The sequence below is a fragment of the Streptomyces sp. NPDC098781 genome (assembly GCF_044759995.1).
Classification (GTDB): Bacteria; Actinomycetota; Actinomycetes; order Streptomycetales; family Streptomycetaceae; genus Streptomyces.
The window spans coordinates 54,634-110,818 of the sequence record NZ_JBIWAK010000002.1 but is presented as its reverse complement, the minus strand read 5'-3'; the positions used below and the strand labels follow the sequence as shown (position 1 = coordinate 110,818).

Below are 56,185 nucleotides of genomic sequence, written 5' to 3'. Positions count from 1 at the left end.
GTTCACGTACTCGATAACGAACGGCATCGGGGCGGGCTTCGTGGCCTACGTCGTGATCAAGACCGTGCTGGGCAGGGCGAAGGACGTCCACTGGCTGATGTGGGGAACCTCGGCGCTGTTCCTGGTGTACTTCGCCATCAACCCGATCGAGCAGCTCCTCGGCGTCAAGTGACCGGCTAGTTCTTGAGCGCCGCCTCCATGATCTCCTTGGCCACGGGGGCGGCCAGGCCGTTGCCGCTGACCTCGGACCGGGCGGCGTTCGACTGCTCGATGATCACCGCCACGGCGACCTCCTTGCCGTCGGCCTTCCCGTAGGACGTGAACCAGGCGTACGGCGTCTTGCTGTTCTTCTCGCCGTGCTGGGCCGTGCCCGTCTTGCCGCCCACCGTCGCGCCCGGGATCTGCGCGTTCGTGCCCGTGCCCTCCTCGACCACGGTCTGCATCGCCGACTGGAGCTGCTCGGCCGTGTCGGAACTGACGATCTCCTCGGTGTCGGCCTGGTCGTCGTAGTTCTCCAACACATCCCCGCCACCGTCGGTGATCTGGGACACCATGTGCGGCGAGACCAGCTTGCCGCCGTTGGCTATGGCGGCGGACACCATGGCGATCTGCAACGGGGTCGCGGTGACGTCGAACTGGCCGATGCCGGACAGCGCGGTCTGCGGCCGGTCCATGTCGGAGGGGTACACACTCGGGTACGCCCGCACCGGCACGTCCTGCTCCTCGTCGTTGAAGCCGAACTTCTCGGCCATCGCCCTGACCTTGTCCTGGCCCAGGTCGACGGCCATCTTCCCGAAGACGTTGTTGCAGGAGTACTGGAGCGCGACCCTGATCGAGGCGTCCTCACAGGGAGCGTTCGGGTTCTCGTTGCCCAGGTCGTCGCTGGAGTCCGGCAGGTCGTAGGGGTCCGGGCTGTCCGTCTTGTCGTCCACCGACGAGTACAGCCCGTCCTCCAGCGCGGCCGCCGCGACGACCAGCTTGAACGTCGAACCCGGCGGCAGCGGCTGGCGCAGCGCCCGGTTCGTCATCGGCTTCTCGGCATCCTTGGTCAGCTGCTGCCAGGCGTCCGAGTCGCCCGTGGCGATCCGCGACGGGTCGTACGACGGCGTCGAGACCGTCGCCAGGATCTTCCCCGTCGCGGGGTCGATCGCGACGGCGGCGCCCTTGTTGTCGCCGAGCGCCTCGTACGCCGCCTTCTGCACGTCCGGATCGATCGTCGTGATCACGTTGCCCGGATCCGACCGCTTGTTGGTGACCGTGTCCAGCACGCTCTTCAGACGGTTGTCGGTGCCGTCCATCAGGTCCCGGTAGACACCCTCCAGCTGGGTGGCTCCGAACGCCTGTGAGCTGTAGCCGGTCACGGCCGCGTACAGCGCGCCGTCCTTGTACGTCCGCTTGTACGCGAGGTCACCGCTCTTCGTCGGCGCCGACCCGGTGACCGCGTCGCCGCCCACGACGATGTTGCCGAGCGGCTCGCTGTACAGCGCGATCGTGTTCCGCCGGTTGTCCTTGTCGTCCGCGAGGGCCTGGCCTTCGTAGAACTGCACCCAGGTCGCCCTGACCAGCAGAGCGAACACCAGGAGCAGCGTGAAGACGGACGCCCGCCTGATCGTCTTGTTCATCCCACTCAAGAGGACGATCGCGATCGGGGCAATCGTTCCCTTGCGCCCCGATTTCTCATCGGGCGTTCATGAAGCCCGCCTCGTAGGCGGCGATGACCGCCTGGGTGCGGTCCCGGGTGGCGGTCTTCGCCAGGACCGCCGCCACGTGCGACTTCACGGTCGCCGGACCGACCTCCATCAGCCGCGCGATCTCCGCGTTGGTCAGACCCCGCGCCATCAGCCGCAGCACCTCGCTCTCCCGGCCCGTGAGCCGCGCCACCCAGGGCGGCGGTGGGGCGTACGCGCGCGCGTGCTCGGCCGCCAGGGCGCGTACGGCCGACGGGAACAGCAGCGTGTCGGTGTGCGAGACCAGCCGCACGGCCTGGACGAGCGCGTCGGCCTCCGCCCGCTTCAGCAGGAACCCCGCGGCCCCGGCACGCAGGGCGTCGTACACGTAGGAGTCGTTCTCGAAGGTCGTGACGACGACGACACGGGGCGGTGCGTCCAGCGTGGCCAGGATCTGCTCGGTGGCCCGGATGCCGTCGATCTCCGGCATCCGTACGTCCATCAGGACCACGTCGGGCCGCAGCTCGCGCACGACGGCCACCGCCTCGGCCCCGGTCGCCGCCTCACCGACCACCTCCAGGTCCGCCTCGGCGGAGAGGATGGCGCGCAGCGCGCTACGCACCATGCGCTCGTCGTCGGCGAGCACGATCCGGATGGGCGGGGTCGTCATGCGGGGCCTTTCGCGGGCAGTCGTACGTGCAGGTGCCAGGTCCGGTGCGCGGGGCCGGCCTGTGCCGTGCCGCCGAGCAGACGTGCGCGGTCGGCGATGCCGCGCAGGCCGTGACCGCCGCCGGGGCGGTGGGTGGGGGTGTCGGGGAGGGGGTTCTCGACGGTGATCTCCAGGTGGCCGTCGTCGAGCACGATCCGCAGGGTGACGTCCGTGCGGTCACCGGCGTGCTTGAGCGCGTTGCTCAGTCCCTCCTGCACGATGCGGTAGGCCTCCCGGGACAGGACCGGCGGCAGGGCGTCGGGGTCGACGCCGACCGTGGCCGTCACCCGCAGCCCGCCCGCCCGGGTGCGGCGCAGCAGGCCGGGCAGGTCCGTGCCGAGGGTGGGCGCCGGGGCCGTACCGGGAGCGTCGCCCTCCCTCAGCACGCCGAGCACGGCGTCGAGTTCGCCCACCGTGCGCCGGGTGGTGTCCTCGATCGCGGCGAGCGCCTCGCGGACGAACTCCGGGTCGCTGTCGAGGACCCGGCGGGCCGCGCTCGCCTGGAGGGTGACGGCGCTCAGCGCGTGGCCCACGGAGTCGTGCAGCTCACGCGCGAGCCGGTTGCGCACGGCCAGGTCGGCGGCCCGCGCCTCGGCCGCCGCCAGCCGGTCCTCCGGCGTCGGGCCGAGCAACGCCGGTGCCCAGCGGGCGAGGAGCACACCGGAGACGGCCGCGCACACCGCCAGCGCGAGCAGCGTCGCCACCCCCGCGACCGGCGCGAGCGCCAACACCCACGGGCGGTCGAGCGGGCCGGGCAGCCCGACGAACTCGTTGCCGCCCGCCCACACCAGCAGGGGCAGCGCGGTGAGGAACCCGGCGAACGGCGGCACCGCCAGCGACATCCCGGAGATGACCCCGCCGAACCCGAGATGCAGCGTGAACCAGGCCGCCGCCCGCCCCTTCGCCGCCCGCGACCGGGCCGGCCCCCGGGCGAGCAGCGCCGGATCCACCCCGCACAGCGACCGCACGGCACCCGCCTCCAGGGGCCGGGTCAGCGGGAACAGCGCGGCGGTGAGGGTGGCCAGGGGCAACCCGACGGCGAAGGAGAGGAGTTGGAGGGGCAGTTCGTTGAAGACGTACCGCGAGCCGGTGGCCGGACCGACCACCAGCTGGCCGACGAACACGTACGGCATGGCGAGCGCGCCGCCGAGGATCAGATGGATCCAGCGCCGGCGCGCCCGCCGTCCGAACAGCGGGCGGAGCAACTCGCTCACGCCGTACGGGACTTCCGGCACGCCGAGCGCTCCGCGAGGAAGTGGACGCCGAGGCAGGCGACCAGGATGCCGACGATCATCTGACCAGCGTAGGTGAGGTTCAGCAGCGGTGTCGGGCCGTCGGCCACGTCGGTGAGCGGGGCCAGCGACAGCCAGCCGGCCCAGCAGACCGTGGCGGCGGAGCCGACCCAGGCGAGGGCCAGCGGCAGCCTGACGGGCAGCGCCCGGCCGAGCCGGAACGCCAGGAGGACACCGCCGGTCACGGCCATCGCGAGGAACACGGCGGACAGGGCCTCCATGACGTGGAAAGCGCCGGCGCGGTCGGTGACGTGCTTCTCGTCGAGACCGGCCGTGCCGCCGCAGGCCCACAGGACATGGGCCGTCAGCGGCGGCAGCGCGCACCCGGCCGCCGCGGCGGCGACGGCACGCTGGGCCGCCCCGATGAGGCCGACCGGCAGCTCCCAGACCCGCCCTTCCCACAACCGGCCCCAGCGGTCACGGGCGTACAGCGCGAACAGGGCGCCCAGAGTGAGTCCCTGCACGATGAACCCGGTGTAGACGACCCCGAAGACCCAGGCGTCGAGGAACGGTTCGGCGTCGCCGGCGGCAGGGGTCGCGGGGGAGCCGCCGAGCGCGTCGACGAGGAGCTGGAGCGGGAACCCGGCCATGATCGGCGCGAGCAGCCCGGTGGCCACCCACGCGGGGAGGCCCAGCAGCCACGCGGGCGCCCGCAGCCCCCACGGCCGGGTCAGCACCAGGGCGAGCACGATCACCGCGCCGTCCATGAGGACGGTGACGCCGTTGGCGACGGCCATGCTCGCCCGGTGCTCCAGCAGCCGGCTGCCCTGCGGTATCCCCAGCCGACTCCCCGCGATCCAGGCGACCTTGAGCGCGAGATACGGCACACAGGAGGCGATCGCGACGGCCCGCAGCAGCCGACGGGGCCGGGCGGCGCCGACCGCGGGGGTCACCTTCCGGGGAGCGAGTGTCCGCGTCATGCGTCCACGCTCCCGCGCGGCGACGGCGGCGCACCTCCTGCGCGACGGCGATCCCTCTCCGCCGTACGGGGGAGAGGCGCTCAGTCCTGGGGAGAGGTGCTCCGTCCCGGGGGCGAGGTGCTCAGCCCTCCAACGCCAGGACCAGTTCGTCGATCTCGGCACCCCGCGCGTTCGCGAAGCCCCTCGCCCGCGCGGTCACCCGGAACCCGCACTTGCCCAACACCCGCAGCGAGCCCTCGTTGTCCGCCGCCGCCCGTGCGTACAGCGGGCGTTCGGGCACCTCGGCGAGCAGCGCCCGCAGGGCCGCCGTGGCCACACCACGGCCCCAGTAGGCGCGGTCCACCCAGTACGTGACCTCCCGCTCGCCCGGCTCCCCGTACACCGCCGCGCTGCCCACCACGTCACCGTCGGCGAGGACCGTGCGCTGGACGGCCGACGAGGACCTCACCCGCCGCCATTGCTCGTCGAAGGCGTCCCGGTCGGCCGGGTCCTTGGGGGTGAAGGCCGCCATGTGCAGGGCCTCCGGGTCGTTCAGCTGCCGGTAGAACACCGGCAGATCGCTGTCGTGCACCTCGCGCAGTTCCACATCCATGGGGTCAGAGCCTACGAGTGGCCAGTGTCAGCCGGTCCCGGGCGTCGAACAGCGCGTCCTTCACCATCTGTTCGTGCGCGGGGGTCAGCCGGGCCACCGGCACCGAGCAGCTGATCGCGTCGCGGGCGGGCGTGCGGTAGGGGATCGCGACGCCGAAGCAGCGCAGGCCGAGGGTGTTCTCCTCGCGGTCCACGGCGAAGCCCTGTTCGCGGACCTGATGGAGCTCCTCGATGAGCTTCTCGCGGTCGGTGATGGTGTTCTCGGTCAGCGCCGGGAGCGTCTCCGGGAGCATCTTGCGGACCTGTTCGTCCGTGTACGTGCTCAGCAGCGCCTTGCCGAGGGACGTCGAGTGCGCGGGCAGCCGGCGGCCGACCCGGGTGAAGGGGCGCAGGTAGTGCTGGGACTGGCGGGTGGCCAGGTAGACGACGTTCGTGCCGTCCAGGCGTGCCAGGTGGATGGTCTCCGTCGTGTCGTCCGAGAGCCGGTCCAGCGTCGGACGGGCCGCCGCGACCACCTCGTCGCCGTCGATGTACGAGGTGCCCACCAGCAGCGCCCGTACGCCGATCCCGTACCGCGTGCCCGTCGCGTCCGTCTCCACCCAGCCCAGTTCGACGAGCGTGCGCAGCAACATGTAGAGGCTGGACTTCGGGTAGCCGACGGCCTCCTGGACCGCCGCGAGGGAGTGCATGCCGGGGCGTCCGGCGAAGTATTCGAGCAGCTCAACCGTCCGTACCGCGGACTTGACCTGCGCTCCGCCGCCCGTCTCGCCTGCCGACATCGCCCTTGACCCCTTCGTTCGACGGGAAATAGTCTCCGACAGCGTATTCATCATCAGAGACAGTGTTCAGTATATCGAACACCCCTGGTGGATGACCCCTGGATGACCCAGTACTGCGGCATTACATGTGTGGAGGGACCCGCGGTGGCAGCAGCACCAGTCTGGAGTGTCGACCCCCGTACCGGGAAGCAGCGTGAACAGGTTGCGGTGGAGGCCACAGCCCAGGAGGTGGACACCGCCGTCCGCGCCGCGTACGAGGCGCGCGCGTCGCTCGCCGACCGCACGGTCCGCGCGGCCTTCCTGCGTAGCGCCGCCGCCAGGCTGGAGGCCGCCAAGGACCAGCTCGTCGAGGCCGCCGACGCCGAGACGGCGCTCGGCCCGGTCCGCCTCACCGGCGAACTCGCCCGCACCTGCTATCAGCTGAGGGCGTTCGCGGACATCGTCGACGAGGGCGCCTTCCTGGACGTCGTCATCAACCACCCCGACGCCACCGCCACCCCGCCGATCCCGGACCTGCGGCGCTACAAGGTGCCGCTCGGCGTCGTCGCCGTCTACTCGGCCTCCAACTTCCCCTTCGCCTTCTCCGTCGCCGGCGGCGACACCGCGAGCGCGCTGGCCGCGGGCTGCCCCGTCGTGGTCAAGGCCCACCCCGACCACCCGGCGCTGTCTGAGCTGGTCGCGGCCGTAGTGCGCGCCGCCGCCGCGGCACACGGCATCCCGGCGGGCGTCGTCGGTCTGGTGCACGGCTTCGAGGCCGGCATCGAACTGATCAAGCACCCGCAGGTCGCCGCGGCCGGCTTCACCGGTTCGGTACGAGGCGGGCGCGCCCTGTTCGACGCGGCCGCCGCCCGGCCGGTCCCGATCCCGTTCCACGGCGAGTTGGGCTCCCTGAACCCCGTCGTCGTCACCGAGGCCGCCGCGTCCGAGCGTGGCGAGGCGATCGGCACCGGGCTCGCCGGGTCCATGACGCTGGGCGTCGGGCAGTTCTGTGTGAAGCCGGGCCTGGTCCTGGTGCCGTCCGGCGCGGCGGGCGACGGACTGGTCAAGTCCCTGACGGACGCGGTCAGCGACACCGAGTCGGGCGTCCTGCTGGACCACCGCATGCGCGACAACTTCATCGCCGGGGTCGCCGAGCGGTCCGGCCTCGACGGAGTGGAGTCGCCGGTGACGCCTGGCGCGGGCGGTGAGCACACCGTCAGCGCCGGGTTCCTGTCGGTCGCGGCCGAGAAGCTGACCGGCGAAGGGGCCCACGACCTGCTCCTGGAGGAGTGCTTCGGCCCGGTGACGGTCGTGGTCCGCTACGACGACGACGCCCAGGCACGGGCCGTGCTGTCCCGGCTGCCCGGCAACCTCACCGCGACGGTCCACCTGTCGGCCGCGGAGGCGGCCGGTGAGGGACGCGGCGCGGAGATCCTCGCCGAACTGACGCCGCTGGCCGGTCGGGTACTGGTCGACGGATGGCCGACGGGCGTCGCGGTCGCGCCGGCCCAGCACCACGGCGGTCCGTACCCGGCGACCACCTCGACCTCCACGTCGGTGGGCGGGACGGCCATCGAACGGTGGATGCGGCCGGTGGCGTACCAGGGCGCGCCCGAGGCGCTGTTGCCGGCGGAGCTGCGGGACGACAACCCGCTGGGGCTGCCGCGGCGGTTCAACGGGCGGCTGGAGCGTTAGCGCTGCGCCGTGGCCGGCGCGTCTCGGGACGTCAGCCCGTGTTCGACTCCAGGCCCGCGTCGCGGGCCAGGAGTGCCGCCTGGACGCGGTTGTCGCAGTCGAGCTTGGTCAGGATGCGGCTGACGTACGTCTTCACCGTTGCCTCGCTCATGTGCAGTCGGGCGCCCGCGTCCGCGTTGGACAGGCCCTCGCCCAGCAGGGCCAGCACCTCGCGTTCGCGGGCGGTCAGGCCGGCCAGCCGGCGGCGGGCCTCCTCGCCGCGCAGGGTGGCGGCGGGGGAGGCGAGGGTGTCCACGACGTGCCGGGTGGCGGCCGGGGAGAGATAGGCGTTGCCGGCCGCCGCCGCGCGGACCGCGTGGATCAGCTCCTGCGGCGCGGAGTCCTTCAGCAGGAAGCCCGCGCCGCCGTGGCCGAGTGCCCGCAGGACGTTGTCGCGTTCGCCGAACGTGGTCAGGATCAGCACGCGTACGTCCGGAGCGGCCCGGCCCAGCTCGGCCAGCGCCGTCAGCCCGTCCATCACCGGCATCTGGATGTCCAGCAGGGCCACGTCGACCGCGGTGCTCCGGGCGGTCTCCACCGCTTCCCGCCCGTCCGCGGCCTCGGCGACGACGTCGATGTCGTCGGCCGAGGTGAGGATCATCCTGATGCCGGCCCTGATGAGCGGTTCGTCGTCGGCGACGAGGACCCGGATCACACGGCCTCCTGCGCGGTGTGGGAGTGATGAACGGATGGCAAAGCCCCGCCATCATGCCCGATCCGGTCACGCGTGCGACCTGGCGGCCGCGTTCACAGCTCGTCCTTGTAGGACTCCTTCGCCACCAGCTTCCCGTCGCGGAAGCAGAACCGGTAGACGATGTCGTCGTCGATGTCCAGGTAGTGCCGGCACGTCGCGCCCTCGGGCAGCGGCGGGCCCTTCTTCTCCTGGCCGTCGGTGAGCAGGGCACTGCCCTCCGGCAGCTCGGCCTTCACGTCCTTCTCGGCGTCGCCCACCTTCGCGGACTTGTACACCTTCGCCGATATGGTGCCGCTCTCCACCTCGTCGAACAGTGCCGTCAGCCCCCAGGCCCCGAGGCCGAGAACGCCCACGACGAGGACGACGGAGGTGATCAGACAGCCGAGGGCGACCTTCTTCTTGCTGCTCATGATGGCGGCGAACTCCCCTTGCGGATCGGAACGGTCGATGACCGCTCCACCGTCGCCCGCCGCAGCCCCGCCGATCTGCCCCCGAAAGTCGTCGTCGGCGACGACGGAGGTCGCGCCGTCCGGACCGGGCCGGGGCTCACCACCGCCGTACGGCAGCACACCGGCGAGACGGAAACCACCCTCGGGAGTGGCGCCGGTGTGCACCATGCCGCCGACCAGCCGGGCCCGCTCCCGCAGACCGGCCAGCCCCTGGCCGCCGCTCACCGCGGGCGGCGACTGCGGTGCGCTCGCCGGCACCGGCCCGTTGGCCACCTCCACCACCAGGCTGTCCGGTTCGTAGCGCAGCGCCACGGTGATCGGGGCGCCCGGCGCGTGCTTGTGCGCGTTGGTCAGGCCCTCCTGGGCGATGCGGTACGCGGCGTGGTCGGCGGCGGGCGCGAGCGGCCGTACGGTGCCGGAGCGGAGCAGGTCGACGGCCGCGCCGGCCGCCCGTGACGACTCGACGAGGCCGTCGACGGCGGCCGCCACACGGGCCGTCGGCGGCTCGGCCTCCGTCGGGTCCGGCCCCTGTCCGGCGGGCGCCGCGACACCGTCCCGCAGGATGCCCACCGCCTCGCGCAGCTCCCGCATGGCCGCCCGCGAGGCCTCCCGGAGGATGCCCACCCCTTCGCGCTGGCGGTCACCCAGCTCGGGGTCCACCTCCAGCGCCCCCGCGTGCACGGAGATCAGGGCGAGCTGGTGGCCGAGGCTGTCGTGCATGTCCTGGGCGATGCGCTGCCGTTCGAGAAGGCGGGCCTGGTGCGCCACCATCGCCTGTTCGCGCACCAGTTGGGTGTTGTGCCGGCGCAGCGCGTCGAGCAGGGCGTGCCGCTGGGCGCGGTAGCGGGAGGCCAGCCCCGGAACGATCACCAGCGCCAGGAACGAGCCCGCCGCCAGCCCGGCCGTCACCAGCATCGACATCGCTACGTCGTCGTCGGCCGCCCCTTGGACGCCGACCACGAGGTAGGCGAGGAACGCGGCGGCGTACGCGGCCAGCGCGCGCCCGGGGCGCATGATGCGGCTGCCCGCCGACCAGCTGGCGTAGATCAGCAGCGGCGTGGCGCCGGCCAGCGTCCCGGCCAGGGCCGACGACACGATCAGCACCGTCGCCGGCAGTGACCGGCGGGCCGCGGACAGCACGGCGACGCCCAGGGCCACGGCGCCGGCTCGCGCCGCCGATTCGTTCTGTGCGCCGTCGAGGAGCCCCGCCAGTCCGGCGAGCACGACGGCGAGCACGGCCTCGCCGACGATCCGCCTGCGGGGCCAGGGAGAGGCGGCGGCCAGCCGGGACCGGAGCGGCCGGTCGGACCGGGGTGTGTTGGCTGCGTCCACGCGCAGACTTTTGGCGGTGTCCACGCGGAGACGATAGACAGCCGCCCCCGTGCCCGCGCATCCGCCCTTCGGTGCGGCGGCCGACGACGAAAGTCGCCACCCGGTCACCAACGGAACCGTCATCTTTGGTCGCTGCGGACGTCGACTTACGGAGACTGATCCGGACCGCGGCGGGAAGTGAGGATGGACGGATCCGCCGGAGACAGGCGGCGGCAGAGATCACCGGCCAGGGGAGCGGAACAGTGGACAGCGCGGCACCGGGGACGAGCGAGCGATTCACCATCCGGCAGAAGACCACCTTCATGATCAACCGGTACGTGGTGTCCGAGGCACTGCCGGACGGCTCCGAGGGCAAAGTGGTCGCCTTCGCCGAGCAGAAGCGGATGACGCTCAAGGAGCAGATGACCTTCTACACCGACGAGTCCAAGGACCGGGTCCTGTTCACCGCAAAGGCCCGCCAGGTCCTCGACGTCGGCGCCCTGTACGACGTGAAGGACGCCTCGGGCAACCCTGTCGGCACGTTCCGCAAGAAGTTCGCCGCCTCCCTGCTGCGTTCGACGTGGGAGCTGGAGCAGCCGGGCTCGGTCGCGGCCGTCGGACAGGAGCGCAACCGGTTCGTGGCCGTGCTGCGCCGGGTCTGGGAGATCCTGCCGCTCGACTTCATACCGTTCGTGTGGCCGTACCACTTCGACTTCTCCTCGGGCGGGCGGCCCGTGATGAAGGTCGACAAGAAGCTGGGCCTGCGCGACCGCTATCTGCTCGACGTGGCCTCGCCCGATCTGGACCTGCGCCTCGCCATCGCCCAGGCCGTCGCCCTGGACGCGCTCCAGTCACGCTGACCGGGACCACCCTGGGGCCCCCGCCCGGACCGGCGGCCTGGAAGAATCCCGCCATGGACCTGGAACTCCCAGAACTGCCCTTCCCGCTGCGCACCTACGGCCCCGACGGACACTGGGCCTACGAGGACGGCTTCCTCTCCGGCTGGGCCGGTCCCCGGCAGGACCGTTTCGTGCCGCCCACCGGCGAGGCGCTCGACCCCGCCTCCGACGCACCGCGTCTGCTGGGCGCGCCCGAGGGCGACTTCCAGCTGATCGCCCGGGTCACCGTCGGATTCTCCGGTGCCTTCGACGCCGGGGTCCTCTACGTCCATGTGGGCGAGCGGGCCTGGGCCAAGCTGTGCCTGGAGTACTCCCCGGACGTGCCCACCGTCTGCACGGTCGTCACCCGGGGCCACTCCGACGACGCCAACTCCTTCACCGTGGAGGGGAGTTCGGTGTGGCTGAGGGTGAGCCGCACCGGCCGTGCCTTCGCCTTCCACGCCTCCCGCGACGGCGACCGCTGGACCTTCGTGCGGCTGTTCACCCTCGGCGACGAGAAGGAGACCGGTGCTGCCCTGGTCGGCTTCATGACCCAGTCACCCCTGGGGGAGGGCTGCGTGGTGACGTACGACCACCTGGAGTTCAGGCCGAACTGGCCGAAGGACCTGCGAGACGGAAGCTGAGCAGGCCGGTCACCGCGAGCAGCGCCGCGCTGATCAGCAGGCTCAGCCGCATCCCCGCCACGAAGCCGCCGGAGACCAGCGTCCCGAACACGGCGATGCCCAGCGCCCCGGCCATCTGCCGCGCCGCGTTGAGCACACCGGCCGCCAGACCCGCCCGTTCGGCGGGTACGGCGTCCATCATCGCCGCCGTCAGCGGCGGCACGGTCAGCGCGCAGCCCAGGGCCATGGGGACGAGGAGCAGGGCCACCACCGGCGCGGGGGTGCCGGCGTCGACGTACAGCATCGCGAGCAGTCCCGCCACGGCGAGACCCTGACCCACCACCATGGGCAGCCGGGCGCCGTGGCGGCCGGCGAGCTTGCCCGCGACCACGTTCGTCACCGCGATCAGCCCGGTCATCGGCAGGAACATCAGCCCGGCCTGGAGCGCCGAACGGCCCTGTACCTGCTGGAAGAAGAGCGAGAAGACGAACACCATGCTGTAGAAGGCCACGCTGACCGCCGCCCCTGCGGCCACCGTCACCGCGACGGTCCGGTTGCGGAAGAGACCGAGCGGGACGACCGGGTGGGGCCGGCGTGCCTCGACCCGGAGGAAGGCGGCTCCGGCGGCCACGGCCACCGCCAGTGCCACCCGGCCCGCCGTCCCGCCCTCGATCACCGCGAACGTCAGCGCCGTGAGCGCCACCACCGCCGTCACCTGACCGGGCAGATCCAGCGGTGCCGGCCGGCGCGGTGAGCGCGGGGCCCGGACCAGCAGCACCAGGATCAGCGCACCGATCGGCAGGTTGACGAAGAAGATCCCGCGCCAGTCCCAGGCCGAGGTCAGCACGCCGCCCACCACCGGGCCCAGCGCGACCGCCGCCGAACCGCCCGCCGCCCAGGCGGCCACCGCACGGGCCCGCCGCGCCGGATCGGCGTACGCCTGCCGCACCAGCGCGAGCGACGCCGGCAGCACCACGGCCGCCGCCACGCCCTGCACCACCCGCGCGCCGATCAGGGCCGGCAGGTTCGGAGCGAGACCGCAGGCCGCCGAGGCGAGCGTGAAGACGGCGGCACCGAGCGCGTACGCCCGGCTCGCCCCGGCCCGGTCCGAGAAGGCGCCGGTCGACAGCATCAACGCGGCGAAGGCGAGGGTGTAGGCGTCCACCACCCACTGGAGGCCGGACATACCGCCCCCGAGGGAGGAACCGATCGCGGGCAGCGCCACGTTCACGATGGACGCGTCGAGGCAGACCAGCGCGAAGCCGAGCAGTCCGGCGGTGAGGGTGAGGGCGGCAGAGGGCCCCTTGGGGCTCGACTTGCCCTGGCCGGTGGCGAGTTCGTCGCCCTTGCGGGTCCGGGTCGTTGACATGCCCTCCATGCTGCGGAACTCCGCCGTCGTACAGTAGTGGCCAAAATGCCATGCGTCCGGAGGTTCTGGCCATGCCCCAGCCGTTCACACCGCACCGCATCGCCGTCGTGGCGCCCTCGCCGGTGTCGATGTTCAACCTCGCCATCCCGGAGATGCTGTTCGGCAAGGTCGAGGTCGACGGGCGGCCCGGCTACGAGGTCGTCATCTGCGCGGCCGAGCCGGGCCCGGTGCCCACCAGCGGAGGGCTCGAACTGCACGTCCGGCACGGACTCGACGCCGTGCGGGACGCGGACACCGTGCTCGTCGCCGGCACCGGGGAGCCCTTCGAGCCGGAGTCGCGGATCGTGACCGCCGTGCGCGCGGCGGCGGCCGACGGCAAGCGGATCGCCTCCCTGTGCACCGGCGCCTTCCAACTCGCCGAGGCGGGCCTGCTGCACGGCCGCCGGGCCACCACGTACTGGGCGCACGCCGAGGAGTTGCGCCGCCGCTACCCGCTCGTCGACCTGCGCGGCGACGTGCTGTACGTCCAGGACGGTCCGTACGTCACCTCCTCCGGCTACGCCGCCGGCATCGACCTGTGCCTGCACGTCATCCGCACCGACTACGGCGCCGCCGTCGCCAACGAGGTCGCCCGGCGCGCGCTCGTGGCACCGGTACGGCCCGGCGGCCAGACCCAGTTCACCCAGACCCCGCTGCCGCCCGAGCGCGGCACCGCCTGCTCCGACACCCGCGGCTGGGCCATGCGCAACCTCGACAAGCCGCTCACCCTCACCGACCTGGCCCGCCACGCCGGGGTCAGCGTCCGCACCCTCACCCGCCGCTTCCACGCCGAGAGCGGGGTGAGCCCGTTGCAGTGGTTGCTCCACCAGCGCATCGAGCGGGCCAAGGAACTGCTGGAGACCACCTCCCTGCCCATGGACCAGGTGGCCCGCGCCTGCGGCCTGGGCACCGCCGACTCGCTGCGCGGGCACCTGGTCCGCCGTACGGGTCTGGCACCGAGCACCTACCGGGTGCAGTTCAGCCGGCTCGGAACCGGGGCGGCCGAGGCCACGTCCTCCGTTGCATGATCAGCGACCGAACGACCGGAGCCCGGGTCATCCGTACCGTCCTGCCCGCCGAAGCGGAGGCGGTGGCGGCCCTGCACGCACGTGCCCGGGCGACCTACTACCCCGACGGGCCGCCGCAGGACGGCACCGACTGGCTCGCCGCCTGGCGGAGCGCCATCGCCCGACCGGACGGACATGTGCTGTGCCTCGTGGAGGAGGGCCGCATCATCGCGCTCGCCTCCTTCCGCACACCGCAGGGCGCCGGCGCCGACACCGTCAAGCTGTTCCAGTTCCATGTCGACCCCGGGCACTGGGGCCGCGGCGTCGGTACGGCCCTGCACACGGCCTGTGCGGAGGAGTGGCGGGCCGACGGCAGGCGCACGGCCGTGCTGGACGTCCACGTGGACAACCGGCGGGCCCAGGTCTTCTACGCCCGTCAGGGCTGGGTCCCGGACCCGGAGAACCCGCCCGCCGAGGGCGACCATCACCTGAATCTGCGGTTCACCGTCGGCGGGGAATGATTGGCGCTGTTTGAACGTTCACGCACCAGGCGGAGGGAGTCTCCGTATCCCGTACGACCTGGAGAGCCGAAGACATGCGCGTCGAGATCTGGAGCGACATCGCCTGCCCCTGGTGCTATGTGGGCAAGGCCCGCTTCGAGAAGGCGCTGGCGGCCTTCCCGCACCGTGAGCAGGTCGAGGTGGTGCACCGCTCCTTCGAGCTGGACCCGGGGCGCGCCAAGGGCGACATCCAGCCCGTGATCACGATGCTCACGAAGAAGTACGGCATGAGCGCGGCGCAGGCGCGGGCCGGTGAGGAGAACCTCGGCGCGCAGGCCGCCGGGGAGGGCCTTGAGTACCGCACCGAGGGCCGCGACCACGGCAACACCTTCGACATGCACCGGCTGCTGCACCTGGCCAAGGAGCGGGGCCGGCAGGACGAGCTGATCCAGATCCTGTACCGGGCCAACTTCGCCGAGGAGCGGTCCCTGTTCTCCGAGGGCGACGAACGCCTCGTGGAACTGGCCGTCGCCGCCGGCCTCGACGCCGACGAGGCCCGCGAGGTCCTCGCCGACCCGGACACCTACGCCGACGCCGTCCGCGCCGACGAACGCGAGGCCGCCGAGCTCGGCGCCACCGGCGTGCCCTTCTTCGTCCTCGACCGCAAGTACGGCGTCTCCGGTGCCCAGCCCGCCGAGGTCTTCGAGCAGGCGCTGACCCAGGCGTGGGGCGAGCGGTCGCCGCTGCGGCTCGTCGACCAGGGCGACGCCGAGGCGTGCGGTCCCGACGGGTGCGCGGTGCCGCAGCACTGAACCGCCGGGCGAAGGCGCAGGTCGGGGGCCATCCATAAGCGTTCCTTGGCGAAACCACGTAGAGAATCGCAATGGACCGACAGGTGGCCAGGGCCCAGAGTGGAGCCATGGAGACCTTCGAGAGCCTCGTCCGTGCCGAGTTCGCCCCGAAGAACGTCTATCTGAACACCGCGAGCAACGGTCTGCTGCCGGCCCGCACCGTCGACGCCCTCCAGCGGGCCGTGCGGATGCGGGCCGAAGGCGTCCCGCTCGGGCCGCTCTACGAGGACGTCGAGGCCGTCCGCGCCTCCTTCGCCCGGCTGGCCGGCGTGCCCGTCGAGCGGGTCGCGACCGGGGCCTCGGTCGCCGAGTACGGCGGACTGATCGCCGCCTCGCTGCCCGCCGGCGCCGAAGTCCTCACCGCCGAGGCCGACTTCTCGTCCCTGGTGAACCCCTTCCACATGCGCGCCGACCTCAAGGTGCGCGCGGTCCCGCTGGAGCGCCTGGCCGAGTCCGTCCGCCCGGACACCGCCCTCGTCGCGGTCAGCGCCGCGCAGTCCGCCGACGGCCGGGTCGCCGACCTGCCCGCGGTGCGGGCCGCCGCCCGCAAGCACGGCGCGCGCACCTACGTCGACGCCTCCCAGTCGGCCGGATGGCTGCCGCTGGAGGCCGACGCCCACGACTTCGTCGCCGCGGTCGGCTTCAAGTGGCTCCTGGGCCCGCACGGCACCGCATTCTGCGTCGTCCCGGCGGACTTCGGCGGACTGACCCCGCTGCTGGCCGGCTGGGTCGCGGGGGAGATCCCCTGGGAAAGCTGCTACGGCCCCGTCCAGGACCTCGCCCACTCCGCCCGCCGCTTCGACATCAGCCCCAGCCTGTTCAGCCACGCCGGGCTGCGCGCCTCCCTGGAACTGATCGAGGAACTCGGCGTCGACGCCGTCCGGGCCCACGACCTGGCCCTCGCCGACCGCTTCCGCGAGGGGCTCGCCGGCCTCGGCCACGAACCGCTGCCCGCACCCGGCTCGGCCATCGTCTCCGTGCCCGGCCTCGGCCACCGTCAGCCCGACCTGGGCGCCGCCGGAATCCAGGTCTCCGACCGCGCGGGCAACCTGCGTGCCGCCTTCCACCTCTACAACACCCCGGACGACGTCGACCGGCTGCTGAACGCCCTGTCCGCCTGAACCACTGGCGCGCGCCCGCCCGGGACGCTAGGAAGGGCACCAGGGGTGGTGGTGCCGGTGGAGTCCACGGGCGATACAGGCGCACAGCCGACCGCCGACGCGGAGATGCACCGGCGGCTGGTGTACGGCGACGGGTCCGCGCTTGCCGAGGTGTACGCGGCGTACGGCGGGCTGGTGCGGGGCGTGGCGGTGCGGGTGACGCGTTCCCCGGCCGCCGCCGACGACGTGGCGCAGGAGGTCTTCGCCCACCTGTGGAGCCGGCCGTACACCTACGACGCGCGCCGTGGCTCGCTGCGCACCTGGCTGTCCTTGCTCGCCCACCGGCGGGCCGTGGACTGGGTGCGCAGCGAGGCCCGGCACCGCAAGGCCGCCGCGGCCGACGACTCCGCGCTCCAGGCCATCCCGGACGCCGGGCCCGGCCCCGACGAGACGGTCGTCGACCGGGAACGCTCCCTGCTGCTGCACACCGCCCTCGCCGAACTCCCCCGGCCGCAACGGGAGGTCGTACACCTCGCCTACTTCGCCGGCCGCACCTACCGGCAGGCCGCCGTGGAACTGGGGATACCCGAGGGCACGGCCAAGACCCGGCTGCGCACCGCGCTGCGCACCTTGGCCGAGACTTTGGCCGACCCACCGGATCCGGCGCTCGAAAGGGGCGCATGATGGCGAGACGGGGTACTCGCACGGCAGCGGCATCGGGAGGAGGCGCGCGATGACCGACGATCACGCGGCGGTACGTGACCTGCTGGCAGCCTGGGCCTTCGGCGCCCTCGACCCGGCCGAGGAGGAGACGGTCCGGCCGCACCTCGCCGAGTGCGAGAGCTGCGCGGCACGGGCGGCACGGCTGCGGGAGACGGTACGGCTGCTGGACGGGCCACCGCAGGAGGCTCCCGCCCCGCCGGCCGACGGCGCGCTGTCCCTCGCCCTGCGCACCCGGCCGGCCACCCCTGACGTCGCCGGGCACGCCGAGCCCTACGCCGCCGCGGTCGCCGGGCTCAGGGCACTGCTGCCCGAGCTGGCCGGCCGCTGGGCCACCCCGGTCGTGCACGACTGGGACGCGCACGCCACCGTCGCCCACCTGCTCGCCGCCGACGAGCACCTGGCCGCCCGGCTCGGCATCGACGCCCGCGTGCCGCCCTCGCGGATCGCCCGGGACACGCCCTGGGAGGACGCCTGGAACCGCCGTACCGCCGATGTCATCGCCCATGAGCACGGCCGTACGCCCGAGCAGACCGTGGCCGACTGGGCCGCGCAGGCGGACCAGCTGCTGGCCGCGCCCGAGGCGCGCGACGTGGAACTGGCCGCGCGGGCCGTGACGTTGATGGGGATGCGGCTGCCGGTCGCCGACCACTTCCTGGTGCGCGCCTTCGAGACATGGATCCACACCGACGACATCGGCCGCGCCCTGAACCTCGCCGTCCCCCCACCGCCCCGGCGACACCTCGGGCAACTGGTCCGCCTGGCCGTCCGGGTCCTGGGCCTGGCCCTGGGCCCCGACGCGCCCCCGGTGCTCTTCTCGGTCACGGGGGGCGAGGAATGGATCCTGGGCTCCGAGGACGAGCCCGTCCAGGCCGAACTCGCCCTGGACCCGATCGACTTCTGCCTCCTGGCCGGCGGCCGCCACACCCCGGAAACCGTCCCCAGAGGCCAAACCGGCGACGCGGCCGCCGTACGAAACGTACTGGAGCGGGCCGCGTCGCTGGCGTGGCTGTGAGGGCTACTTCACCTGGGTGAGGCAAGGCCCCCTCATGGAGTTGTGGGTGTGAAGTTGTGGGTCACTTCACCGGAGTGAAGTCGCGTGCGCCGATGAAGTCCGGTCGGCGTACCGGTGCCGCGAAGGGGTCCACGGCCGTGTTCTCCACGCTGTTGAACACGATGAACACGTTGCTGCGCGGGAACGGCGTGATGTTGTCGCCGGAGCCGTGCATGCAGTTGCAGTCGAACCAGGTCGCCGAACCGGCCTTGCCCGTGAAGAGCTTGATGCCGTACTCGGAGGCCATCTTGGTCAGCGCCTCGTCGGACGGCGTGCCCGCGTCCTGCATCTGGAGGGACTTCTTGTAGTTGTCCTTCGGCGTGGCCCCCGCGCACCCGAGGAAGGTCCGGTGGGAGCCGGGCATGATCATCAGCCCGCCGTTGGTGTCGTGGTTCTCGGTCAGCGCGATCGACACGGACACCGTCCGCATGTTCGGCAGACCGTCCTCGGCGTGCCAGGTCTCGAAGTCGGAGTGCCAGTAGAAGCCACTGGCGCCGAAGCCCGGCTTGACGTTGATCCGCGACTGGTGGACGTACACGTCCGAGCCGAGGATCTGCCGCGCCCGGCCGACGACCCGCTCGTCACGCACCAGACGCGCGAACACCTCGCTGATCTTGTGCACTTCGAAGACGGACCGGATCTCCTTGGACTGCGGCTCGACGATCGAGCGCTCGTCCGCCCGGATCGCCGGGTCGGTGACCAGTCGCTCCAGCTCCTGCGCGTAGACCGCGACCTCGTCCTCGGTGATCAGCTGGTCGATGGCCAGGAAGCCGTCACGCTCGAACGACTGGAGGTCGCCGGCCGCGATCGGTCCCGGCGTGTCGGGGGAGCCCCACACGACGGGGTCCTGGCGCGGCGTCGCCACTTCGGTGGCGCCGCGGCTGGGGTAGAGGTCGGTGACGTTACCGGTCATTGCGGTGGTCATGGTGTCTCACACCTCCTCGGGCTCGGTGAGCAGCGGGTACACCCCGTTCTCGTCGTGGTCCTCCCGGCCGGTCACGGGCGGGTTGAAGACACAGATGCAGCGGAAGTCCTGCTTGACCCGCAGCGTGTGCCGCTCGTGCCCGTCCAGGAGGTACATGGTCCCGGGCGTGATCGCGTACGTCCGCCCGGTCTCTTGGTCGGTCAGCTCGGCCTCGCCCTCGACGCAGACGACGGCCTCGACGTGGTTCGCGTACCACATCGACGTCTCCGTACCCGCGTACAGGATCGTCTCGTGCAGCGAGAAGCCGACCTTCTCCTTGGCGAGGACGATGCGCTTGCTCTCCCAGGTGCCGGACGCCGATTTCACGTGGCGCTCGGTGCCTTCGATCTCCTTGAACGAACGGACGATCACGGTGCTGCCCTACCTCCTAGGTGATGGTGTTCTCGGTGTCCCGGGGTGTATCCCGGTGGATGAGGGGGTGCTCAGGCGGTCTCGCGGACGGCGCGGGCGAGGACGCGCAGGCCCTCGTCGAGTTCGTCGGGCGTGATGGTCAGGGCCGGGAGCAGCTTGATGACCTCGCTCTCCGGACCGGACGTCTCCACCAGCAGCCCGAGATCGAACGCGCGGCGCGCGATCCGGCCGGCCCGCTCCTTGTCGTGGAACTCCATGCCCCACACCAGGCCGCGGCCCCGGTACTCCTTGACGTCGGCGGGGTTCTCCTCGCAGATGGCGATCAGCCCCTGCTCGACCTGCTCGCCGCGCGCCCGGGTCTGCTTCTCCATCGCGCTGCCGTCGGCCCAGTACGACTCCAGGGCGGCGGTGGCGGTGACGAAGGCGGGGTTGTTGCCGCGGAAGGTGCCGTTGTGCTCGCCCGGCTCCCAGATGTCCAGCTCGGGCTTGAACAGGCACAGCGACATGGGCAGTCCGTAGCCGCTGATGGACTTGGACACGGTGACGATGTCGGGCGTGATGCCGGCCTCCTCGAACGAGAAGAAGGCACCCGTACGCCCGCAGCCCATCTGGATGTCGTCGACGATGAGCAGCATGTCCTGGCGCTCGCACAGCTCGGACAGCGCGCGCAGCCACTCCGGGCGCGCCACGTTGATGCCGCCCTCGCCCTGCACGGTCTCGACGATCACGGCGGCCGGCTTGTTCAGACCGGAGCCCTGGTCCTCCAGCAGCCGCTCGAACCACAGGAAGTCCTCGACGGCGCCGTCGAAGTAGTTGTCGAACGGCATCGGCGTGCCGTGCACCAGCGGGACACCGGCGCCGGCCCGCTTGAACGCGTTGCCGGTGACGGCCAGCGAGCCCAGGGACATCCCGTGGAAGGCGTTGGTGAAGGACACGATGGCCTCGCGCCCCTTGACCTTCCGGGCCAGCTTCAGCGCCGACTCCACGGCGTTGGTGCCGGTCGGGCCCGGGAACATGACCTTGTACGGCAGGTCACGGGGCCGCAGCACCAGGTCCTGGAAGGTCTGGAGGAAGGCCCGCTTGGCGCCGGTGGACATGTCGAGCCCGTGCGTGACGCCGTCCCGCTCCAGGTAGTCGATCAACGCCCGTTTCAGGACCGGGTTGTTGTGGCCGTAGTTCAGCGAGCCGGCACCGGCGAAGAAGTCCAGGTACTCGTGGCCGTCCTCGTCGTACATACGGCTGCCGCGCGCGCGGTCGAAGACGGTGGGCCAGCCGCGGCAGTAGCTGCGCACCTCGGACTCCAGGGTCTCGAAGACGCTGAGGTCGGGCTGGGTGATGGTCACGACGAATCGCTCCTCGTTGTGTGGGGGAGTTCAGACGGAGAGGGGACCGATGCGGTACAGGACTTCGGGGTCGTGCGGCCCGTCGGGGAACAGGCTGGTGGGGAACAGCACCTCGCGCTCCAGGGCGGCGCCGTGCCGCTCCGCGAAGGAGCCGAACAGCCGCTCGGAGGCGGTGTTGCCGGGCGTGATGGTGGTCTCGACGCCGGTGACGCCGTAGTCGGCGCCGACCCGCGCGACGAGGCCGTCGAGCAGTGAGGCGGCGATCCCGCGTCCGCGGTAGGTGTCGTCCACGGCCACCTGCCAGACGAGCAGGGTGTGCGGACGGTCCGGCCGGATGTACCCGGTGATGAAGCCGACCGGCTCTCCGTGCTCGTCGCGTGCGACGGCCGATGTGCCGGCGAAGTCACGGCACCACAGCAGATAGCTGTACGACGAGTTGAGGTCGAGGGCTTCGGAGTCTTTGGCAATACGCCACAGCGCGGCCCCGTCGGCCACCGCCGGACGGTCGATTCGCAGGTCTGCTTGTGCGGCAGTCATGCAAATTGAATTTACCCAGCCAAATTCGAAATTGCACGGCCCTGCGGGGTTACGTACGAGGGCGGGATGTGTTATCACGCGGGCGTGAGGGAAGCCCCTCGGGACCCCGGAAACGCACCTTTTGCCCCCTTAATACCGGACAAACGGGGCGGAGTGTGGAACGCGTCACAGCCATGTAACTCGCACGAGACCTGCCCGAATTAGTCTGGTTGGTGTTCGCGAAATCTTTGCGTTTAGGTTCGGAGATAGCGGGCAGAAGAAGATGGGAAGCTACCCGTCGGGGAATTCAAGAATTAGCCTGAATTTAGGCTCCGGTAACACCGTCGATGTGTTCTCGCAGAATATCGGCATGACCGTTGTGCCGGGCGTACTCCTCGATCATGTGAAGGAGCACCCACCTAAGGCTCACCTCGACCCCGGCCATCGGCCCGTCCGTGATCAGCCCCACACTCTCCAGCGACCGCCCGGCACGGACCTCCCGCCCCCGGGCGATCTCCCGCCGCCACACGCCGAGCGCCTGGTCGCCCCCACGTCCCGGGGCGAGCGTGTACCCGCTCACGTTCCCCGCCCCGTACACCGGCGGCACATCGAGCCCGCCCACGACCCGCTGGAACCAGTTCCGCTCGCACTCGGCGAGATGCTGCACCAGCCCGAGCAGCGTCAGCTCCGACGGCTCGGCGGGGGCGCGCCGCAGCTGCGCCTCGTCCAGTCCCGCGCACTTGAGCTCCAGGGTGGCGCGATGGAAGTCGAGCCAGCTTTCGAGCATGGGGCGCTCGGGGCCGGTCAGTAGGGGGACGGGGCGACCGTCCGGGAGGGTTCGCGATGTGTGGGCGCTCATGCGGGGAGCGTGACACCCGGGGCCGGCGCCGGCTCGGGTTTCAGCGGCGGGCGAATCTCCCCGGAGCCGATCTCGTAGTCGTGGGTGTCATGCCCGCGCGGCGTACCGGGTACCGCGTCCGGCTTGTTGACGCGGTGTCTATCCAGTGGTTCAGTGGCTCAGTCACTGATCCACTGGCTGGCTGGGGGCCGGGATGGGCGCACTGCCGCGCGAGACCACCGTCGACGTTCTGGAGAAGCGGCTGCGCGAGGACATCCTCGCCGGGCGTCATCCGGCCGGGAGCTATCTGCCTCCCGAACGTGAACTCGCCGACGAGTTCGGAGTCAACCGCACCACACTGAAGCACGCCTTCGGCCGGCTGGTGCACGCCGGGCTGCTGGAGACGCGGCACGGCGTGGGAACGCGGGTCCGGGACTTCCTGCGGCTCGGCGGGGCGGACCTCCTGCCGATGCTCGTGCGGCACAGCCCCGACTGGATCGGGGAGATCTTCGAAGTGCGCCGCAGCGTCGGAGCGTTGATCGCCGAGCGCGCCGCGGCCCGGGCCACCACGGCCCAGATCGCCGAACTGCGCTCGCTGACGGCCGCTGTCGGGGACGCGGAGGACGGCGAGGAAGCCCAGCTCGCGGACGCCGAGGTGCACCGGGCGCTCGCCCGCGCCACCGGCAACCGGGTGTACGTCCTGCTGACCAACACCCTGTTCAACGCCTACCTGCCGGTCCGCGCGGCACTGGTCGCCCCGTTCCTCGACGCCCGGGCGGCCCACGACCGGCTGGCCCCCGTCGTCGACGCCGTGGCCGCCGGCGACCAGGAAGCGGCGCGCACGGCCGCCGGTGCCTACCTGGCGGCGACCGAACGCATCATGCTGGAGGGCCTGGCACGGGCCGCCGAACGCCGGGACGGTGTCCGGTGACCGCGCGCGGGACCGCGTTCCGGGAGACCATGCTGGGCCGGGCACGGTTGGACGACGAGGACCGCGACCGCCCGGTGCGCCTGGATCTCGCCGTCCGCGCCGACGCCGTACTGCTGCCCCACCGCACGACACCGGCACGTGTGACCGGACGGGTGCGGATAGCGGGACGGGCGGACGACGCCGACGCCGAGGGCGAGTTGGAGATCTCGCCCCTGGCGCGCCGCCGGATCCGTTACCGGATCACCTTCACCATGGAGGGCCGGCGTCTGGTGCTCGACGGCTGGAAGTCCATCTCGCCCGCGCGTCCGGTGCGGTCGATGACCGTGCTGCCGTACACCCTGTACGAGGACGGCGAACGCGTCGGCGAGGGCACACTGCGCTTCCCCCTCACCACCGGCCTGCTGCCCTTCCTCACGAGCTTCCGCTTCCCCCGCGCGGCGGCCGAGTCCACCGCCGCGGAACACCTGGCGTCGCGCTGGGACGGAAAGCCGGGACGCACGGAGGTCTGGTACACGACCCTGACCGACCCGGCGACCGGCACCGGAGTCTGGCTGCACCACGAAGTCGTGGCGCCCACAGACGGCTCCGGCGCCCACGCCCACGGCTGGGTCGCCGTGTTCCCCAAGGACGGCCCCGTCGAGCACGCCCGCTTCGGCCCCGTGCCGTGGACGGACCGGCAACAGGGCTACGAGGCCGAGGGCATCCGCGCCCAGGCAGGTCAACTCGCCGGTTCCGCCGGGCCGTTCACCTGGTCGCTCACCGAGACACCCCAGGGCGGCCCGCTGCACACCTTCCCCCGCTGGTCCTGGCGCCACCCCCTGCTGCCGGCCAGCCACATGCTGCCCGCGGCCCGCTGCCTCTACAGCGGCACCGTCCGGTACGGCGACAACGAACTACGGCTGGACGGGGCCACCGGCGCCGGCGCCCGGATCTACGGCCACGGCAACGCGCGGCGCTGGGCCTGGCTGCACGCGGACCTCGGCGGCGGAGACGTCCTGGAGATCGTCGCCGCGGTGTCCATGCGCCCCGGACTCGACCGCCTGCCGCCGCTGGTGTTCCTACGACTGCTGCGCGACGGACGCCCCTGGCCCGGGCGCGCGGAGCGCACCGCCGTCGGCTGGGCGGGCCTCGGCCGGTTCCGGGCGGACATCGGCCTGCCCGAGTGGCGCGTGTCCGGCCGGGTGGGCCGGCGCCGGATACGGGTGAAGGTGACCCAGCCGCCGCAGCGCACCCTGGCGCTCGACTACACCGACCCCGACGGCTCTCCCGCGGTCTGCCGCAACAGCGAGACCGCGGACGCCGAGGTCAGTCTGGAGCGCTGGTGGGGCGGTTGGCGACCGGAGGCCACCTGGCGGCTCTCCGGCACCGCCCACGCGGAGGTCGGTGACCGATGACCCCCTCGACCGCTCCCGGCCTCACCGCACTCACCGCGGCCCTGCTCGCCGACGACGGCACCGCCGCGTGGACCCGGGCCGTGCCCCGGCGCGTCGAGACGCTGCTGGACGCCATGCCCGCCACCGCACGCACGGCGGTACGCGGTGCGACCGCGGCGATCAACCTCTACGCCCTGGCCCGCACGGGCCGCCGGCTGCCCGCCCTCGGCCCGGCGGAACGCGAGCACGTCATGGCGTCGCTCGCCTCCCACCCGGCCCTGCTGCCCCTCCTGGACGCGGTGAAGGTGCCGGTGCTGCTGGCGGCCGGCACCGAGCGGACCCTCCGCCACGGCCCCGCGCCCACGGCGCCCGCACCCGTCGACCCGCCGCTCGACTGCACCCCCGCCCGCGACTGGCCGACCCGCTCCACCGCGGACGCCGTCGTCGTCGGATCGGGCGCGGGCGGCGCGATGGCCGCGCGGACGCTGGCCCGGGCGGGGATGCGTGTCGTCATCGTCGAGGAGGGCGACCACCACACCACCGCGGCCTTCGCGCGCAGGACCCCGCTCGACCGCTTCACCGACCTCTACCGGGACGGCGGCGCCACCATCGCGCTCGGCAACCCTCCGCTGGTCCTGCCCGTCGGCCGCGCGGTCGGCGGCACCACCGTCGTCAACTCCGGCACCTGCTACCGCACTCCGGACGACGTCCTCACCCGCTGGCGGGCCCGCCACGGATTCGCCGTCGCCGAAGGCTTCGACGCCCACCTCGACGAGGTGGAACGCACCCTGCGGGTCGCCCGTCAGCCCATGGACGTCCTCGGCAACAACGGGCTGCTCGCCCTCGCCGGCGCCAAGGAACTCGGCTGGACCGCGGCCCCGCTGCGCCGCAACGCCCCTGGCTGCAAGGGCTCCTGCCAGTGCGTCGTCGGCTGCCCCACCGGCGCCAAACAGAGCGTCCAACTGTCCGTGCTCCCCGAAGCCTGCGCCGCCGGCGCCGCGATCGTGACGGGCGCCCGCGTCCTGCGCGTCCTCACCGACCGCGACCGGCCGGGCGGTCCGCGCGCCGCCGGCGTGGTGGTGAGCCGCCCCGACGGCACCGAACTGGAGATCCTCAGCCCCCTGGTCGTGATCGCCGCCGGCGCCCTTCAGACACCGCAACTGCTGCGCCGCTCCGGCCTCGGCGGACACCCCGGGACCGGCCGGAACCTCAGCGTGCACCCGGCGATCAGCGTCGCGGGCCGCTTCGGCACGCCGGTGACCGGCTGGCAGGGCGTCCTCCAGAGCGTCGGCGTGGAGGAACTGCACTCCGACGGCATCCTGATCGAAGCCACCTCGGCGCCCCCGGGCATGAGTTCGTTCGTGCTGCCGGGCGTCGGCCGCGAACTGCGCCGCGAAGTCGAGGGGACGGAGCAACTGGCCACCCTGGGCGCCATGATCGCCGACCGGCCCTCCGGCCGCGTCCTCGGCCGCGACCGCACCCTGCTCCGCTACGACCTCGCCTCCCGCGACGCCCGCCGCCTGCTGCGCGCCCAACGGGCCATGGGCCGCCTGCTGTTCGCCGCCGGAGCCGACGAGGTCCTGACCGGCGTACCGAGGCACCCGCGGGCCCGCAGCCAGGCCCAACTGGACGCGCTGCTCGATGAGGTGACGATACGTCAGCTGCACGTCTCCGCGTTCCACCCCACGGGCACGGCCGCGGCCGGGAAGGACACCCAGCGCTCACCGGCGGACCCGGAGGGGCGCCTACGTGGAGTGCACGGCGTGCTGATCGCCGACGGGTCGGTACTGCCGAGCTGCCCGGAGGTGAATCCCCAGCTGAGCATCATGGCGGCGGCACTGGGCGTGGCCCGGCGTCACCTGGCGGACGGGTGAGGCCAGGCCGGCATGACGGCCCTGGGGCCTGTCGTTCGGATCATGCCGGCGTCGCGGGGCGACAGGCCCTAGAACTCCAGGGAGTCGGCCAGTTCGGCGATGACCTGTGCGTGGCATGCCTCGGGGACACACCAGCAGCCGAGCCTGCGGCCCCGCAGCGCGGGCAGCAGGGCGAGCAGGTCGGGACGGCTCAGCAGATGGGCGCGGTACTTCTCGACCACCTGCGCCCGGCTGCCGTCCCGGCCCGGCCGGAAGGGGCTCGCGAGTTCGGAGCCCTCCAGATGCCATCCGCCGCGGTGCATCGCGCGGCCGACGTAGACGACGTCCGCGTAGTCCGGGTCGTCGCGGTGGCCCTTCAGATTGACGACCGTGGTCCGGCGTGTGGCGTTCATCGGTCAGTCCGTGCCCGGCAGGGCGAAGACGGCGCAGGTGGCCGTCCCGTGCGCGTACAGCTTGCCGTCGGCCGCCCCGACGATCCGCGCCTCCGCGGTCGCCGTCGTCCGGCCGACGTGGACCGCGACGCCCGTGCAGCGCAGCGTCGTGGTCGTGTGCAGCACCGGCCTGACCAGGTTCACCGCGAGCTGCACGGTGGTGTACGCCCGGCCGGCCGGCAGCGCGGTCAGTACGGCGGTGCCCAGGGCCGAGTCCAGGAGGGTGGCCATGTAGCCGCCGTGGACCGTGCCCATGGGGTTGAGGAGGTGTTCCCCGGGCTCGCCCTCGAAGACGGCCTGTCCGTCCTCGACCTCGACGAGCCGGAAGCCGAGGGTCCCGCAGATCGGGGCCTCGGGCAGCCGCCCGTCCAGGCTCATGCGGGCCAGCTCGATGCCCGTGATGCCGCCGACGGCTTCGTCGCCGACCGTGCGGTGGTAGTGCGTGGCGAGGTGCGCCATGGAGCTTTTCCGTCCTTTGTCGCCGCCCTCATCGGGGGCCTGGTGCCGATGGATGTACGAGCGCCGGGCGGCGGCCGCGGTCCGCGGACCGCCGCCCGGCGTGGTCACAGGTCAGGGAAGCTTGACGGCCAGGAGGTCGACGGGCCGGATGTCCGGCGCCTCGCTCAGCATGGTCCCCGCGGCCTCCATCAGCGCGGCGGCGATCTTGCCCTCCAGGTGCCCCTTGCGCCCCTCCTCGTCGGCGAAGGTGTCGAAGACACCGAAGGTGGTGGCGCTCTGCCGGAACGCGAACCACGTCACGGTGTGGTTCTCCTGCTCCGCGAGCCGCAGCGCGTCGCTCAGCAGGGCCGCGACCTGGTCGGCGTACTCGGGCTTGGCCTCGATCCGTGCCAGCAGTCCGAGCTTGTTCATGGTGCACTCCCGTGGTGTGGGCTTCGTGAGGGTGGTGCCGGTACCAGGCACCGGATCTCGTCCGGACTCCTCCGAATCTAGGCCGCTCGGGCCACCCGCCCCAGTGTCGGAAGCGACGTCTTCGATATCGTTTCCGTCATGGATGTAGCTGTGCTCGCATACGACGGTGTCTTCGACTCCGGGCTGGCCGCCCTCCTCGATGTCCTGGAGGGGGCGAACAGCATGCGCGGCGAGCTCCCGCAGCCCCCGCCCGCCTGGAACGTCACCACGATCGGCTTCCGCCGACGCATCCGCACGGGCGCGGGACATGTCGTCGAGGCGGCCCCCGTCGACGCGGCCGAGGAGGCGGATCTGCTGGTGGTGCCCGCGCTGGCCGAACGGCGTCCCGACGCGCTGATCGCCCATGTCTCGGGTCCGGCCGCCGCCCCCGCACGGCGTCTGGTGGCGGCCGCACGCGAACGCGGCACACCCCTGGCCTCCGCCTGCACGGGCACCTGGCTGCTGGCCGAGTCGGGGGTCCTCGACGGGCTGGACGCCACGACGAGCTGGTGGCTGGCGCCCTACTTCCGCAAGCGCTACCCGGCGGTCACTGTCGACCAGACCCGGATGGTCACCTCCTCGGACGGTGTCACCACCGCCGGCGCGGCCTTCGGACACGTCGACCTCGCGCTCGCGATCGTACGGATGACCAGCCCGGCCCTCGCCGAGCTGGTCGCCCGCTATCTGGTCGTCGACGAGCGCCCCTCCCAGGCCGCCTACGCGATCTCCTCGGCGCTCGCGCAGAGCGACCCCACACTGGCCGCCTTCGAGCGCTGGGCCCGCGCCCACCTGGACCAGCCGATCTCGATCGCCGACGCGGCCCGGGCCATCGGCGTCAGCGAACGCACCCTCCAGCGGGCCGTCCGCCGCACCCTGGGCACCTCACCGGTCGGCTTCGTCCAGGACCTACGCGTCGAACGAGCCTCCCACCTGCTCAGGACCACGGACCTCCCCCTGGAGGTGATCGCCCGGAAGGTGGGCTACGAGCACGCCAACACCCTCAGAGTCCTTCTCCGGGAACGCACCGGAACAACGGCGAGCGCCATGCGCGCGAGGTGACGCGGCCGCACGCACCCATCGGCGACTTCTCGACGCCGGTCCAGGCGACTCAGCCCGCCTCGACCGCCCGCAGCGCCCCTGCCACGTCGACCTGCGCCCCCCGCTCCGCCAGCGCGGCCCCGATCGCCGCCAAGCACCCCCGCACGACCGCCGCCGTCGCGTCCACCCCGTAGTGATTGACCCGGATCATCTCCCCGGCCAGCGCACCCCCACCCGCCGCCAACGGCAGTCCCGGCTCCGCCTCCAGCGCCCGAGCCACCACCTCCGACGCCACCACGTCCGCCGGCACCCGCAGGGTCGTGGCCACCGGAGCCGCCTCGCGCACGTCGTACACGTACGGCCCCAGCCCCCCACCCATCGCGACGGCCCCGGCCCGAACGGCGAGTGCGGCCTCCCGGTGCCGGCGCATCACCGCCTCCAGCCCGTCCGCCTCGATCCGCTCCACGCACGCCTCGAGCGCCAGCATCTCCAGCTGCGCCGGCGCGTGCAGCAGCGCCCTGCGGCCACCGTCGATCCAGCGCTCCTTCCAGTCGAGCAGCGACAGATACGACCGCCGCGGCGCCCCGGGATTCGCCGCCATCCGCGCCCACGCCCGCTCGCTCACCGACACCGCCGACACCCCGGCCGGGCCGCCCATCGCCTTCTGCGCCCCGATCACGCACAGGTCCACACCCCACGCGTCCGGCAGCACCGGCTCGGCGCCGATCGACGCGACCGCGTCCAGGTAGAACAGCGCCCCGTGCGCGCGCACGACCTCGCCGATCTCCGCGACGGGGTTGGTGTTGCCGGTCGCCGCCTCCGCGTGCACCAGCGACACGAAGTCGATCTCCGGGTGCTCGGCAAACGCCGCCCGGATCCGGTCCGCCGTGACCGCCGTGTGGAAGGGCACCGCGAGATCGATCACCCTCGCCCCGCAGTCCCGCAGCCAGTCCCCGAAGGTCTGTCCGTACGGGCCGGTGATCACGTTCAGCGCGGTGGTGCCGGGCCCGGCCGTGCCCCGGATCGCCCCTTCCAGCGGCAGCAGCGCCTCACCCTGCATGATCACCACGTCCTGCGCGGTCCCGAGCAGCCGCGCCACCCGGTCCTCGATGGCGGCGAAACGGGCGGCGCTCAGCGGTGCCAGGTCAAGGAAGGGGTGTGTCATGGGGCTGCTCGCTTCATTCTGTGGAGGTCTACTCCACCGATCTTAGGTCGAAGGACCCCCCAGCCATCGGTTTGGTTTGAGGGGCTCAAACTCTTCCTTATAATCGGAACCCACAGTTCCCCGACAGGAGGCCCCCCGTGAAGACGACCCTCGGGCGCCGGACCCGCATTCTGGCCGCCACCACCGCGACGGCCGGCCTGGTGCTCGTGGCCGGCTGCTCCTCCGACGACAACGGCGGCGGTGGTACGAAGACGGCGGCCGGCGGTGTCGAAGTCGTCAAGGCGGGCCAGCTCACCACTTGCACCCACCTGCCCTACCCGCCCTTCCAGTCGGAGATCGACGGCAAGGTGCAGGGCTTCGATGTCTCCCTGATCGACCTGGTCGCCAAGGACCTGGGCGTGCAGCAGACGATCGTCGACCAGCCCTTCGAGAACTTCAAGACCGGCGGCTCCCTCAACGCCGGCAGCTGCGATCTCGCCGCCGCGGGCATGACCATCACCGAGGAGCGCAAGAAGAACGTCGACTTCTCGGACCCGTACTTCGAGGCCACCCAGGCCGTGCTGGTCGACAAGAAGAGCGGCATCTCCTCCTTCGCGGACCTCAAGGGCAAGAAGGTCGGCGCCCAGGCGCAGACCACCGGCGAGGACTACGCCAAGAGCAAGGGCCTGGACCCGGTCTCCTTCGAGTCCTCCGACGCCGTGATCAACGGCCTGCGCACCGGCCAGGTCGAGGCCGTCGTCATCGACTACCCGGTCGTCCAGGGCTGGCTGAAGGACAAGGCCAACGCGGACGCCTTCGAGGTCGCCGAGCAGATCAACACCGGCGAGCAGTACGGCTTCACGGTGAAGAAGGGCAACACCAAGCTCCGCGAAGCCATCAACAAGGCGATCAAGGACGCCAAGGCCGACGGCACGTACAAGAAGCTGTACGAGCAGTGGATCGGCCCGTACGACGAGTCCGCCGCCTCTCCGTCGCCCGCCGCCTGACCCCATGGCCGACACGGACGTACCCCTGCGGCCGAGGCAGCCCAGGAAGAAGGGCCTGACCCGGCGTCAGAAGCGCAGCCTGTCGCGTGGCATCCAGTACGTCGTCTTCGTCGTGGCCGTGGTCGCCTTCGCGGTCGCGGCCGACTGGGACCAGCTGGCGAATCAGTTCGCCCAAGGGGACATCGCCAAGGAGATGTTCCCCGACGTCATCACCCTGGCGCTGAAGAACACCGTGCTGTACACCCTGTCCGGCTTCGCCGTCGGACTGGTGCTCGGCATGGTGGTCGCGCTGATGCGGCTGTCCTCGGTGGGGCCCTACCGCTGGGTCGCCGGCATCTACATCGAGATCTTCCGCGGCCTGCCCGCCCTGCTGATCTTCATCTTCATCGGCGTGGCCGTGCCGCTGGCCTTCCCGGGCACGGAGATCCCGGGCGGGACGTACGGCAAGGTCGCGCTCGCGCTCGGCCTGGTCGCCGCCGCCTACATGGCGGAGACGATCCGCGCCGGCATCCAGGCGGTGCCCAAGGGGCAGATGGAGGCGGCGCGTTCGCTCGGCTTCTCGCCGGCCCGCGCCATGATCTCGATCATCATCCCGCAGGCGTTCCGGATCATCCTCCCGCCGCTGACCAACGAACTCGTCCTGCTCTTCAAGGACTCCTCGCTGGTGCTGTTCCTCGGGGTGACGCTGGAGGAGCGCGAACTGTCCAAGTTCGGCCGCGACCTGGCCAGCCAGACCGCCAACTCCACGCCGATCCTGGTCGCCGGCCTGTGCTACCTGCTGGTGACCATCCCGCTCGGCTTCGTCGTACGCCGTATGGAGGCGAAGGCCCAGGAGGCCGTGAAATGAGCGAGAGGCTTCCCCAGGACGGCCCCGAGATCGAGGTCCGGGGCCTGCACAAGTCCTTCGGTGACAACGAGGTGCTGCGCGGTATCGACCTGGAGATCCGCCAGGGCGAGGTCGTCTGTGTGATCGGCCCCTCCGGCTCGGGCAAGTCGACGCTCCTTCGGTGCGTGAACCTGCTCGAAGAGCCCACCAAGGGCCAGGTCTTCGTCGGCGGCGCCGAACTCACCGACCCGGACGTCGACATCGACGCCGTACGCCGCGGTATCGGCATGGTCTTCCAGCAGTTCAACCTGTTCCCGCACCTCACGGTGACCGAGAACCTCACACTGCCGCAGCGCCGGGTCCTCAGGCGCGACAAGGCCACCGCGGCCGAGGTCGCCGCCGAGAACCTGGAGCGGGTCGGTCTGTCGGAGAAGGCGACGGCCTACCCGGCCTCGCTCTCCGGCGGACAGCAGCAGCGCGTCGCCATCGCCCGCGCGCTCGCCATGGGCCCGCAGGTGATGCTCTTCGACGAGCCGACGTCCGCGCTGGACCCCGAACTGGTGGGGGACGTCCTCGCCGTCATGCGGATGCTCGCCGACGAGGGCATGACGATGATGGTCGTCACCCATGAGATGACCTTCGCGCGCGAGGTCGCCGACCGGGTCGTCTTCATGGACGGCGGGGTGATCGTCGAGGACGGCACGCCCGACCAGGTCATCGGCGACCCGCGGCACGAACGCACCCGCCACTTCCTCTCCCGGCTGCTGGACCCCGCCATGGCCGAGGTCGAGGAGGAGACCTCCGACCAGGTCGGCAAGGGCGACTAGGCCCTCACTAAGGTGCCGTACATGAGCGAACGCGCGGTGCTGCACGTGAAGGGCCGGGTCCTCGTCGGGCCGGACGACGTCCGGGACGAGCTGTGGGTCGTCGACGGCCGGATCTCCTACGACCGTCCCGTCGGCGCCCGCGACGTCCGGACCGTCGAGGGCTGGGCCCTGCCCGGGCTGGTCGACGCGCACTGCCACGTCGGACTCGGGGCGCACGGCCCGGTCGACGACGACGTCGCGGAGAAGCAGGCCCTCAGCGACCGCGACGCGGGCACCCTGCTGATCCGCGACGCCGGTTCGCCCTCCGACACCCGGTGGGTCGACGACCGGGACGACCTGCCGAAGATCATCAGGGCGGGCCGGCACATCGCCCGCACCCGCCGCTACATCCGTGGGTACGCCCACGAGATCGAACCGGAGGACCTCGTCGCGTACGTCGCCCAGGAGGCCCGGCGTGGCGACGGCTGGGTCAAGCTGGTCGGCGACTGGATCGACCGCGACCTCGGCGACCTGGCGCCCACCTGGCCGCGCGAGGCGGTCGAGGCGGGCATCGCGGAGGCCCACCGGCTGGGCGCCCGGGTGACGGCGCACTGCTTCGCCGAGTCCTCGCTGCGCGACCTGGTCGAGTCCGGCATCGACTGCGTGGAGCACGCGACGGGCCTGACGGACGACCTGATCCCGCTGTTCGCCGAACGCGGGGTGGCCATCGTGCCCACCCTCGTGAACATCGCCACCTTCCCGAAGCTGGCCGACGGCGGCGAGGCCAAGTACCCGCGCTGGTCGGACCACATGCGCCGACTCCACGCACGCCGCTACGACACGGTCCGCTCGGCCTACGACGCCGGCATCCCCGTCTTCGTCGGCACCGACGCCGGCGGCACCCTGCCCCACGGCCTGGTCGCGGGCGAGGTCGCGGAACTGGTCACCGCCGGCATCCCCGCGGTGGAGGCCCTCGCGGCGACGACCTGGCGAGCCCGGGCCTGGCTCGGACGGCCGGGGCTGGAGGAGGGGGCCGCGGCCGACCTGGTCGTCTACGACTCCGACCCACGGGCCGACGTACGGGTGCTGGCGGCGCCCCGCCGGGTGGTGCTCAACGGGCACGTCGTCGGCTGAGCGCTCCACCGGAAGCCCCCGGCCACGTCGTCGCTCGGCCGCGCCGCCGTTGTGGCTGATCGCGCGGCGAGCAGCCGATCGGCGTTCCCTGCGTCCCGCTCCGCCGGTTGACGCAGCGTGACGACGGGTACTGCCCTGTCGACGCCCGCTCCCTCGCCCGCGCCCACCCGTTCGCGCGAGCGCTCGCACTCAAGGGGGTACGGGGGCGACTTCGAGGAACATCCGTGCCCAGGGATTCGAAAAGTTTCACGGGAGAGTCACGTTGGAGTGAACTCCCGCCGGACTGCTGACTCTTCACTCTCAGTACGCGATTCTTGCCGGGTCCCGAGCAAGACTTCTCTGGGGGTCCCCACCTTGAACGGCAAGAACTTCCGCCTGCCCGCACGCCGTCTCGCCACCGTCGCGACGGCCACCGCCCTGACCGCCGCACCCGTGGCCCTGGGCGTGGCGAGCCCCGCGCACGCCACCGGTGACGAGGGGCGCGCGAGCGCCGTCGTGCTGCGCACCGGCCTCGACGTCTCCCTGCTCAACAAGACCGTGAACGTCCCGCTCGCGGTCTCCCTGAACGAGGTGCAGGCGCCGCAGAGCGCCGAGAAGGCGACCCTGACGGCCCAGTTGAACGGCGTCGACGGCGGCGAGCCCTTCAGCGTGCTGAACGCCGAGGTCGCCCAGTCGAAGGCGACCGTCGAGGACGGCAAGGCCGAGGGGTACACCCACCTCGCCCACGCCAAGGTCCATGTCCCCGGCCTGCCCCTGCTCTCGCTCATCGAGGTCGGCCAGGTCACCTCCAAGGCGACCTGCGAGGCCGGCAAGGAGCCGACCGCCACCTCCAACCTGCTCGGCGACGTCACCGTGCTGGGCAAGAAGGTCACGCTGACCGCGGGCGGCACCACGAACGTCGAGGTGCCGGGCGTGGGTGAGGTACGGCTGGACTACTCCAAGACGGAGCAGACCTCGCGTACGGCCGCCGCCAGCGCCCTCGAACTCAAGGTCTCCGTCAACCCGTTGAAGCTGAACGTCGCCGAGGTCGAGGGCACCCTGACCCTGGCGAAGGCGACCTGCGAGACCCCGGCCGAGGCCGCGCAGGAGCCCGAGCCGAGCACGGATCCGGTCGGCGACGTCAAGCCCCAGGGCGAGCCCGCCGATGAGGGCCTGGCGGAGACCGGCGGCAACTCCATGACGCCGTACATCGCGGGCGGCGCGGTGGTCCTGCTGCTCGCCGGTGGGGGAGCGGTGGCACTGGCGCGGCGCGGCAGGAGCTGATCGCGGGAGCCAGGTCCGGTCTCAGGGGCCGGCGAGGTCCACCGCCCGCCCCAGCGCCTCCAGAAATCCCCGGACCGTCCCCCGGTCCCGCACCGCCAGCCGCAGCCACTCCTCGCCCAGCCCGGGGAAGGTGTCCCCGCGCCGCACCGCGAAACCGAGGTCGCGCAGGTGCTGTCGTACGCCGTCGGCCCCCGGCAGTCGTACGAGGACGAAGGGACCCTCGGCCGGCTCCATGACCCGGAGTCCGGCTGGGGCGAACTCGCGGAGCCCGGCGATGAGATGGGCCCGGTCGGCGGCGACGCGGTGCGCCGCGTGGGCCGCCTCCGCCAGCGCCCGCGGCGAGACGCAGGCCTCGGCCGCGACGAGCGCGGGCGTGGAGACCGGCCACAGCGGCTGGGCGCGTTCCAGGTCGGCGACGGTCTCCGGGGCGGCCAGGACATAGCCGATCCGCAGGCCGGCCAGCCCCCAGGTCTTGGTCAGGCTGCGGAGCACGACCAGGCCCGGCACGTCCGTACGCCCCGCCAGCGCCTCCCGCTCACCCGGCACCGCGTCCATGAACGCCTCGTCCACCACCAACGTCCGCCCGGGGCGGGCGAGTTCCGCGACGGCCGCGGCCGGGTGCAGGACCGACGTCGGGTTCGTGGGGTTGCCGATCACCACCAGGTCGGCGTCCTCGGGCACCGCCGCCGGGTCGAGACGGAAGCCGTCCTCCTCCCGCAGCAGCACCCGGTCGACCGTGTGCCCCGCGTCCCGCAGCGCCGCCTCCGGCTCCGTGAACTGCGGGTGCACGACGACCGGCCGACGTACCTTCAGCGACCGCGCCAGCAGCACGAACGCCTCCGCCGCCCCCGCCGTCAGCAGCACCCGCTCCACCGGCAGCCCGTGCCGTGCCGCCACCGCCGCCCGCGCGGCCCGCCCGTCCGGGTAGGCCGCGAGGGAGCCCAGCGACGCGGCGAGGTGCTCGCGCAGCCACGCGGGCGGAGTGTCCGCGCGGACGTTCACCGCGAGGTCGATGAGCGCCGACCCGTCGTCACGGACCTCGGCGTCGCCGTGGTGGCGCAGGTCGTGTCCCTCAGTGGGCATGGGAGTGGGCGCCGTGGTGGTGATGACCGTGTCCGTGGTGGTGGTCGTCGTCGTCCGGGTGGAAGTGCGGCTGCTGCGGCATGCCGACCTTGTCCTCGAAGCCGGGCAGCGCGATCCGGTACACGCACGAGTCGCAGTTCATCCGCAGATCGCCCTTCACCGCCTCCTCGTACCGCTCCATCACGAGGTCGAGCAGTTCCGGCTCCGGACCGATGACGTCCGCCGACAGCACCTCGACCTCCGGGTGGGCCGCCGCCCAGCCCTCCGTCTGCTGCCGCACCCGGTCCGGCAGGATGCCGGTGAAGAGGAAGTACGGCAGCACCACGATCCGCCGCGCCCCCAGCCGCACGCAGCGTTCCAGGCCGCTCGGCACATCCGGTGCCGCCAGCGACACGAACGCCGTCTCCACGCCCGCGTACCCGCGTCCCTCCCACAGCAGCCGGGCCGCCTTGTGCACCTCGGCGTTGGCGTCCGGGTCGGTCGAGCCCCGCCCGACCAGCAGCACGGTGACGTCGGACCGGTCACCGGGCGCGCGCTTGCCCTCGGCGCCGAGCGCCTCCTCCAGCCGCCGCTCCAGCACGGACAGCAGCGACGGATGCGGGCCCAGCGGGCGGCCGTAGGTGTACGAGATCCCCGGGTGCCGCTCCTTCTCGCGGGCCAGCGCCGCCGGGATGTCGCCCTTGGCGTGCCCGGCGGACACCAGCATCAGCGGCACCGCGGCGAACCGCCGTACGCCTCTCTCGACCAGCTCGGTGACGGCCTCGCCCAGCGGCGGCGGGGACAGTTCGATGAAGCCGCCCGCCACGGGCAGTTCGGGGTTGCGGCGCCCCAGCTCCCGTACGAAGTCGCGGAACGCCTCGGCTCCGGCGTCGTCCCGAGTGCCATGGCCGGCGATGAGCAGGGCGGGCGGTGGCGTGGTCACGATTTCTCCTCGGGGTGCGAAACAGGGTGGTACAGCAGGGCGTTGAGCGCGGCGGAGGCCACGGCCGAGCCGCCCTTCTCGGACACGTTGCTCACGGCGGGCAGCCCGCTCTCGCGCAACGCGGCCTTGGACTCGACCGCGCCGACGAAGCCGACGGGCAGGCCGATGACGAGCGTGGGGGAGACGTCGAGGGCCAGCAGCTCCTCCAGGGCGGTCGGCGCGTTGCCGATCACCCACAGGGCGCCCGGGCCCACCTGCTCGTACGCGAGCCGGATCGCGTGCGCCGAACGGGTCAGCCCCGGACCGGACTCGGCGTCCCTGAGCCGGCAGACCGTCTCCCGGCGGGTGATCCCGGCCGCCACCATCTCGACGTCCACGACCACGGGCGCCCCGGCGTGCAGCGCCGCGTGCGCCTTCTCCAACTCGGCCTCGTCCATGACGAGGTCGGTCGCGTAGTCCAGGTCGGCGGCGGAGTGGACGACCCGCTCCAGCACCGCACGGGTCAGCGGCGGGAAGTGCGAGGTGTCCAGCCGGGCACGCAGCCGCCGGTAGGACTCCTCCTCGATCGGATGCACGACACGGTTCACTCGGCGCCCTCCCGCGCAGACTGCCAGCGGTAGCCCCGCGGCGTCACCATGCGCCCGGCGATGTCCCGGGTCGCGGTGTTGCCGACGGTCACGACCGTCATCATGTCGACCGTCGCCGGATCCAGGGAGCCCAGGGTCGTGACCCGAGCGGACTCGTCCGGCCGCGACGCGTTCCGTACGACACCGACCGGCGTCGTCGGCGTGCGGTGCTCGGCGAGGATCGCCAGCGCCTTGGGCAGCTGCCAGTCACGGCCCCGGGAACGGGGGTTGTAGAAGGTGACCACGATGTCCGCCTCGGCCGCCGCGCGCACCCGGCGCTCGATGACCTCCCACGGGGTGTGCAGATCGGAAAGGCTGATCGACACATGGTCGTGACCGAGTGGGGCGCCGAGGATCGCGGCGGCGGCGAGCGCGGCCGTCACCCCCGGCACGCCGATCACGTCGATGTCGTCGGACGCCTCGGCGAGCGCGGGCGAGGCCATGGCGTACACCCCCGCGTCCCCGCTGCCGATCAGCGCGACGGCCTGCCCCTTGCGGGCCTCCGCCACGGCCGTACGGGCCCGCTCCTCCTCGGCGCCGAGCCCCGACTCCAGGATCCGGGTTCCGGGCCGCAGCAGATCGCGGATCTGGTCGACGTACTGGTCGAGCCCGACGAGCACCGAGGCCCGCCGCAGCTCCGCCTTCGCGCGCGGTGTCAGCAGGTCACGGGCACCGGGCCCGAGCCCGACGACCGCGAGCCGCCCGCGCCCGGGCCGCCGTACGACGGCACAGGTCGCCCTCGCCGGCTGTCCGTCGGCACGCCGCGACTTGCGCTTCGGTACGAGCAGTTCACCACCGCGCAGCAGGGCGGCGGCCTCGGCGACCGAAGGGGTGCCCACGGCGGCGAGCGGCGCCGCGGAGGGGTGCGGGACCTCGACGGCGGCCAGTTCGCCCGCGGTGTGGGTGACGAGGGGGACGCCCAGGCGCTCGGCCGCCTCGACGATGCCGGGCTCGTCGGCCTTGGCGTCGACGGTGGCCAGTTCGGCGACAGACCCGGGGGAGAGGCCGGCCTCGGCGAGCGCGCTCTCGATCAGACCGAGCACCTCGTCGGCCGGCGCGCCCTTGGAGGCCCCGACGCCGACGACGAGCGACGGCGGACGCAGCACGACCTCGCGTTCGGCGGGCTCGACCAGCCGGTCCGTCAGCCGGATCGTGTACGCCCCCTCGGCGCCGGTCCGCAGCGGCGGCAGGGGCCAGCCGAAGTCGGCCCGCAGCGCCACCGCCTCCCCGTCCAGCAGGGCCCGCGACACCCCGGCGACATCGCCCTCCACGGGAAACCCGAGGGTGTCCAGACCGGGCAGCCCGACGGCATCGGTCGCCGTGGTCACCACGGGTGCGGCGCCCAGCAACTCCCCGACCTGCCGGGCGAGTTCATTGGCCCCGCCTCCGTGCCCGCCGACCAGTGGCACGGCGAACCGGCCGGCCTCGTCGACACACACCACACCCGGGTCGGTCGCCTTGTCGCCGAGCAGCGGGGCGATCAGCCGTACGACCGCTCCTGTGGCGAGAAAGCACACGAGCTGCTCGCACTCCGCGAACGCCCGCCGTACGGCGTCCCCGACGGGCCCGTCGTACACACGCACACGGTCCGGCCACGATGCGGCCAGCCGGTCCCGAGCCGCCGCCCCCGCCGCGGTGGCGGAAATGAGGCCGATCACTGAGCAACTCCCTCTCGGTCAAGGGGCCTTCTGGCACCCCACAACAGGAAAACCGGATTGGTCGACGCCAGCCGGGTCACATCCCCCGGCAGCGGGGCCAGTCGCGAGGAGTGCAGGAGCACCCCGTCGCAGTCGAACCCGGCGCCGACGAGCGCCTCACGGGCGGCCGGCACCCGGTCCAGCGCCGCCATGGCGACGACGACCGAACGCCGTGCCCGCCGCGCGCACGCGCTGACGATGGCCGGCAGTTCGCGCCCTCCGCCGCCGACGAACACGGCGTCCGGATCGTCGAGGTCGGACAGCACGGTCGGCGCGGCCCCGTGCACGACATGGACGTCGACGTCGTGGGCGGCGGCGTTGGCACGGATCCGCTCGACTCCGTCCCGGGTCTTCTCGACCGCGGTGACGGCCGCCCCGAGCCGCGCGCACTCCACGGCCACGGACCCGGAGCCGGCGCCGACGTCCCAGACCAGATCGCCGAGGCGAGGTCCGAGACGGGCCAGCGCGAGCGCCCGCACCTCGAACTTGGTGATCATCGAGTCCCGGTGGGCGAACTCGCCCTCGTCCAGCGCCCATGCGGTGGGGCCCGGGGGCGTCCCGGCGACCGTACGCACTCCGGCCGGCGACCACTTCGGGTCCAGGCACAGCACCACGCTCACCGACGAACCCCAGTCCCGGCCGGCCGCCTCCGCCGGCGTCACCCGCTCCACGCGCTCCTGCGCGGAACCCAGCGCGGAGGCGACGACCAGCGTCCGCGTTCCGTCCTTGCGGGCGAGCGCGGCGCCCAGCTCGGCGGGCCCGGCACCCGGACCGGTCAGCACGGCCACCTTCGGCCGCGCCCGGCAGACATTCACGGCCGTCCGCAGGTCCCGCCCGTGCGCGCTGACGACGACCGCGTCGTCCCAGGTCAGCCCGATCCGTGCGAACGCGGCGGCGACGGAGGACACCCCGGGCCGTACATCCAGCAGCTCCGGCCCGAACCGTTCGGCCAGCACCCGCACGATCCCGAAGAACCCCGGGTCGCCGGAGGCCAGCACGACCACCCGCCGGTCCTTGTCGACATACCCGGCGATGGTGTCGAGGGCGGGGGCGAGCGCCCCGAGCACGACCCGCTCCACGCCCTCGGCCGGCCGCACGGCGTCCAGGTGCCGCCGCCCGCCGACGACCAGTTCGGCTCCGGCGAGGACATCGAGGGGAAGCGGTGCCCCCGTCCCCGTACCGACCACGGTGATCACGTACTGGCACCCCGCTCACGCAGCGCCTTGCGCGCCTCGGGGTCGGCCTTGCGGTACCCGTGGAAGTGGCCGGGGTGGTACAGGTGCGAGCGTGTGCCGCTGGCGTCGAGGGCCGGGCCGACCAGGAACAGGGTGTGCTTCCAGAGCTTGTGCTCCTTGACGGTCTCTTCCAGCGTCCCGATCGTGCAGCGCACCACCAATTCCTCCGGCCAGGTGGCCTGGTAGGCGACGACGACCGGGGTGGACGTCGGATAGCCGCCCTCCAGCAGCTCCCGCACGAGCTGCCCGCTGCGGGCGGCGGAGAGGAAGATCGCCATCGTGGTCCCGTGCTTGGCGAACTCCCGTACCTCCTCGCCCGGCGGCATCGGCGTCTTGCCACCGCCGAGCCGGGTGAGCACCACGGACTGGGCGACCTCGGGAATGGTCAGCTCCCGCTGGGCCAGCGCGGCCACGGCGGAGAAGGCGGACACTCCGGGCACCACCTCGGTGGCGATGCCGAGCGCGGCACACCGGTCGAGCTGCTCCTGGGTGCCGCCCCACAGCGCGGGGTCACCGGAGTGGATCCGGGCGACGCGCAGACCCTGTGCCCGGGCCCGTTGGTAGACACCGACGACGTCTTCGAGGGACATCGTGGCCGAGTCGAGGATCTCGGCGTCCGCACGGGCGTGTTCGAGAACCTCGGCCTGCACCAGGCTGGCCGCCCAGATCACGACGTCGGCCTCGGCGATGGCCCGCGCGGCGCGGAACGTCAGCAGATCGGCGGCGCCCGGCCCGGCGCCGACGAAGGTCACCTTGCCGGTGGGGGCATCGGCCATGGGGGATCGGTCCTCTCAGGGGAAGCGGTGTGTCCGTGGTGCTGGACGGGCGTCAGAGCTTGCCGCCGCGTCCGCCGTCGCGCCGGGCGGGCGCGATGAGCGTCGACAGATACGGGAGCGGGGCGTCGTCGAGCTCGGCGGCCGGCCGGATGGACTCCTCGGCCAGCCCCAGCGCCGACCCCCACACGGCGCCCTCGGTCCGGCCCGTCTCCCGCAGGGCCTCGGCGACCTCGGCCGCCTGCCGCCCGAACTTGTAGGCGACGACGGTTCCCGGCCCGGCCAGCGCGTCCTTGAGCACGGCTGAACCGGCGGTGACGGGCACCAGCGTCAGCGGCTCGGTCCCCTCGGTGAGCACCGCGCCCGAACGGGCGGCGAGGTCCTGCATGGCGGTGATGCCCGGAACGGTCTCCACGACGGTGCCGGGCGCCGACTCGCCGATAGTCTGGGCGAGATACGTGAAGGTGGAATAGACGTTGGGGTCACCGATGGTGGCGAAGGCGACGACGCCGTGCGCCTCCAGCAACCGGGCCACCCGCTCACCCGCCGCGTCCCAGGCGGCCTCGCGCCGGGTCCGGTCGGTCCGCTCGTTGAGCGCGAACACGACCCGCACGACCTTCTCCTCGGGCACGTAGTGCAGCACGGTCGCCTCCGCGCGCCCCCGCTCCCCGGTGTCCATGACCGGGACGACGACGACATCGGCGGCACGCAGAGCGTTGACGCCCTTGACGGTCACCAGCTCCGGATCGCCGGGACCGACCCCGACTCCGATCAGCCTGCTGCTGCTCATGACGTCCGGCACCTCTCCACGAAACGACGGGCGACACCGGGCTGCGACGCCCAGTGCGTGTGCAGATAACTCGCGTGCACGCCCTGCTGTACGAAACCTTCGACCCGCCGTACGGGCGTACGCACACCCCACGCGGGCGCCGCCCCCGAGCCCGGCTCGACGACGGTCCGATGAAACTCGTGCCCGCGCATCCGTGTCCCGGCGACGGCGAGGGAGCTGTCGCCGACGGCAACGGCGTCCCGGTACCCGAGCGTGAGCCGCTCGCTCATCCGCGCGCTCGCGTCGAGCACCCCGCACATGGGCCGCCCGTCCAGCTCACGGCACAGATAGAGCAGCCCGGCACACTCGGCGGCGACCGGCGCACCGGACTCCGCGAGCGCGCCGACGGCCTTGCGCAGCGGCTCGTTGGCGGACAACTCGGCGGCGTACACCTCCGGAAACCCGCCGCCGATGACCAACCCGCGTGTCCCGTCGGGCAGTTGCTCGTCCCGCAGGGGATCGAAGGGGACGACCTCGGCACCGGCGGCGGTGAGCAGTTCGGCGTGCTCGGCGTAGGAGAAGGTGAAGGCGGGCCCTCCGGCCACGGCGACGACCGGCTTTTTCGGAGCCCCGGAGCCGGCAGCAGTTCTCGGCGCCGGTTCAGGCACTTCAGCCCGTCCGGCGCTTGAGGACGAGGCCCCTTCAGGGCCGAAGCGGGGGTCTGGGGGCGCAGCCCCCAGGTTCGGGACGGGAAGGGGCGGCGGGGGCGAGCCACCGAGGACCTCAGCCGCATCCCAAGCCGCACAGGACAACGCACCCGCACCCCGCGCCAGCCCCAGCAACCCCTCCAGATCGCATCCGGCCTCGACCTGCGCCGCCATCGCCGTCACGGCCTCCACCGCGGCAGCGTGCCGCTCGGCGACCGGCACCAACCCCAGATGCCGCGACGGCGTGTCCACCTGCGCAGCCCGCCGCAGCACCCCCAGCACCGGCACCCCGGCCGACTCCAACGCCTCCCGCAGCAACTCCTCGTGCCGGTCCGACGCGACCTTGTTCAGGATCACGCCCCCGACCCGCACCTCCGGATCCCAGGAAGCGAACCCGTGCACCAGCGCCGCCACGGACCGCGACTGCGACGACGCGTCCACGACGAGCACGACCGGCGCCCGCACCAGCTTGGCGACCTGCGCGGTGGACGCCAGCTCACCCTCGCCCGCGGCACCGTCGTACAGGCCCATGACCCCCTCGACGACGGCGACATCACATCCGCGCGCCCCGTGCAGGAACAACGGCCCGATCAGCTCGGGCCCACACAGGTAGGCGTCGAGATTCCGCCCCACCCGCCCACTCGCGAGCGCGTGATACCCGGGGTCGATGTAGTCCGGCCCGACCTTGTGCGGAGACACGGCGAGCCCCCGCGCGGCGAACGCGGCCATCAACCCCGTGGCGACGGTGGTCTTGCCGCTCCCCGACGAGGGCGCGGCAATGACCAGCCGAGGGACGGAAGAACTCACCACTCGATGCCTCTCTGGCCCTTCTGGCCCGCGTCCATCGGGTGCTTGACCTTCGACATGTCGGTCACGAGATCGGCGAAGTCGACCAGCTTCTCGGGCGCGTTCCGCCCGGTGATGACCACATGCTGGGTGCCGGGCCGATTGCGCAGCACGTCGACGACCTCATCGGTGTCCACCCACCCCCAGTGCATCGGATAGGCGAACTCATCGAGCACGTACAGCTTGTACGTCTCGGCGGCGAGATCCCGTTTGACCTGCTCCCAGCCCTCCCGGGCCTTCTCCTCGTTGTCCATCTGATCGTCGCGCTGCACCCACGACCAGCCCTCGCCCATCTTGTGCCAGTCGACGGCCCCGCCCTCACCGCTGGCCCCGAGCACCCGCAGCGCGTTCTCCTCGCCGACCTTCCACTTGGCCGACTTCACGAACTGGAACACCCCGATGGGCCAGCCCTGGTTCCAGGCCCGCAGAGCGAGCCCGAAGGCGGCGGTCGACTTGCCCTTGCCGATCCCCGTGTGCACGACCACCAAAGGCCGATTACGTCGTTGCCGTGTCGTCAGACCGTCCTGCGGCACCACACTCGGCTGCCCCTGAGGCATTAAGCGGCCCTCCTCTGTACGTCCTTGACCAGCCCGGCGATCGATTCGGCCCGCAACTCGTCCAGCGTCACCGCGGTACCGCCCAGTTCACCCGCGAGCTGCCCCGCGAGCCCCAGCCGCACGGGCCCGGACTCGCAGTCCACGACCACGGAGGCGACTTCCTCGGCCGCGAACAGCCGAGCCGCCCGCCCCGCGAGCACCACCGGCTCCGGACCGCCCGTGGCCCGCCCGTCGGTCACCAGCACGACCAGCGCCCGCCGAGCCGGATCCCTCAGCCGCTCGACCCGCAGCACCTCGTGGGCCTTCAAGAGCCCTGCCGCAAGAGGAGTACGCCCACCGGTCGGCAACGACTCGAGCCGAGCCGCCGCCGCATCCACCGAAGACGTCGGCGGCAGCGCCACATCGGCAGCCGCCCCCCGAAACGTCACCAGCCCCACCTTGTCCCGCCGCTGGTAGGCGTCCAGCAGCAGCGACAGCACGGCCCCCTTCACCGCACTCATCCGCTGCCGGGCCGCCATCGACCCGGAGGCGTCCACGACGAACAGCACGAGGTTCCCCTCGCGCCCTTCCCGGACGGCCTGCCGCAGATCGTCCCGGCGCACCACCAGCCCACGCCCCGACCGCCCCCGGGCCCGCTGGTGCGGCGCCGCCGCCTGCACGGTGGCCGCCAGGTGCAGCTTGGTGAGCGCCCCACGGGGCCGCCGGGCCCCGGTGGTCCGCCCGTGCTCGGTCCGTGCCCGGGACCGCCGCCCGGCGGCACCCTCGCCGATCCCCGGCACGCTCAGCACCTTCGTACGGAACGGCTCGGACGCCCGTACGGGAGTCTGCTCCCCGGCCCCGGAGGCCTGAGGCTCGCCGTCCTCGCCGGCCTCGGGACGCGCTCCGGAGTCACCACCGCTCTCCGGTCCTTCGGACGGCGGCTGCCCGCCGCCCCCGCCGGGACCGTCGGGGTCGGGATCCTCGTCGTCGTCCCCGGAGAACTCCTCCAGCGTCTGGTCGAGCTTGTCCTCGTCCAGGCCGGGCGCGTCGAAGGGATTACGGCGCCTGCGATGCGGCAGCGCCAGCAGCGCCGCCTGCCGGACGTCCTCGGCGAGCACATCGGTACGCCCCGCCCAGGCGGCCAGCGCGGTGGCCGTACGGGCCATCACGATGTCGGCCCGCATCCCGTCCACCTCGAACGCGGCACAGGTCGCCGCGATCTGCCGCAGCGCCCCGTCGCCGAGGCGCACCGACGGCAACAACTTGCGGGCGGCGACGATCCGTTGACGTACGGCGGACTCCTCGTCCGCCCACCGCGTGGCGAAGGCGCCCGGATCGTCGTCGTAGGCGAGCCGCCGTCGCACGACCTCCACCCGCTGGTCCGGCTCCCGCGAGGCCGCGACCTCGACGGTCAGCCCGAACCGGTCGAGCAACTGCGGCCGCAGTTCGCCCTCTTCGGGGTTCATGGTGCCGACGAGCAGGAAGCGCGCGGCGTGCCGGACCGACACACCCTCCCGCTCCACATACGACGCACCCATCGCCGCCGCGTCCAGCAGCAGGTCGACCAGGTGGTCGTGGAGCAGGTTGACCTCGTCGACGTACAGGATCCCGCGGTGGGCGTCCGCGAGCAGCCCCGGCTCGAAGGCCTTCACGCCCTCGGCCAGTGCCCGCTCGATGTCCAGCGCGCCGACCAGCCGGTCCTCGGAGGCGCCGACGGGGAGTTCGACCATGCGGGCGGGGCGCGGCGTGCCGGCCCCTGCCTCGTGCGGCCCGTCGGGGCACGCGGGGTCGGGGGCGCCCGGGTCGCAGGAGAAACGGCACCCGGCGACCACCGGGACCTGCGGCATCAGCGCCGACAGCGCCCGTACCGCCGTCGACTTGGCGGTGCCCTTCTCGCCGCGCACCAGCACACCGCCGACCGCCGGGGACACGGCGTTCAGCAGCAGCGCGAGCCGCAGGTCGTCCTGGCCGACAACGGCCGTAAAGGGGAAGGGGGTTGTCACTGGTCGTCGCCCTCCAAGTCGCCTTCGAGTTCCAGGTAGGTGGCGCGCAGCCGCTCCAGCGTCTCGGCGTCCGGCTCGGCCCACAGCCCGCGGTCGGCGGCCTCCAGCAGACGCTCGGTGACGCCACGCAGCGCCCACGGGTTGGACTTCTTCATGAAGTCCCGGTTCTCCGGGTCGAAGACGTACTCGGCGCTGAGCTTCTCGTACATCCAGTCGTCGACCACGCCGGCCGTGGCGTCGTACCCGAACAGGTAGTCCACGGTCGCCGCCATCTCGAAGGCGCCCTTGTAGCCGTGCCGGCGCATGGCCGCCATCCAGCGCGGGTTGACCACCCGGGCGCGGAACACGCGGTGGGTCTCCTCGCCCAGCGTGCGCGTCTTCACCTGGTCGGGGGTGGCGCTGTCGCCCACGTACGCCTCGGGGCTGGTGCCCGTCAGGTGCCGCACCATGGCGACCATGCCGCCGTGGTACTGGAAGTAGTCGTCGGCGTCGACGAGGTCGTGCTCGCGGGTGTCGACGTTCTTCGCGGCGACCGCGATCCGCTTGAACGCGGTCTCCATGTCCCCGCGCGCCGCCCGCCCGTCGAGCCCGCGCCCGTAGGCGTAGCCGCCCCACACCGCGTACACCTCGGCGAGGTCGGCGTCCGAGCGCCAGTTCCGGGCGTCGATCAGGGGCAGCAGGCCGGCGCCGTACGCGCCCGGCTTGGAGCCGAAGACACGGGCCGTCGCGCGCCGCCGGTCACCGTGCTCGGCGGTGTCCGCGTCGGCGTGGGCCTTCACGAAGTTGCTCTCCACGGGCTCGTCCAGCTCGGCGACCTTGCGTACGGCGTCGTCGATCAGGCCGACGACATGCGGGAACGCGTCCCGGAAGAAGCCGGAGATACGGACGGTGACGTCGATGCGGGGCCGGCCGAGCTCGTCGAGGGGGATGATCTCGAAGCCGGTGACCCGGCGCGAGGCGTCGTCCCACACCGGGCGGCAGCCCAGCAGCGCGAGGATCTCGGCGATGTCGTCGCCCTGGGTGCGCATGGCCGAGGTGCCCCAGACCGTCAGGCCGACGGACTTCGGGTACTCGCCGGTGTCCTGGAGGTACCGCTGCACCAGCGAGTCGGCGAGTGACTGCCCGACCTCCCAGCTCAGCCTGGACGGGATGGCCTTGGGGTCGACGGAGTAGAAGTTCCGGCCGGTCGGCAGGACGTTGACCAGTCCGCGCGTCGGCGAGCCGGACGGGCCCGCCGGGATGTATCCCCCGTCGAGCGCCTTGAGGATGTGGCCGATCTCGTCGGTGGTCTTCGCGAGCCGCGGCACGACCTCGTTGCAGGCGAACTCCAGCACGGCCACCGCGTCGGGGAGTTCGGTGCCGAGGACCTCGCGGACCATCGTCCGGCTCTCGGCGACGGCCCAGCCCCGCTCCTCCATCCCCTCCGCGACCCGCCGGCACAGCTGCTCCAGCAGGTCGATGGCGTCGGCGGCCGTACGGGACGGGCCCTCGACGAGGTCGCTCAGCTCGACCGGCACCTTCACGGGCGCGCCCGGCTCGGCCAGCAGCTCCTTCTCGACCAGGCCGAAGTGCTCGGCCAGCGACGCCCGCAGCCCCGGCAGCGCGTTCGCCTGCCCGCCCCACACCTGTGAGGCGCGCAGCACCGCGAGGACCAGGTTCACGCGCGGTTCGCCGACCGGTCCGCCGCCCAGGATGTGCAGGCCGTCGCGGATCTGCACGTCCTTGATCTCGCACAGATAGCCGTCGATGTGCATGACGAACTCGTCGAAGTCGTCGTCCTCCGGCTGGTCCTCGACATGCAGGTCGTGGTGCAGCTCGGCCGCCTTGACCAGCGTCCAGATCTGCGCGCGCACGGCCGGCGCCTTCGTCGGGTCCAGGTCGGAGACGAGCGCGTACTCGTCGAGCAGCTGCTCCAGCTTGGCCAAGTCGCCGTAGGTGTCGGCGCGGGCCATCGGCGGCACGAGGTGGTCGACCACCGTGGCGTGGCCGCGCCGCTTGGCCTGGGTGCCCTCGCCGGGGTCGTTGACGATGAAGGGGTAGATGAGCGGAAGTTCACCGAGCACGGCGTCCGGCGCGCAGCCCCCGCTCAGCCCGAGGCCCTTGCCCGGCAGCCACTCCATCGTGCCGTGCTTGCCCATGTGCACGACGGCGTCGGCGCCGAACGAGTTCTCCAGCCACCGGTAGGCGGCCATGTAGTGGTGCGAGGGCGGCATGTCCGGGTCGTGGTAGATCGCGATCGGGTTCTCGCCGAAGCCGCGCGGCGGCTGGATCATCACGACGACGTTCCCGAACTGGAGGGAGGCGAGCACGATGTCGTCCCCGTCGACGTACAGGGAGCCCGGCGGCTCGCCCCACGCCTCGGTCATCGCGTCCTTCAGCTCCGGGTCGAGCTTGTCGAACCACGCCTGATAGTCGGCGAGCGGCACCCGCGCGGGCGCGGTGGCCAGCTGGTCCTCGGTCAGCCACTCGACGTCGTGTCCGCCCGCCTCGATCAGCCGGTGGATCAACTCGTCGCCGTTGTCGGGGTATTCGGTGAGCGAGTACCCGGCGTCGCGCAGCGCGTCGAGGACGCGGACCGCCGACGCGGGCGTGTCGAGGCCGACCGCGTTGCCGACCCGCGAGTGCTTGGTCGGGTACGCGGTGAAGACGAGCGCCAGCTTCTTGTCCGCGTTCGGCCGGTGCCTCAGCCGTGCGTGCCGTACGGCGATCCCGGCGACGCGCCCCGACCGCTCGGGGTCGGCCGCGTACACGGGCACGTCGTCGGGGCCCTGCTCCTTGAAGGAGAACGGCACGGTGATCAGCCGGCCGTCGAACTCCGGGATCGCGACCTGCATCGCCGCGTCCATGGGGGAGAGGGCGGCGTCGGACTCGTCCCAGGCGGCCCGCGAGGAGGTCAGACACAGGCCTTGCAGCACCGGCACGTCGAGCTCGGCCAGCCTGCCGATGTCCCACGCCTCCTCGTCGCCGCCCGCCGAGGCCTGCGAGGCGTGGGTGCCGCCCGCCGCGAGGACGGTGGCGACCAGGGCGTCGGCCCGGCCGAGGATGTCGTACAGCTCCGGATCGGCGCCGCGCAGCGAACCGCAGTACACGGGCAGGGCGTTGGCGCCGTGCGCCTCGATCGCGTCGCACAGGGTGTCCACGAACGCGGTGTTGCCGCTGAGCTCGTGCGCCCGGTAGAAGAGCACGCCCACGGTGGGCCGGCCCTCCTGGAGCGTACGGTCGCCGTGGACGCCGTACTCCGGCATCTTCTGCGGCTCGACGAACCCCTCGCCCGTCAGCAGCACGGTGTCGGAGAGGAACCGAGCGAGCTCGGTGAGGTTGGCGGGCCCGCCCTCGACGAGGTACTTCAGCGCCTCGGCCACCACACCGGCCGGCACGGACGACTCGGCCATCAACTCCGCGTCCGGCACGGCCTCGCCGCCCAGCAGCACGGTCGGAACGCCCGAGGCCTTCAGCTTCGCGAGCCCGTCCTCCCAGGCGCGCTTGCCGCCGAGCAGTCGTACGACGGCGATGTCCGCGCCGTCGAGCAGCGCGGGCAGCTCGGCCTCGACGTCCACGCGGGTCGGGTTGCCGATCCGGTAGTCGGCACCGGAGGCGGCGCGGGCCGCCAGCAGGTCCGTGTCGGCGGTCGACAACAACAACACAGTGCTCATGCGGGCGCTCCCGGTGGAATGAAAGGCAGTCCTTGCGGCGCGCCCGACTCGATGAGCCGCCACAGCGCGTCCGTGTCCGCGTGCTGTTCGATCAGGTCGCCGAGCAGGTCGAGCTGCTCCTCGCGCAGCGCGGCGAACGAGGTGTCCGGCGCCGGCACGAACCGGCGGCCCGCGGCGGCCGCCACCTCGCGCAGGAAGGCCCGCCGGAAGCCGTCCGACTCCAGCGAGCCGTGCCAGTGGGTGCCCCAGGTCTGGCCGACCCGGCAGCCGTCCAGGAAGGGTTCGCCGCCTGTCACTTCGGCGACCCCGTGGTGGATCTCGTAGCCCTCGACCGGCTCGCCCAGCGCCTCGCCGACCGGCCGGGTGAGGGTCTTCTCCCGGGCGAACCGCACCCGGACGGGTAGCACGCCGAGGGCGTCGACCTGCCCGCGCCGGCTCTCGACGTCGTCCTCGATGTGCTCGCCGAGGATCTGGAAGCCACCGCAGATGCCGAGGACGGGGCGTGCGTCGGCGACCCTGCGCCGGACGGCGTCCGCGAGCCCCCGCTCCCGCAGCCACTCCAGGGCGCGAACCGTCCCCCGGGTCCCGGGGACGATGACGAGGTCCGCGTCGGCCAGCTCCTCCGGCCGGTCCACGAACCGCACCACGACGCCCGGTTCGGCGGCCAGCGCGTCGACGTCGGTGAAGTTGGACATCAGCGGCACGGCGCAGACGGCGACCCGCAGCACGTCCTCGCCGACGGGGGAGGAGACCCGGGACTCACGGACGGCTCCCCGCAGGGACACCCGCAGCCCGTCCTCCTCGTCGATGCCGAGGCCGTGCCGGAAGGGCAGGACGCCGTAGGTGTGCCGCCCGGTGAGGTCGTGCAGCATGTCGAGGCCGGGTTCGAGCAGCGAGACGTCACCGCGGAACTTGTTGACGAGGAACCCGGCGACCAACTCCTGGTCCTCGCGGGACAGCAGCGCCACGGTGCCGAAGAAGGAGGCGAAGACGCCGCCGCGGTCGATGTCGCCGACGACCAGGACCGGGAGCCCGGCATTGCGGGCGATCCCCATGTTGACGATGTCGGTCCGGCGCAGATTGATCTCGGCCGGAGAGCCGGCCCCCTCACAGATCACCGCGTCATACCTGCCCCGCAACTCGGCGAGACAGTCCAGCACGGTCCCGAGCAGCTGCTGCTGCCGCCCGCCGTGGTACCCGCGCGCGCTCAGTTCACCCACCGGCTTGCCCAGCAGCACCACCTGACTGCTCTGCTCGCCGCCGGGCTTGAGCAGCACGGGGTTCATCAGCGCGGTCGGCTCGACGCGGCACGCCTGGGCCTGCATGGCCTGAGCGCGGCCGATCTCCGCGCCCTCGCGGGTGACGAAGGAGTTGAGGGACATGTTCTGCGCCTTGAAGGGCGCCACCTTCACCCCTTGCCGGACCAGCCAACGGCAGATCCCGGCGGTGACGACGCTCTTCCCGGCGTCGGAGGTGGTGCCGGCGACGAGGAGTCCACCGCCCGTCATGACGTACGCCCTTTCCCGAGGAGCCGCGCGCCGGCGCACACACCCAGCGCGAGCCAGCTCACGCGCCGCGAGAGACGTACGGCACGCTCGATGTCCGTGGCCCGGACGGCCCGTCCGCCGTCGCCGTTGAGCACCGGCCGATGCTCGACCCGCCCGCCGTACGACAGGGTTCCGCCGAGCCGGACGCCCAGCGCCCCCGCGAACGAGGCCTCGACGGGACCGGCGTTGGGGCTCGGATGCCTCGCGGCGTCGGCACGCCAGGCCCGTACCGCCCCGCGCGGGTCGCCCCCTGCGACGGCGGCGAGCACGGCGGTCAGCCGCGCCCCCGGCCAGCCGGCCAGGTCGTCGAGGCGGGCCGAAGCCCATCCGTAACGGCGGTACTTGGGCGACCTGTGCCCGACCATGGCGTCGAGGGTGTTCACCGCCCGGAACCCGAGCAGCCCCGGCACCCCGCCGACGGCCCCCCACACGAGGGCGCCCACCACGGCGTCGGAGGTGTTCTCGGCGACGGACTCGACCACGGCCCGCGCGATCCCGTCCGCATCCAGCGCCTGCGGATCCCGCCCGCACAGATGCGGCAGCCGCGCCCGCGCCGCGTCGACGTCACCCGCTTCCAGGGCCCGCCCGATGGACCGGGCCTCCCGGGCCAGCGAAGTCCCCCCGACGACCGCCCAGGTGGCGGCGCCGGTCAGCGCGACGGAGGCGGCGGGGGAGGGGCGTACGACACGTGTGGCCAGCGCTCCGGCGGCTACCGCGCCACCGGCGCACAGGGCGGTGTGCAGCGCACCCCACGCGCGGTCGTCGCGCCACAACACTCTTTCCACGGCGCCCGCGGCCCGCCCGAACGCGGCGACCGGATGGCCCCGGCGCGGATCGCCGAGCAGCAGGTCACCGAGAAGTCCGGCGGCGGCGCCGTACGCGAAGACGCGCTCGGCTCGCATCGGGGTCAGCCGACAGGGAGGTCACACGTGGATCTGATACTGCGCGGCGATCGGCAGGTGAGCATGGCTTCATGTCCTCACTCAGGGTGTCCACGCCCTGGTTCGACGAGACCAGCGGCGAGAGTTCCTGGCTCCCGGGGTTTCCGCCCCGTTGACAGTGGCGGGACCGCGCCGGATTCACACCGGCTTCCTCTGCTGCCGCAGTACTTGGCCCCGGAAGTGCACCACGGGGTTGGAAGGGGCGTCAACTTGCCGTTGACCTGCGAAGGGAGAGTGTGCGAAGGCCCACACAGCGACGAGGTGCGGGACGGTCGTCCGTCCCGCACCTCGGGTGTCTCAGGTGACGCGCGTGCCGTGCGTCAGGCCACGATCAGATAGATCCCGTACGCCACGGCCGCCGCGCACGCCGCGAAGCACGCGTACGCGCCGGTGACCGCGAGCGCCGCCGAGCCGCCCCGCGCCGAGGCCCGCTCCTGGCGGGACAGGCCCGCGACGCCGAGGGTGAACAGGCCCACCAGGGCCACCGTGACCACGAGGCTCACGCCGAAGACGGAGCCGAGGGCCGCCCAGTCGATCTTCATGCTTCTTCTTTCTTGGGTAGCTGAGGTAACTGGGGGCTCGTCAGACGGTTGCCTGCGAGGGAGCCTGCTCGGAGGACGGGGCCGGGATCGTGGCCGCCAGGTCCTCGGACACCGGGCCCACCGGGGGCGGGGTCACGGCGGCGATGGCGGCGGTGACCACGCCGGGGGACTCGTCCGTGGGGACGCTCGCCTCGTTGACGTTGGTGTGGTCGATGACCTCGCGGCGGGAGACCTTCCAGATCGCGGCGCTGGAGGCGATGAGGAAGACGGCGACCAACGCCGTGCCCCAGGCCCCGAAGCTCGTCACGTACTCCGCGAGCGCGCCGACCAGGGCGGCGGCCGGCAGGGTCAGGCCCCAGGCGACGAACATCCGGGTGGCCGTCGACCAGCGGACGACGCCGCCCTTGCGGCCGAGGCCCGCGCCCATCACCGAGCCGGAGACGGAGTGCGTGGTGGACAGGGAGAAGCCGAGGTGGGACGAGGCCAGGATGACCGTGGCCGCGCTGGTCTGGGCGGCGAAGCCCTGCTGCGGCTGAAGGTCGGTCAGGCCCTTGCCCATGGTGCGGATGATGCGCCAGCCGCCGAGGTAGGTGCCGAGCGCGATGGCCAGGCCCGCGGAGAGGATGACCCACAGGGGCGGGTCGGAGTCGGGGGCGACGGCGCCGCCGGCGACCAGGGCGAGGGTGATGATGCCCATGGTCTTCTGCGCGTCGTTGGTGCCGTGGGCGAGGGAGACCAGGCCGGCGGAGGCGATCTGCCCGGTGCGGTAGCCCTTGGCGGCGGCCTTGCCGTCGGCCTTCTTGCCGAGGATGTAGGTCAGCCGGGTGGCCAGCAGTGCGGCGATGCCCGCGACCAGCGGGGCCGCGATCGCCGGGAGCAGCACCTTGGTGACGAGTACGTCGCCGTGCACGGCGCCGACGCCGGCCGAGGCGATCGCGGCGCCGATCAGGCCGCCCATCAGGGCGTGCGAGGAGCTGGACGGCAGGCCCACGAGCCAGGTCAGCAGGTTCCAGAGGATCGCGCCGACCAGGGCGGCGAAGATGACCTCGGGGCGTATGCCGGTCTCGTCGACGAGACCTTTGGAGATCGTGTTGGCGACCTCCACGGAGAGGAAGGCGCCGACAAGGTTCAGTACGGCGGACATGGCCACCGCGACCTTGGGCTTGAGCGCACCGGTCGAGATGGTCGTGGCCATCGCGTTGGCGGTGTCGTGGAAACCGTTCGTGAAATCGAACGCGAGTGCAGTGACCACCACAATCGCGAGGATCAGCGAGAAGTTTTCCATTTACCCAGGCAATCGTTCGAGGTCATTGGCCGGACGAACGTAGGTAACCTGGATGAACGAGAGATGAACTGGGGTGGGCCGCACGGTGTCCGGGAGCGCCGGAAGCGGAGACCTTCACTCCGTCGGTCGGTGCGCGGCCCAAGCGCCGCCCGGCTAGTAGCCCCGGGCGAACTTCCTCAGCTGGGTCATCGAGCCGTTGAAGAGATTTTGATCACCCGGCAGGCCGCCGCCGCCGTTGTCGTACTGCCAGAAGGTCCAGAACTGCCAGCCGGCCGGCATCGCCCCGGCGGTCGAGGAGTTGTACCGCGCTATCCACAGGGCGTGGTTCGAGGCGAAGGCCCGGCTGGCGCCGGTGCAGTTGTTCCACCAGTGGGTGGTCGTGTAGATCACCGGGCGGCGTCCGGTCAGCCGCTTCACCTCGTTGCTGAAGGACTGGATCCAGCCGACCATCTTCGCCTTGCTCAGTCCGTAGCACTTGTGCTTGCTGTACGGGTTGTACTCGATGTCGAGGGCGGGCGGCAGGGTCCAGCCGTCCGACCGCCAGTCGCCGCCGTTGCGGACGAAGAACGCCGCCTGGGTCCTACCCGGCGACTTGTCCGGCAGTGCGAAGTGGTACGCGCCGCGGACCAGGCCCGCGTTGCGCGAGCCGTTGTACTGCTGGCCGAAGTAGGGGTTGCGGTAGGTGTGGGACTCGGTCGCCTTGACGTAGACGAACCTGGCGCCCTTGGCTTTCGAGCTCTGCCAGTTGACGTTCTTCTGATGGGAAGAGACGTCATGGCCCTTGGGCTTGCCCGCCGCGGCGGCCGGTATCTCGGCGAGGGCGGTTCCGCCGAGCGTGAGGGCCGCCACGGATATCGCTATCAGTCGGGAGCGGTGGGAGAGGCGGGTGCGGAGAGGGCGGTGCGGGCGGAGAGGGTGGTGAGGACGGTGGCGGGACGGTTTGCGATCACGGGCCATATTTCCCCCCGGAATGGCGACGTGCACGACAAATCAGGCAGAGAGTACTGGAAGATCGTTGAAAGCTGACCGATCTCCGGCCAAGGAGGGGGCGAGGTGGATATGGGTCGATATGCGCTCTTCCGTCGGGCGGTCTTCCGCCCTAAAGTGCGCCGCCCCGGCGGTGAGTTGACGCCGGGTGCGGAGGTCGGCTGGCAGGATCGCGGTCATGGCTGAGGAGCGGCGGGACCGGCGGGGCGCGCGGGGTGTCCGGGATGCGCGGGAGGACTCACAGGAAGTGGGGGAGTCGTGGGGCAGAAGTGCGCGGCCCGAGGAGACGGAGGCCTGGGAGGTCCTCGTGGCGACCGCGCGGCGCACGGTGTCCGAGGGGCTGGTCGTCGGAACGTCCGGGAACGTCTCGGTGCGGGTCGGGGACACCGTGCTGGTCACGCCATCGGGAGTGCCGTACGACCGGCTCACCCCGGATGACCTGACGGGGGTCGGTCTGAACGGCGAGCAGGTGCTGGGGGCGCTCGTGCCGACGAGCGAGCTGCCGATGCATCTGGCGATCTACCGCGCCACCGACGCCGAGGCGGTCGTCCACACCCACGCGGTCCACGCGACCGCGGTCTCGGCTCTCGTCCCCGAGCTCCCGTTGATCCACTACATGGCCGCGGCACTCGGCGGGCCGGTGCGGGTCGCCCCATATGCGACGTACGGCACCGAGGAGTTGGCCGAGAACATGCTCCGTGCCCTCACCGACCGCACCGCCTGTCTCCTCCAGAACCACGGCACGATCGCCTACGGCACGACGCTGGACCAGGCCTACGACCGCACGGCCCAGCTGGAATGGATGTGCCGCGTGTGGCTGACCGCGTCGTCGGTGCCGGGGCTCGCGCCCTCGCTGCTGTCGGAGGGACAGGTGGCTCAGGTGGGGGAGCGGTTGCGGGGGTATGGCCAGCGGGGTGCCTCCGGCGGCTGAGCCGGGACCCCTGCGGCGGCTGAGCCGGGAGGCCCGCGGCGGCACGCTCGGGGCCGGTGGGGTGCCT

The 56,185-nt window shown here is 72.4% G+C and carries 54 protein-coding genes and 1 riboswitch (1 of these 55 cut by a window edge); of the genes, 20 read left to right on the top strand and 34 right to left on the bottom strand.

The features are described from left to right. A protein-coding gene (locus tag ACIQWG_RS06540) for an NCS2 family permease (RefSeq protein ID WP_404091129.1) crosses the window boundary here: on the top strand, positions 1-172 show its 3' end. 1,280 nt of this gene lie to the left of the window's left edge; the window shows 172 of its 1,452 coding nt (coding positions 1,281-1,452); the start codon falls outside the window, past its left edge; the stop codon is at positions 170-172. A 4-nt stretch (positions 173-176) separates the two neighbouring features. On the opposite strand, the gene ACIQWG_RS06535 is transcribed toward ACIQWG_RS06540, so the two are convergent. The 6 genes from ACIQWG_RS06535 to ACIQWG_RS06510 all read right to left on the bottom strand — a co-directional run bounded on the left by ACIQWG_RS06535 (position 177) and on the right by ACIQWG_RS06510 (position 5,958). Then, a complete protein-coding gene (locus ACIQWG_RS06535; RefSeq protein ID WP_404091127.1) occupies positions 177-1,622 on the bottom strand; it encodes a peptidoglycan D,D-transpeptidase FtsI family protein in 1,446 nt (481 codons plus the stop codon). 55 nt (positions 1,623-1,677) lie between these two features. Continuing rightward, positions 1,678-2,337, bottom strand: coding sequence for a response regulator (locus ACIQWG_RS06530; protein ID WP_404091124.1), 660 nt, complete (start codon positions 2,335-2,337; stop codon positions 1,678-1,680). Beyond that, positions 2,334-3,611, bottom strand: coding sequence for a sensor histidine kinase (locus ACIQWG_RS06525; protein ID WP_404091121.1), 1,278 nt, complete (start codon positions 3,609-3,611; stop codon positions 2,334-2,336). The genes ACIQWG_RS06530 and ACIQWG_RS06525 overlap by 4 nt, the downstream gene beginning before the upstream one ends. After that, positions 3,587-4,588, bottom strand: a complete 1,002-nt coding sequence (locus tag ACIQWG_RS06520; protein WP_404091119.1) for a hypothetical protein — start codon at positions 4,586-4,588, stop codon at positions 3,587-3,589. The genes ACIQWG_RS06525 and ACIQWG_RS06520 overlap by 25 nt, the downstream gene beginning before the upstream one ends. Before the next feature lie 121 nt (positions 4,589-4,709). After that, on the bottom strand, positions 4,710-5,180 hold the full coding sequence (locus tag ACIQWG_RS06515; RefSeq protein ID WP_404091116.1) for a GNAT family N-acetyltransferase: 471 nt from the start codon (positions 5,178-5,180) through the stop codon (positions 4,710-4,712). A gap of 4 nt (positions 5,181-5,184) precedes the next feature. After that, entirely contained in the window at positions 5,185-5,958 is a 774-nt protein-coding gene (locus tag ACIQWG_RS06510; protein WP_037743746.1) for an IclR family transcriptional regulator, read from the bottom strand. Positions 5,959-6,102: 144 nt separating this feature from the next. On the opposite strand from ACIQWG_RS06510, the gene ACIQWG_RS06505 reads away from it, so the two are divergent. Next, the gene (locus ACIQWG_RS06505) at positions 6,103-7,632 is read left to right on the top strand and encodes an aldehyde dehydrogenase (NADP(+)) (RefSeq protein ID WP_404091113.1); all 1,530 of its coding nucleotides are present in this window, start codon (positions 6,103-6,105) and stop codon (positions 7,630-7,632) included. Between the two features lie 31 nt (positions 7,633-7,663). Here ACIQWG_RS06505 and ACIQWG_RS06500 read toward each other — a convergent pair whose 3' ends face one another. Both ACIQWG_RS06500 and ACIQWG_RS06495 read right to left on the bottom strand, forming a co-directional pair. Further along, positions 7,664-8,326: a response regulator gene (locus ACIQWG_RS06500; protein ID WP_404091110.1), complete on the bottom strand. Its 663-nt coding sequence runs from the start codon at positions 8,324-8,326 to the stop codon at positions 7,664-7,666. Between the two features lie 92 nt (positions 8,327-8,418). After that, positions 8,419-10,146, bottom strand: coding sequence for a sensor histidine kinase (locus tag ACIQWG_RS06495; RefSeq protein ID WP_404093461.1), 1,728 nt, complete (start codon positions 10,144-10,146; stop codon positions 8,419-8,421). A gap of 242 nt (positions 10,147-10,388) precedes the next feature. Between ACIQWG_RS06495 and ACIQWG_RS06490 the strand changes: the two genes are divergently transcribed. Beyond that, positions 10,389-10,985 (top strand): hypothetical protein, encoded by a 597-nt coding sequence (locus ACIQWG_RS06490; RefSeq protein WP_404091107.1) that lies wholly within the window; start codon positions 10,389-10,391, stop codon positions 10,983-10,985. A 53-nt stretch (positions 10,986-11,038) separates the two neighbouring features. Then, the gene (locus ACIQWG_RS06485; RefSeq protein ID WP_404091105.1) at positions 11,039-11,647 is read left to right on the top strand and encodes a DUF1349 domain-containing protein; all 609 of its coding nucleotides are present in this window, start codon (positions 11,039-11,041) and stop codon (positions 11,645-11,647) included. Here the strand turns inward: ACIQWG_RS06485 and ACIQWG_RS06480 are convergent. After that, positions 11,607-12,995 (bottom strand): MFS transporter, encoded by a 1,389-nt coding sequence (locus ACIQWG_RS06480; protein ID WP_404091102.1) that lies wholly within the window; start codon positions 12,993-12,995, stop codon positions 11,607-11,609. The two genes, ACIQWG_RS06485 and ACIQWG_RS06480, sit on opposite strands and share 41 nt — an antisense overlap. A gap of 71 nt (positions 12,996-13,066) precedes the next feature. Between ACIQWG_RS06480 and ACIQWG_RS06475 the strand changes: the two genes are divergently transcribed. The 6 genes from ACIQWG_RS06475 to ACIQWG_RS06450 all read left to right on the top strand — a co-directional run bounded on the left by ACIQWG_RS06475 (position 13,067) and on the right by ACIQWG_RS06450 (position 18,227). Further along, the gene (locus tag ACIQWG_RS06475; protein WP_404091099.1) at positions 13,067-14,062 is read left to right on the top strand and encodes a GlxA family transcriptional regulator; all 996 of its coding nucleotides are present in this window, start codon (positions 13,067-13,069) and stop codon (positions 14,060-14,062) included. After that, positions 14,059-14,562, top strand: coding sequence for a GNAT family N-acetyltransferase (locus ACIQWG_RS06470; protein ID WP_404091096.1), 504 nt, complete (start codon positions 14,059-14,061; stop codon positions 14,560-14,562). The genes ACIQWG_RS06475 and ACIQWG_RS06470 overlap by 4 nt, the downstream gene beginning before the upstream one ends. A gap of 74 nt (positions 14,563-14,636) precedes the next feature. After that, positions 14,637-15,353: a DsbA family oxidoreductase gene (locus ACIQWG_RS06465; protein ID WP_404091094.1), complete on the top strand. Its 717-nt coding sequence runs from the start codon at positions 14,637-14,639 to the stop codon at positions 15,351-15,353. 107 nt (positions 15,354-15,460) lie between these two features. Then, positions 15,461-16,513, top strand: coding sequence for an aminotransferase class V-fold PLP-dependent enzyme (locus ACIQWG_RS06460; protein ID WP_404091092.1), 1,053 nt, complete (start codon positions 15,461-15,463; stop codon positions 16,511-16,513). A 45-nt stretch (positions 16,514-16,558) separates the two neighbouring features. Then, the gene (locus tag ACIQWG_RS06455; protein WP_404091089.1) at positions 16,559-17,176 is read left to right on the top strand and encodes an RNA polymerase sigma factor; all 618 of its coding nucleotides are present in this window, start codon (positions 16,559-16,561) and stop codon (positions 17,174-17,176) included. A gap of 49 nt (positions 17,177-17,225) precedes the next feature. Further along, positions 17,226-18,227, top strand: coding sequence for an anti-sigma factor family protein (locus ACIQWG_RS06450; RefSeq protein WP_404091086.1), 1,002 nt, complete (start codon positions 17,226-17,228; stop codon positions 18,225-18,227). 61 nt (positions 18,228-18,288) lie between these two features. Here the strand turns inward: ACIQWG_RS06450 and thpD are convergent, their stop codons facing one another. The 5 genes from thpD to ACIQWG_RS06425 form a co-directional block, all read right to left on the bottom strand. Further along, positions 18,289-19,191 (bottom strand): ectoine hydroxylase, encoded by a 903-nt coding sequence (gene thpD, locus ACIQWG_RS06445; RefSeq protein WP_404091084.1) that lies wholly within the window; start codon positions 19,189-19,191, stop codon positions 18,289-18,291. A 6-nt stretch (positions 19,192-19,197) separates the two neighbouring features. Then, entirely contained in the window at positions 19,198-19,602 is a 405-nt protein-coding gene (locus ACIQWG_RS06440; RefSeq protein WP_404091082.1) for an ectoine synthase, read from the bottom strand. A gap of 71 nt (positions 19,603-19,673) precedes the next feature. Beyond that, positions 19,674-20,945, bottom strand: a complete 1,272-nt coding sequence (gene ectB, locus ACIQWG_RS06435) for a diaminobutyrate--2-oxoglutarate transaminase (RefSeq protein WP_404091079.1) — start codon at positions 20,943-20,945, stop codon at positions 19,674-19,676. Positions 20,946-20,975: 30 nt separating this feature from the next. Continuing rightward, positions 20,976-21,482 carry a diaminobutyrate acetyltransferase gene (gene ectA / locus ACIQWG_RS06430; RefSeq protein ID WP_404091076.1) on the bottom strand — a complete coding sequence of 169 codons (507 nt, stop codon included), beginning with the start codon at positions 21,480-21,482 and terminating at the stop codon, positions 20,976-20,978. 304 nt (positions 21,483-21,786) lie between these two features. Further along, on the bottom strand, positions 21,787-22,320 hold the full coding sequence (locus ACIQWG_RS06425) for a DinB family protein (protein WP_404091073.1): 534 nt from the start codon (positions 22,318-22,320) through the stop codon (positions 21,787-21,789). Positions 22,321-22,513: 193 nt separating this feature from the next. Here ACIQWG_RS06425 and ACIQWG_RS06420 point away from each other — a divergent pair, with 193 nt between their 5' ends. From ACIQWG_RS06420 to ACIQWG_RS06410, 3 genes are read left to right on the top strand one after another with little or no spacing between them, the layout of a single operon-like run. Further along, the gene (locus ACIQWG_RS06420) at positions 22,514-23,230 is read left to right on the top strand and encodes a FadR/GntR family transcriptional regulator (RefSeq protein ID WP_404091070.1); all 717 of its coding nucleotides are present in this window, start codon (positions 22,514-22,516) and stop codon (positions 23,228-23,230) included. Continuing rightward, on the top strand, positions 23,227-24,624 hold the full coding sequence (locus ACIQWG_RS06415) for a hypothetical protein (protein WP_404091068.1): 1,398 nt from the start codon (positions 23,227-23,229) through the stop codon (positions 24,622-24,624). Before ACIQWG_RS06420 ends, ACIQWG_RS06415 begins: the two co-directional genes overlap by 4 nt. Further along, positions 24,621-26,477: a GMC family oxidoreductase N-terminal domain-containing protein gene (locus tag ACIQWG_RS06410; protein WP_404091065.1), complete on the top strand. Its 1,857-nt coding sequence runs from the start codon at positions 24,621-24,623 to the stop codon at positions 26,475-26,477. The genes ACIQWG_RS06415 and ACIQWG_RS06410 overlap by 4 nt, the downstream gene beginning before the upstream one ends. Before the next feature lie 68 nt (positions 26,478-26,545). Here the strand turns inward: ACIQWG_RS06410 and ACIQWG_RS06405 are convergent, their stop codons facing one another. The 3 genes from ACIQWG_RS06405 to ACIQWG_RS06395 all read right to left on the bottom strand — a co-directional run bounded on the left by ACIQWG_RS06405 (position 26,546) and on the right by ACIQWG_RS06395 (position 27,778). Next, a complete protein-coding gene (locus ACIQWG_RS06405; RefSeq protein WP_404091063.1) occupies positions 26,546-26,869 on the bottom strand; it encodes a DUF4326 domain-containing protein in 324 nt (107 codons plus the stop codon). 3 nt (positions 26,870-26,872) lie between these two features. Further along, positions 26,873-27,367, bottom strand: a complete 495-nt coding sequence (locus ACIQWG_RS06400; RefSeq protein ID WP_404091060.1) for a PaaI family thioesterase — start codon at positions 27,365-27,367, stop codon at positions 26,873-26,875. 111 nt (positions 27,368-27,478) lie between these two features. Beyond that, a complete protein-coding gene (locus ACIQWG_RS06395) occupies positions 27,479-27,778 on the bottom strand; it encodes a putative quinol monooxygenase (protein WP_404091058.1) in 300 nt (99 codons plus the stop codon). Positions 27,779-27,916: 138 nt separating this feature from the next. On the opposite strand from ACIQWG_RS06395, the gene ACIQWG_RS06390 reads away from it, so the two are divergent. Next, positions 27,917-28,876 (top strand): GlxA family transcriptional regulator, encoded by a 960-nt coding sequence (locus ACIQWG_RS06390; RefSeq protein WP_404091055.1) that lies wholly within the window; start codon positions 27,917-27,919, stop codon positions 28,874-28,876. 49 nt (positions 28,877-28,925) lie between these two features. Here the strand turns inward: ACIQWG_RS06390 and ACIQWG_RS06385 are convergent, their stop codons facing one another. Then, the gene (locus ACIQWG_RS06385) at positions 28,926-30,020 is read right to left on the bottom strand and encodes a pyridoxal-phosphate-dependent aminotransferase family protein (protein ID WP_404091052.1); all 1,095 of its coding nucleotides are present in this window, start codon (positions 30,018-30,020) and stop codon (positions 28,926-28,928) included. A gap of 137 nt (positions 30,021-30,157) precedes the next feature. Between ACIQWG_RS06385 and ACIQWG_RS06380 the strand changes: the two genes are divergently transcribed. The 5 genes from ACIQWG_RS06380 to ACIQWG_RS06360 all read left to right on the top strand — a co-directional run bounded on the left by ACIQWG_RS06380 (position 30,158) and on the right by ACIQWG_RS06360 (position 35,035). After that, on the top strand, positions 30,158-31,006 hold the full coding sequence (locus ACIQWG_RS06380) for a basic amino acid ABC transporter substrate-binding protein (protein ID WP_404091050.1): 849 nt from the start codon (positions 30,158-30,160) through the stop codon (positions 31,004-31,006). A gap of 4 nt (positions 31,007-31,010) precedes the next feature. After that, the gene (locus ACIQWG_RS06375) at positions 31,011-31,853 is read left to right on the top strand and encodes an amino acid ABC transporter permease (protein ID WP_404091047.1); all 843 of its coding nucleotides are present in this window, start codon (positions 31,011-31,013) and stop codon (positions 31,851-31,853) included. Further along, the gene (locus tag ACIQWG_RS06370; RefSeq protein WP_404091044.1) at positions 31,850-32,659 is read left to right on the top strand and encodes an amino acid ABC transporter ATP-binding protein; all 810 of its coding nucleotides are present in this window, start codon (positions 31,850-31,852) and stop codon (positions 32,657-32,659) included. Before ACIQWG_RS06375 ends, ACIQWG_RS06370 begins: the two co-directional genes overlap by 4 nt. A 21-nt stretch (positions 32,660-32,680) precedes the next feature. Beyond that, positions 32,681-33,772 carry an amidohydrolase family protein gene (locus tag ACIQWG_RS06365; RefSeq protein WP_404091041.1) on the top strand — a complete coding sequence of 364 codons (1,092 nt, stop codon included), beginning with the start codon at positions 32,681-32,683 and terminating at the stop codon, positions 33,770-33,772. A gap of 354 nt (positions 33,773-34,126) precedes the next feature. Then, positions 34,127-35,035: an SCO1860 family LAETG-anchored protein gene (locus ACIQWG_RS06360; RefSeq protein ID WP_404091038.1), complete on the top strand. Its 909-nt coding sequence runs from the start codon at positions 34,127-34,129 to the stop codon at positions 35,033-35,035. Positions 35,036-35,056: 21 nt separating this feature from the next. On the opposite strand, the gene cobC is transcribed toward ACIQWG_RS06360, so the two are convergent. From cobC to ACIQWG_RS06280, 16 genes are all read right to left on the bottom strand, one after another. Continuing rightward, positions 35,057-36,118: an Rv2231c family pyridoxal phosphate-dependent protein CobC gene (gene cobC / locus ACIQWG_RS06355; RefSeq protein ID WP_404091035.1), complete on the bottom strand. Its 1,062-nt coding sequence runs from the start codon at positions 36,116-36,118 to the stop codon at positions 35,057-35,059. Then, complete coding sequence (locus ACIQWG_RS06350; RefSeq protein WP_404091033.1) at positions 36,108-37,040, bottom strand: sirohydrochlorin chelatase; 933 nt, start codon at positions 37,038-37,040, stop codon at positions 36,108-36,110. The genes cobC and ACIQWG_RS06350 overlap by 11 nt, the downstream gene beginning before the upstream one ends. Next, entirely contained in the window at positions 37,037-37,627 is a 591-nt protein-coding gene (locus tag ACIQWG_RS06345) for a precorrin-8X methylmutase (RefSeq protein ID WP_404091031.1), read from the bottom strand. Before ACIQWG_RS06345 ends, ACIQWG_RS06350 begins: the two co-directional genes overlap by 4 nt. Beyond that, positions 37,624-39,324: a precorrin-3B C(17)-methyltransferase gene (gene cobJ / locus ACIQWG_RS06340; RefSeq protein WP_404091028.1), complete on the bottom strand. Its 1,701-nt coding sequence runs from the start codon at positions 39,322-39,324 to the stop codon at positions 37,624-37,626. The genes ACIQWG_RS06345 and cobJ overlap by 4 nt, the downstream gene beginning before the upstream one ends. After that, entirely contained in the window at positions 39,321-40,559 is a 1,239-nt protein-coding gene (gene cbiE / locus ACIQWG_RS06335; protein WP_404091025.1) for a precorrin-6y C5,15-methyltransferase (decarboxylating) subunit CbiE, read from the bottom strand. The genes cobJ and cbiE overlap by 4 nt, the downstream gene beginning before the upstream one ends. Further along, positions 40,556-41,374, bottom strand: a complete 819-nt coding sequence (gene cobM, locus ACIQWG_RS06330; protein WP_404091023.1) for a precorrin-4 C(11)-methyltransferase — start codon at positions 41,372-41,374, stop codon at positions 40,556-40,558. The genes cbiE and cobM overlap by 4 nt, the downstream gene beginning before the upstream one ends. 52 nt (positions 41,375-41,426) lie before the next feature. Next, positions 41,427-42,173, bottom strand: coding sequence for a precorrin-2 C(20)-methyltransferase (gene cobI / locus ACIQWG_RS06325; protein ID WP_404091021.1), 747 nt, complete (start codon positions 42,171-42,173; stop codon positions 41,427-41,429). Beyond that, entirely contained in the window at positions 42,158-43,654 is a 1,497-nt protein-coding gene (locus ACIQWG_RS06320; RefSeq protein WP_404091018.1) for a cobyrinate a,c-diamide synthase, read from the bottom strand. The genes cobI and ACIQWG_RS06320 overlap by 16 nt, the downstream gene beginning before the upstream one ends. Beyond that, complete coding sequence (cobO, locus tag ACIQWG_RS06315; RefSeq protein WP_404091016.1) at positions 43,651-44,250, bottom strand: cob(I)yrinic acid a,c-diamide adenosyltransferase; 600 nt, start codon at positions 44,248-44,250, stop codon at positions 43,651-43,653. Before cobO ends, ACIQWG_RS06320 begins: the two co-directional genes overlap by 4 nt. Then, complete coding sequence (locus ACIQWG_RS06310; RefSeq protein WP_404091013.1) at positions 44,250-46,232, bottom strand: putative cobaltochelatase; 1,983 nt, start codon at positions 46,230-46,232, stop codon at positions 44,250-44,252. The genes cobO and ACIQWG_RS06310 overlap by 1 nt, the downstream gene beginning before the upstream one ends. Next, positions 46,229-49,885, bottom strand: coding sequence for a cobaltochelatase subunit CobN (gene cobN, locus ACIQWG_RS06305; protein WP_404091010.1), 3,657 nt, complete (start codon positions 49,883-49,885; stop codon positions 46,229-46,231). Before cobN ends, ACIQWG_RS06310 begins: the two co-directional genes overlap by 4 nt. Continuing rightward, complete coding sequence (locus tag ACIQWG_RS06300; RefSeq protein WP_404091006.1) at positions 49,882-51,393, bottom strand: cobyric acid synthase; 1,512 nt, start codon at positions 51,391-51,393, stop codon at positions 49,882-49,884. The genes cobN and ACIQWG_RS06300 overlap by 4 nt, the downstream gene beginning before the upstream one ends. Next, entirely contained in the window at positions 51,390-52,334 is a 945-nt protein-coding gene (locus ACIQWG_RS06295; protein WP_404091003.1) for a cobalamin biosynthesis protein, read from the bottom strand. The genes ACIQWG_RS06300 and ACIQWG_RS06295 overlap by 4 nt, the downstream gene beginning before the upstream one ends. Before the next feature lie 121 nt (positions 52,335-52,455). Continuing rightward, positions 52,456-52,528, bottom strand: a riboswitch (cobalamin riboswitch). Between the two features lie 165 nt (positions 52,529-52,693). Beyond that, positions 52,694-52,915 carry a hypothetical protein gene (locus tag ACIQWG_RS06290; protein ID WP_404091001.1) on the bottom strand — a complete coding sequence of 74 codons (222 nt, stop codon included), beginning with the start codon at positions 52,913-52,915 and terminating at the stop codon, positions 52,694-52,696. 40 nt (positions 52,916-52,955) lie between these two features. Then, positions 52,956-54,200, bottom strand: a complete 1,245-nt coding sequence (locus ACIQWG_RS06285; RefSeq protein WP_404090998.1) for an anion permease — start codon at positions 54,198-54,200, stop codon at positions 52,956-52,958. A 153-nt stretch (positions 54,201-54,353) separates the two neighbouring features. Then, a complete protein-coding gene (locus ACIQWG_RS06280; RefSeq protein ID WP_404090995.1) occupies positions 54,354-55,049 on the bottom strand; it encodes a lysozyme in 696 nt (231 codons plus the stop codon). A 316-nt stretch (positions 55,050-55,365) separates the two neighbouring features. Between ACIQWG_RS06280 and ACIQWG_RS06275 the strand changes: the two genes are divergently transcribed. Continuing rightward, the gene (locus ACIQWG_RS06275; protein WP_404090993.1) at positions 55,366-56,118 is read left to right on the top strand and encodes a class II aldolase/adducin family protein; all 753 of its coding nucleotides are present in this window, start codon (positions 55,366-55,368) and stop codon (positions 56,116-56,118) included. Positions 56,119-56,185 lie beyond the last annotated feature (67 nt).

Bases quoted from the DNA above. Each gene is read 5' to 3' on its own strand.
- ACIQWG_RS06485 (WP_404091105.1), top strand. From the start codon at position 11,039: ATGGACCTGGAACTCCCAGAACTGCCCTTCCCGCTGCGCACCTACGGC.
- ACIQWG_RS06285 (WP_404090998.1), bottom strand. From the start codon at position 54,200: ATGGAAAACTTCTCGCTGATCCTCGCGATTGTGGTGGTCACTGCACTC.
- ACIQWG_RS06425 (WP_404091073.1), bottom strand. From the start codon at position 22,320: ATGAGCGCCCACACATCGCGAACCCTCCCGGACGGTCGCCCCGTCCCC.
- ACIQWG_RS06470 (WP_404091096.1), top strand. From the start codon at position 14,059: ATGATCAGCGACCGAACGACCGGAGCCCGGGTCATCCGTACCGTCCTG.
- ACIQWG_RS06385 (WP_404091052.1), bottom strand. From the start codon at position 30,020: ATGACACACCCCTTCCTTGACCTGGCACCGCTGAGCGCCGCCCGTTTC.
- ACIQWG_RS06410 (WP_404091065.1), top strand. From the start codon at position 24,621: ATGACCCCCTCGACCGCTCCCGGCCTCACCGCACTCACCGCGGCCCTG.
- ACIQWG_RS06375 (WP_404091047.1), top strand. From the start codon at position 31,011: ATGGCCGACACGGACGTACCCCTGCGGCCGAGGCAGCCCAGGAAGAAG.
- ACIQWG_RS06370 (WP_404091044.1), top strand. From the start codon at position 31,850: ATGAGCGAGAGGCTTCCCCAGGACGGCCCCGAGATCGAGGTCCGGGGC.
- ACIQWG_RS06460 (WP_404091092.1), top strand. From the start codon at position 15,461: ATGGAGACCTTCGAGAGCCTCGTCCGTGCCGAGTTCGCCCCGAAGAAC.
- ACIQWG_RS06530 (WP_404091124.1), bottom strand. From the start codon at position 2,337: ATGACGACCCCGCCCATCCGGATCGTGCTCGCCGACGACGAGCGCATG.
- ACIQWG_RS06510 (WP_037743746.1), bottom strand. From the start codon at position 5,958: ATGTCGGCAGGCGAGACGGGCGGCGGAGCGCAGGTCAAGTCCGCGGTA.
- ACIQWG_RS06465 (WP_404091094.1), top strand. From the start codon at position 14,637: ATGCGCGTCGAGATCTGGAGCGACATCGCCTGCCCCTGGTGCTATGTG.
- ACIQWG_RS06400 (WP_404091060.1), bottom strand. From the start codon at position 27,367: ATGGCGCACCTCGCCACGCACTACCACCGCACGGTCGGCGACGAAGCC.
- ACIQWG_RS06395 (WP_404091058.1), bottom strand. From the start codon at position 27,778: ATGAACAAGCTCGGACTGCTGGCACGGATCGAGGCCAAGCCCGAGTAC.
- ACIQWG_RS06290 (WP_404091001.1), bottom strand. From the start codon at position 52,915: ATGAAGATCGACTGGGCGGCCCTCGGCTCCGTCTTCGGCGTGAGCCTC.
- ACIQWG_RS06405 (WP_404091063.1), bottom strand. From the start codon at position 26,869: ATGAACGCCACACGCCGGACCACGGTCGTCAATCTGAAGGGCCACCGC.
- ectA (WP_404091076.1), bottom strand. From the start codon at position 21,482: ATGACTGCCGCACAAGCAGACCTGCGAATCGACCGTCCGGCGGTGGCC.
- thpD (WP_404091084.1), bottom strand. From the start codon at position 19,191: ATGACCACCGCAATGACCGGTAACGTCACCGACCTCTACCCCAGCCGC.
- ACIQWG_RS06300 (WP_404091006.1), bottom strand. From the start codon at position 51,393: ATGACGGGCGGTGGACTCCTCGTCGCCGGCACCACCTCCGACGCCGGG.
- cobO (WP_404091016.1), bottom strand. From the start codon at position 44,250: ATGCCTCAGGGGCAGCCGAGTGTGGTGCCGCAGGACGGTCTGACGACA.
- cobC (WP_404091035.1), bottom strand. From the start codon at position 36,118: ATGCCCACTGAGGGACACGACCTGCGCCACCACGGCGACGCCGAGGTC.
- cobN (WP_404091010.1), bottom strand. From the start codon at position 49,885: ATGAGCACTGTGTTGTTGTTGTCGACCGCCGACACGGACCTGCTGGCG.
- cobM (WP_404091023.1), bottom strand. From the start codon at position 41,374: ATGGCCGATGCCCCCACCGGCAAGGTGACCTTCGTCGGCGCCGGGCCG.
- ACIQWG_RS06515 (WP_404091116.1), bottom strand. From the start codon at position 5,180: ATGGATGTGGAACTGCGCGAGGTGCACGACAGCGATCTGCCGGTGTTC.
- ACIQWG_RS06365 (WP_404091041.1), top strand. From the start codon at position 32,681: ATGAGCGAACGCGCGGTGCTGCACGTGAAGGGCCGGGTCCTCGTCGGG.
- ACIQWG_RS06535 (WP_404091127.1), bottom strand. From the start codon at position 1,622: ATGAACAAGACGATCAGGCGGGCGTCCGTCTTCACGCTGCTCCTGGTG.
- ACIQWG_RS06295 (WP_404091003.1), bottom strand. From the start codon at position 52,334: ATGCGAGCCGAGCGCGTCTTCGCGTACGGCGCCGCCGCCGGACTTCTC.
- ACIQWG_RS06475 (WP_404091099.1), top strand. From the start codon at position 13,067: ATGCCCCAGCCGTTCACACCGCACCGCATCGCCGTCGTGGCGCCCTCG.
- ACIQWG_RS06420 (WP_404091070.1), top strand. From the start codon at position 22,514: ATGGGCGCACTGCCGCGCGAGACCACCGTCGACGTTCTGGAGAAGCGG.
- ACIQWG_RS06390 (WP_404091055.1), top strand. From the start codon at position 27,917: ATGGATGTAGCTGTGCTCGCATACGACGGTGTCTTCGACTCCGGGCTG.
- ACIQWG_RS06520 (WP_404091119.1), bottom strand. From the start codon at position 4,588: ATGACGCGGACACTCGCTCCCCGGAAGGTGACCCCCGCGGTCGGCGCC.
- ACIQWG_RS06450 (WP_404091086.1), top strand. From the start codon at position 17,226: ATGACCGACGATCACGCGGCGGTACGTGACCTGCTGGCAGCCTGGGCC.
- ACIQWG_RS06275 (WP_404090993.1), top strand. From the start codon at position 55,366: ATGGCTGAGGAGCGGCGGGACCGGCGGGGCGCGCGGGGTGTCCGGGAT.
- ACIQWG_RS06480 (WP_404091102.1), bottom strand. From the start codon at position 12,995: ATGTCAACGACCCGGACCCGCAAGGGCGACGAACTCGCCACCGGCCAG.